The following is a 54,619-nucleotide window of genomic DNA, read 5'->3' as shown; positions in this document are numbered from 1 at the left end:
AGATCCCCTTCCCCCACCGGACCCTCTACTTTGGGGAGCCCCTGCGGGTGGTTAAGGAAGCGCCATGAGGGAAAGCCCTTACCAGGTCCTGGAGGAAACCCTCAAGCCCCACCTGGGGGCCCGGGCCCAGGTGGTTTTGGAGGAGGGGCTCAAGCGGCTGGGCAAGCGGCCGGAGGAGCTGAGCGAGAAAGACGCCGAGACCCTCCTTAAGGGCCTGGTCTTCCGGGAGCTCCAGGCCCGCCTCCCCGCCGCCCAGGCCCGGCGGGCGGTGGAGGAAGCCCTGGCCCGCCTCGCCCCGGCCCCGGAAGGGGGCCTGGAGGCCCTGGAGCGGGGCCTGGCCCGCTTCGGCCTCTACGTGGACTGGCCCGAGGTGGGAAGGCTACGGGCCCTGGTGAACCGCCTGCGCCGGGAGCCCGACCCCAGGCTCCTCCAGGAGGGGCTCGCCCTCCTGGACCACCTGGAGGAGAAGCTGGAGGAAGCCCTCCTGCGCCAGGCCCAGGACCTCGCCCACCTGGAGGAGGCCTTGGAGCGGGTCCGTCCCCTGGGCGGCCCCAAGGTGCGGCGGCTGGAAAGCCTCATCCAGATCGTCCGCGAGGCCCACCGGGAGGGGACCTTGGCCCAGGGGGAGGTGGAGCGGGCTAGGGCCCTGGCCCTGGAGCTCCGCAAGTACCTGGCCTCCAGCGCCGTCCAGCCCGCCACCCTCCCCGAGATGGTCTTTGAAACCCAGGAAGAGGACGTGCTCGTGACCGTGGAGGAGGCGCCGGCCCTCGAGGAGGAGCTGGTCATAGACCTGGAAAGCCTCGCCGAGCCCCAGGCCCAGGAGATCCGGGCCCTGGAGGTGGCGGAGGAGAAGCGGCGCCTGGAGGAGCTCGTCCTCCGCTACGCCCCCTTTTTGGACCACCCCCGGGCGGCCGCCTTGCGGGCGGAGGTGGAGGCCCTCCTGGAGGCGGACCAGCCCGTCCTGGAGAAGCTCACGGAGCTGGAAGCGGCCCTGAAGGAGGCGGAGGCGGAGGCCAAGGCCGCAAGGCGGGCACGCCTCATCCAGCTGGAGGAGGCCCTCCGCCGCCTTCCCCTCCCCCAGGAGGCCAAGGCCCCCCTGGAGGAGGCCCTCCGCCTGGCGGAGGATACCCTTAAGGAAGGGGGGCTTCCCGACCTCGCCGCTTTGGAGGCGGAGCTTTCGGCCCTGGAGGAGGAGGCAAGGCGCCTTAAGGAAGAGAAGGCGCGGCTCTTAGAGGAGCTTTCCGCCCTGGGCGAGGCGGCGAAGCCCCTCGCCGAGGAGCTTGCCCGCCTCGAGGGGGAGGCGCTCGCCCAGGCCCTGCCCAGGATCCGGGCCCGCTACGCCGAGCTCCTGAAGACCGCGGGAGAGGAGGCGCGGCGGGCGCGGCTTTTGGAAAGGGAAACGGCCCTTAGAGCCCTCAAGGCGGAGGCAGAGGCCCTGGGACTTGGCGAGGAGGTGGCCGAGGCGGAAAGGGCCCTGGCCCGGGGGGAGCTTCCCGACCAGGAGGCCTTGAGGCGCCGCCTGGAGGAGGCCCGGGCCCTCCGGCGGAGGCTCGCCCTGGAGGAGCTCGGCCAGCTCCAGGCCCTGGCGGAGCGCTTCCGCCCCTTTGGGGGCGAGGCGGTCCTCAAGGCCATAGAGGCGGAGCGCCAAAAGCCCCTCCCCGACCCCGCCCCCATCGCCCGGGCCCTCCAGGCCCTCAAGCACCGCCTCGAGGCCAAGCGCCAGGAGCTCGGCACCCGCCTCGCCGCCTTTTTCCGCCGCTACGCCCCCCTGGAGGGGCTCAAAAGCGACACCCAGCGCCGCATCCGTCCCCTGGTGGAGTTCCTCCGCCCCGCCCAGAAGGCCCTGGACCGGCTGGGCCCCCGGGGGGTCCTGGAGGTGGAGCGCGCCCTGGCCCAGGCGGAGGAGGCCCTCAAAGAGTTGGAGAAGGAGAAGGAGGCCGCGGACCGCCTCCTCAAGGAGCTGGGCCAGGAAGACCTGGAGGCCCTCCTAAGCTCCCTGGAAGCCCCGGGGGGCGAAAGGCCGGACCTCTCCCCCCTCCGCCTCCCCGGGGTGAAGGCCCTGGGGCTTCTGGACGACCCCCTCCCCCTCCCCCGCCCCCAGCTCAAGGCCCTCCACCAGGCCCTCAAGGCCCTGGGGGCCGCCACGGGAGAGGCCCTGGGCCCTGCTCTCGTCCGCCTGGGCGGGAGCTATCTGGTCCTCGCCCCCTGGAGGGGGCACGAGGCCGTGGCCCTGGTGGAGCCCGAGGCCCTGGACCCCTTCTTGAAGGCCCTCTCCGGGTAGGGGTGCTACACTAAAAGAAGTGGTCGGCGTGGATCTCGGCCTCTGGAACCGCCTGGAACCCGCCTTGGCCTACCTCCCCCCCGAGGAACGGGCCAAGGTGCGGGAGGCCTACCGCTTCGCCGAGGAGGCCCACCGGGGGCAGCTACGGCGAAGTGGGGAGCCCTACATCACCCATCCTGTGGCCGTGGCCGAGATCCTGGCCGGCCTGCAGATGGACGCCGACACGGTGGCCGCGGGCCTCCTTCACGACACCCTGGAGGACTGCGGGGTGGCGCCCGAGGAGCTGGAGCGCCGCTTCGGCCCCACGGTGCGCCGCATCGTGGAGGGGGAGACCAAGGTCAGCAAGCTCTACAAGCTGGCGAACCTCGAGGGGGAGGAGAGGCGGGCGGAGGACCTCCGCCAGATGTTCATCGCCATGGCGGAGGACGTGCGCATCATTATTGTCAAGCTGGCGGACCGCCTGCACAACCTCCGCACCCTGGAGCACATGCCCCCCGAGAAGCAGAAGCGGATCGCCCAGGAAACCCTGGAGATCTACGCCCCCCTCGCCCACCGCCTGGGGATGGGCCAGCTCAAGTGGGAGCTGGAGGACCTCTCCTTCCGCTACCTCCACCCCGAGGCCTTCGCCAGCCTGTCCGCCCGGATCCAGGCCACCCAGGAGGCCAGGGAGCGCCTCATCCAGAAGGCCATCCACCTCCTCCAGGAAACCCTGGCCCGGGACGAGCTCCTCCAGAGCCAGCTCCAGGGCTTTGAGGTGACCGGGCGCCCCAAGCACCTCTACTCCATCTGGAAGAAGATGGAGCGGGAGGGGAAGACCCTGGAGCAGATCTACGACCTCCTGGCGGTCCGGGTCATCCTTGACCCCAAGCCCGCGCCCACCCGGGAAAGCCAGGCCCTAAGGGAGAAGCAGGTCTGCTACCACGTCCTCGGCCTGGTCCACGCCCTCTGGCAGCCCATCCCCGGCCGGGTCAAGGACTACATCGCCGTGCCCAAGCCCAACGGCTACCAGAGCCTTCACACCACGGTGATCGCCCTCGAGGGCCTGCCCCTGGAGGTGCAGATCCGCACCCGGGAGATGCACCGCGTGGCCGAGTACGGCATCGCCGCCCACTGGCTCTACAAGGAGGGGCTCACCGACCCCGAGGAGGTCAAGCGGCGGGTCTCCTGGCTGAAGAGCATCCAGGAGTGGCAGAAGGAGTTCTCCAGCTCCCGGGAGTTCGTGGAGGCGGTGACCAAGGACCTCCTCGGCGGCCGGGTCTTCGTCTTCACCCCCAAGGGCCGCATCATCAACCTGCCCAAGGGGGCGACCCCCGTGGACTTCGCCTACCACATCCACACCGAGGTGGGCCACCACATGGTGGGGGCCAAGGTCAACGGCCGCATCGTCCCCCTCTCCTACGAGCTCCAAAACGGGGAGATCGTGGAGATCCTCACCAGCAAGAACGCCCACCCCTCCAAGGGCTGGCTGGAGTTCGCCAAGACCCGGAGCGCCAAGAGCAAGATCCGCCAGTACTTCCGCGCCCAGGAGCGCCAGGAGACCCTGGAAAAGGGCCAGCACCTCCTGGAGCGGTACCTCAAGCGCCGGGGCCTGCCCAAGCCCACGGACAGCCAGCTGGAGGAGGCGGCCAAACGCCTCTCCCTCCCCCCCTCCCCGGAGGAGCTCTACCTGGCCCTGGCCCTGAACCGCCTCACCCCCCGGCAGGTGGCGGAAAAGCTCTATCCCAAGGCCCTCCTCAAGCCGGAGAAGCCCAAGCCCCAGGCCCGCAACGAGTGGGGCATCCGGCTGGAGCAGGACCTGCAGGCCCCCATCCGCCTCGCCTCCTGCTGCGAGCCCATGAAGGGCGACCCCATCCTCGGGTTCGTGACCCGGGGCCGTGGGGTCACGGTCCACCGGGCCGACTGCCCCAACCTCCGTCGCCTCCTCCAGGGGCCGGAGGCGGACCGGGTGATCGGGGCCTACTGGGAAGGGGTGGGAGGGAAGGTGGTGGTCCTCGAGGTCCTGGCCCAGGACCGGGCCGGCCTCCTCCGGGACGTGATGCAGGTGGTGGCCGAAGCGGGCAAGAGCGCCCTCGGCTCCGAAACGCGGGTTTTGGGCCCCCTGGCCCGGATCCGGCTCCGCCTGGCGGTCCAGGACGGGGAGGAGGAGCGGATCCTCCAAGCGGTGCAGAAGGTGTCCGGGGTCAAAGAGGCACGCTGGGCCTGAGGCCACCCCATGCTGGCTTGCGGCCCCGGTAAAGGGTCCTCAAGGGGCTTCCTCGGGCTAGCCGAGCGGAGACACCGCCCTGGCGGAAAGGCCTCCTCACGGGCCCAACGCCCTGAGGGCGCGAGCCCCTTGCGCGCGAGGGAAAAAAGGGTTAGGGTAAAGGCGTACCCCACCCCACCTGGGGTGGGACAGGAGGTGAAAGGATGCTGAAGCTGAAGGTGGAAGGCATGACCTGCAACCACTGCGTGATGTCGGTGAAAAAGGCGCTTCTTAAGGTACCCGGGGTGGAGAAGGTCGAGGTGAGCCTGGAACGGGCCGAGGCCCTGGTGGAGGGCAAGGCGGACCCTGAGGCCTTGATCCGGGCCGTGGAAGAGGAAGGCTACCGGGCCGCCTTGGCGGGCTAAGGAGGCCCTGTGCCCCGCCACCCCCTCCACCTGGACCCCAAGGTGCGCGAGGAAGCCAAAAGGCGCCTTCTCTCCGCCAAGGGCCACCTCGAGGGCATCCTGCGCATGCTGGAGGATCCCCAAGTCTACTGCGTGGACGTGCTGAAGCAACTCAAGGCGGTGGAGGGTGCCCTGGACCGGGTGGGGGAGATGGTCCTAAGGGCCCACCTCCGGGACCACGTGGCCACCGCCCACGAGCGGGGGGACGTGGAGGAAATCGTGGAGGAACTGATGGAGGCCCTCAAGTACCGTTGATCCCACCCGGTCCAGGGCGGGGCAGAAGCCCAAGGGCACACCAGCCCGGGGAAAGCAAAGGGGTTTCCGCTAGGGGGTATGAAGCTATGGCATTGGAAGTGAAAGTAGGGGTAAAGGGAATGACCTGCGCCTCATGCGTGGCGCGGGTGGAAAGGGCCTTAAAGAGGGCCCCGGGCGTGGAGGAAGCCCGGGTTAACCTCACCACCGAGGAAGCCTTTTTGCGCCTCCAGGAAGGCATAGACCTCAAGGAGGTCCTGAAGCAGGTGGAGGAGGCAGGTTACGAACCCGTGGTGGCCCGGGCGGAGATCCCCGTGAAGGGGATGACCTGCGCCGCCTGCGTGGCCCGGGTGGAAAGGGCCTTGAAGAAGCTACCCGGGGTGCTTTCCGCCCACGTGAACCTGGCCACGGAGAAGGCCTTCGTGGAGTACCTCCCGGACACCGTGACCCTGCCCCGCCTGCGCCAGGCCATCCGGGATGCAGGGTACGAGCCCCTGGAGGTGGTCCAGGAGGAAAAACGGGCCCCCGCTTATCCCTTGGACCTCCTCATCGCCCTGCCCTTTGCCTTCCTCACCCTTCTCCTAGCCATGGGGCCCATGCTTCTTCCCCTTCCCCACCTTCCTCCTCTCTTCCAGGTCCTCACCGCCCTCCCCGTCCTCTACGCCGGCCGGCGCTTCTTCCGCCAGGCCCTGGCGGAGATCCGGCACCGCTCCCTGGGCATGAGCACCCTGGTGGCCCTGGGGGCGGGAAGCGCCTACCTTTACTCCTTTTTGGTCCTCCTCTTCCCCACCCTGTTCCCCGAGGAGGCCCGCCATCTTTATCTGGAAGCAGGAGCGGTGATCCTGGCCCTGATCCTCTTGGGCAAGCACCTGGAGGAAAAGGCCAAGGGGAAGGCCTCGGAGGCCATCCGCAAGCTCCTGGCCTTGAGGCCCAAGACCGCCCGGGTGGTGCAGGAAGGGGAGGAAAAGGAGATCCCCGCCGAAGCCCTCATCCCTGGCGACCTGGTGCGGGTCCTTCCCGGCGAGCGCATCCCCGCCGACGGGGTGGTGGTGGAGGGCTTTAGCCACGTGGACGAGGCCATGCTCACCGGGGAGCCCATTCCCAAGGTCAAAAAGCCCGGGGATGAGGTGGTGGGGGGTACGGTGAACGGGGAAGGTCCCCTCCTCATCCGGGTAAGCCGGGTGGGGGAGGCCACGGTCCTGGCCCAGATGGCCCGCCTGGTGGAGGAAGCCCAGGCCTACAAGCCCCGGGTGCAGGAGGTGGCGGACCGCATCGCCAGCGTCTTCGTGCCCATCGTGCTCATCATCGCCCTTATCACCTTTACCCTTTGGATTCTCTATGGCCCCGGCCTCTCCTACGCCTTCGTGGCCCTCCTTTCCGTTCTCCTCATCGCCTGCCCTTGCGCCATGGGCCTCGCCACCCCAGCGGCCATCGCCGTGGCCACGGGGCGGGCGGCCCAGCTCGGCCTCCTCTTCCGCAAGGGCCAGGCCATTGAAGGCCTCGCCCGGGCGGATACCGTGGTCCTGGACAAGACCGGGACCCTGACCCAAGGGAAGCCCACCCTCACGGAACGCCTGGGGTTTGCCCTAAGCCCTGAGGAGGCCTTGCGCCTCGCCGCCGCCTTGGAGCGGGGAAGCGAACACCCCATCGCCAAGGCGGTTCTGGAGGCAGCCAGGGATCTCAGCCTGCCCGAGGCCCAGGCGGTGCGGGCTCTTCCCGGGGAGGGGATCGAGGGAGTGGTGGAGGGGAAGAAGCTTTACCTGGGGGGTCCAGCCCTGATGGAGAGGCTTGGGGTGGCGCTTCCCAAGGAGGCCTGGGAGCTATCCGAAAAGGGCTACACTCCCCTTTACCTGGCGGATGGGGAGAGGCTTTTGGCCGCCTTCGGGGTCTTTGACCCCCCCAAGCCCGAGGCGCGAAGGGTGGTGGCCGCTTTAAAGGCCCTGGGCCTCAAACCCGTCCTCCTCACCGGAGACCACCCCGTTCCAGCCCGACGGGTGGCCGAGGCCTTGGGCATAGAGGAGGTGCTGGCCGGGGTGCGCCCTGAGGGTAAGGTGGAGGCCATACGGCACCTCCAGGCCCAGGGGCGGAAGGTGATCTTTGTGGGGGACGGCATCAACGACGCCGCCGCCTTGGCCCAGGCCGATGCGGGCATCGCCCTGGCCACGGGCACGGACATCGCCGTGGAGGCAGGGGATGTCATCCTGCTTTCTCCGAGCCTGGAAAGCTTGGTGGACGCCATCCTTCTGGCACGGCGTACCCTTCGGACCATCTACCTCAACTTCTTCTGGGCCTACGCCTACAACATCCTCCTCATCCCCGTGGCGGCCGGGGCTCTTTACCCCTTCACGGGGCTTCTTCTGAACCCCATGCTGGCGGCCGGTGCCATGACCCTCTCCAGCCTCTTCGTGCTCAGCAACTCCTTGAGGCTAAAAGGGTTCCAGCCAAGGAGCTTTACCGTAGCTTAATCTGCCGAGGCTAAGCTGGAACTAGGAGGTGAAAGGTATGTGGTGGTGCGACCACGGTGGGTACCTGGGCTGGTGGGGGCCCCTCTTAAGCCTCCTTTGGTTCGCCCTCCTAGGCCTCTTGGTCTACTGGATCGTCAGGACCTTAGCCCCTGAGCGGCGGGACCGGGCCTTAGAGGTGCTAAGGGAGCGCTACGCCAGGGGGGAGATCGACAAGGAAACCTTTGAGCGGATGAAGCGGGACCTGGCATGAAGGTCCTCCTGGTGGACGACGACCCGGCCCTCCTCGAGGTCCTCGGGGCCTACCTCGAGGGGGCAGGGTTTGAGGTCCTCGTGGCGGAGGACGGGGAGAAAGCCCTGGAGCTCTTCCCCACCGCCGATCTCGTCATCCTGGACCTGATGCTCCCCAAGGTGGGGGGCCTCGAGGTGGCCCGCATCCTGCGAAGGGAGCGCCCCGAGCTTCCCCTCCTCATCCTCACCGCCAAGGGGGAGGAGGAGGACCGCGTCCTAGGCCTGGAGCTCGGGGCCGACGACTACGTGGTCAAGCCCTTTAGCCCTAAGGAGGTGGTGGCCCGGGTCAAGGCCCTGTTGCGCCGAGCCGGGCTTAAGGAAGAGCTCGTTTACGGCCCCTTACGCATCCTCCCCAAGGCCCGCCAGGCCTACCTGGAGGGCAGACCCCTCTCCCTTTCCCGGCTGGAGTTTGACCTCCTTTTGACCCTCGCCCAGCACCCGGGGATGGTCTTCAGCCGGGAAAGGCTTTTGGAGAAGGTCTGGGGACCGGACTTTCCGGGCGTGGACCGGGTGGTGGACGTGCACATTGCCTCTCTCCGAAAAAAGCTCGGGGACGACCCGGAAAACCCCCGCTTCCTGGAGACGGTGCGGGGCGTGGGCTACCGCTTCAAGGACCTGGATGCGCCTCTTCCTTAAGCTCTTCCTAAGCCACCTCCTGGTGGCCCTCCTTGCCCTTGTGCTCCTCCTGCTGCTGGCGGAGGCCTTCGCCCCCGCCTTCTACCGGGGGCACGTGGAGCGCATGTACCACGCCCTGGCCATGATGGGCGGGGGCATGATGGCCGAGGCCCTAAGGCAGGACCTGGAAAAGGGCCTGCGCTCCACCCTCACCGCCGCCCTCCTCTCCGCCCTCCCCCTTTCCGCCTTGGGGGCCCTTCTCACCGCCCTTTTCGCCAGCCTCCGCCTTTACCGCACCGCAAGGATTCTCGCCGAGGGGAGCCGGCGCATGGCCCAGGGGGAGTACGGAATCCGGCTTCCCCTCTTGGAGCGGGACGAGCTCGGGGAGCTCGCCCTCCACTTCAACCGCCTGGCCGAGGCCTTGGAGAAGGTGGAGCGAACCCGGGCCGAGCTCATCGGCACCGTGGCCCACGAGCTCAGAACCCCCCTGGCCGCCCTCCAGGGGTACGCGGAGGGGCTTATGGACGGGGTCCTTTCCAAGGAGAAGGCCGCGGAGGGGATTCTGCGGGAGGTGAAGGCCATGCGCCGCCTGGTGGAGGACCTTTCCTTGGTCTCCCGGGTGGAGGCGAAGGCGGTGGAGATCCGTCCCAGGCCCCTGGACCCCAAGGGCCTCCTCGAGGAGGCCCTGGCCCGCTTCCAAAGCGCCTTCCAGGCCAAGGGGGTGGCGCTTTCCCTGGAGGCCCAAGACCCCCTTCCCCAGGTGTGGGCCGACGAGGAAAGGGTCCTCCAGGTGCTGGCCAACCTCCTCACCAACGCCCTCCGCCACACCCCGCAAGGCGGCGAGGTGCGCCTTAGGGCCTTCCGCCAGGGGGAGGCCGTGGCCTTTGAGGTGGCGGACACCGGCCCCGGCATTCCCGAGGAGCACCTGCCCCACATCTTTGAGCGCTTCTACCGGGTGGACAAGGCGCGTAGCCGCAAGGAAGGGGGAAGCGGGGTGGGGCTCACCGTCGCCAAGGGCCTGGTGGAGGCCATGGGGGGGAGGATCTTTGTGGAAAGCCAAGTGGGCCAGGGAAGTCGTTTCACCTTCACCCTTCCCCTTTACAAGGGCTTAACATCCCAAGGCTAGGGTAAAGGGCATGAGAAAGACGTTGGCGTTCCTAGGCGTGGCGTTGGCCTTGGGACTGGCCCAGGCCCCTAGCCCTGAGGCCCTCAAGGGCCTGGGGCCCGAAGAGGCCCTGGCCCTGGCCAAGCGGTGGCGGGAAGAAGGGCAAAGGGTGGTGAGCTACGTGACCCCTGAGGCCTTCTTCTTCGAGTTCCCGGACGGCCGCAAGGCCCAGGTGGCCCTCAAGGACCGCTTCCTCCTGGCGGTGGCCCCCTATGTCAGCCGCACCCACCCCTGCCAGGTCCACTACTTTTCCAGCTGCACCGGGGAGCTACAGGAGGAGGTATTTCTGGTGCGGGTGCTGGAGGGGGAAAAGGAGGTGCTCAAGACCCAGGTCAAGACAGGAAAGGACGGCTTCTTTGAGCTTTGGTTGCCCCGGAACCGCCGCTACACTCTGGAGATCCGCTTTGGAAATCTGGTGGCCACAGGGCCCGTGGCCACCTTCAGCCAAAGCCCCACCTGCCTTACCGGCTTCCGCCTCGCCTCACGGTAGAACGCCATGCGCCCTTTCACCTTTTTTACCCTCTTCCTCGGCCTCGCCCTGGCCCAAACTCCCCTGGGTCCGGTGCCCACGCGGGACGTTCACGCCCTTTTGTGGCACCCCTCGGGAGCCCTGCTCCTGGGCCACCATGACGGCATCGTTGCCTGGAACAACAGCACCCCCCAGGACCTGGTGCGGCGGCGGGACTGGGACGCCATGAACCTGGCCTGGGGAGGCGAACGCCTTATCGCGGCCGGGCACTGGATCCTTGCGGAAAGCCGTGATCTCAAGCGCTTCCGCGACCTAAGGCCCAAGGGCCTTCCCGCCCTGGACCTCCACGCCTATGCCATCGATCCCAGGAAGCCTGAGGTCCACTACACCCTCGAGGCCACCTACGGCTACTTCCGCAGCCGGGACGGCGGGCAGACCTGGGCAAAGCTTCCCGCCCGGGGCCTGCCCAAAGCGGGGATGGCCTTCTTCCTGGTGGACCAAAAGGGCCGCCTCTGGGCTTCCCTTATGGAAAGGGGGCTCTTCCTGAGCGAGGATGGGGGCGAAAGCTTCCGCCCCATTCCCTCCCCTGACCCCGCCCCGGGACCCCTGGTCCTCTCCCCTTCGGGCACCCTGTACCTGGGAGGAAAGCTCGGCCTCTGGCAGCGAACGGAAGCGGGGTGGCGCAGGATCTGGCAGGGAGCGGTGTTGGCCCTGGCTGCCCATCCCCAGGAGGAGGGCCTGCTGGCCTGGGTGGACGGAAGGGGCACCCTCTGGCGGGGGCGCTAAGGGCTATTCCTTCCAGGCCACCCCGGCCACATGGGGGGCCACCAGGGGAAGGGGCAAAGCGAAGGACGCTGCCTCCACCCGGGCAAACCCGGCCTCCCGGATAAGGGCCAGGGTTTCCCGGTTGGGATGGCAACCATCCCCCAGAAGGGCCCAAGGGGAACAGAGGAAATCCTGGGCCCGGCGAAGGCAGGAACCCCGGTCACGCGAAGCGTACCTTGAGGAGCGGCCACATGTTCCAAAAAGACGAAACGCCCCTCGGGCTTCAACACCCTGAGGATCTCCGCCAACGCCCGCCTGGGGTCCTCCACCGAGCACAGGACCAAGGTGGCCACCACGGCATCCACGCTTTCCTGCGGCAGGGGAATCTCCTCCGCCTGGCCCAGCAGCACCTCGCCCAAGACTCCCCTCTGCCGCAAGGCCGTTTCCAACCAGGGGTGCAGGTGGGGATTGGGCTCGAGGCCAATCCAGTAGACCCCATCCGGCAGGTAGGCCAGGTTGACCCCCGTTCCCGGGCCGATCTCCAAAACCTTCCCCGCCAGGCCTCCCAGGAGTTTCCTCCGCCAGGGCTCGCTTACCCTGGCGTGCCCCTGGGAAAGAGCGGGAAGAAGCGCCGCGAAAAACCGGGCCCTTAGACCCCTCTTCATGCCCTTGCCTCCCATGCTAGAGGTTCCAGTAAAGCACCGTGTCCAAAATCCCCAGGGCCACGAAGACTGCCCCTGCACCCCTTAGAAGATGGCTTCCCACGTGGCGCATTCCCTTGAGGGCTTGGCCCCGGCCCAGGCGGGCGAAGAGCAGTAGCAGCAAACCCAAGGGGAGGCCCGTCCCCAGGGCAAACACACCGGGGAGCAGGAAACCCAGGGGCGAGGCTAGGGCCAGGGGAAGCAAAAGACCGAAAAAAAGCCAGAAGAGGGTGGGGCAGAAGGCCAGGCCGTAAACCCCCCCGAGGGCTAGGGGCCCAAGAAGCCCGCCCCACGTTCCCACCCGGGCCCCCACGCCCTCCGGCACCCCCCAGGCCAGGGGCCAGCGCACCACCCCCAAGAGGCCCAAGCCCACCAGGACCATGAAGGGGCCAAGGGCCAGCCGCACCGGGCGGAAGATGGCCCCGGGGTTGTCCAGGGTCCCGCCCAAAACGAAGAGAACCACCCCGGCGAGCACCAGGTAGGTGAAGGCCTTCCCCAGGAGAAAGGCCAGAAACCTGGGCCAGACCCTTCCCTCGAGGGCGGAAGGAGCCAGATAGGCCAAGGCGCTGGCCCCAGTGGTGATCTGGCAGGGGGCAAAGGCCGCCAAGACCCCAAGCAGGAAAGCGGAAAGCCAAGGGACCCCCACCTCCCGCCTCAGGCCATCCACCCAGGGGACCAGGAGAGCGTACAGGGTGTTGGCCGTTCGGTAAAGGCTTCGGGAAACCTCCTCCAGTAGCCCACTTCCCAGGGCCAACCCCACCAGGCCCAGGACAGCAAGACCAAGCGCCAGTAGCCCTCTTCGCATGTCCATCAGCTTAAGGGCCAAACGTTAAGCGCCGGTAAAACCCCTTTATGCCAGCTTAACAATACCGGCCTAGGGTACAGATGGAGGTGGATCGTGGGCATGATGGGTTGGGGCGGCATGGGTTTCGGGTGGTTCTTCGGGCTTCTCAACATGCTCCTGGTGCTGGCCCTCTTGGGACTTCTCCTGTACCTGGGCCTTCGGGCCTGGGAACGGGGAAGCGGGGAGCCGAGAAGGGATGCGGCCCTGGAGGCCCTGCGCCTCCGGTACGCCAGGGGCGAGCTGGACGAGGAAACCTACAGAAGGTTGCGGAAGGAACTGGAAAAGGGAGGTGAAGCATGAAACGCTACGGTTTAACTCTAGGAGTTCTGGCCCTTGCGCTTTTAGGCCTTGCCCTCACCCAGGGCATGATGGGGGGTTTTGGTCCGGGGATGATGGGCTACGGCCCGCAGTACGGCCCGGGGATGATGGGCTACGGCATGATGGGCATGATGGCGGTCTACCCTCCGGAAGCCCGGCTCATCCCCCAGAAAGAAGCTAAAGCGCGGATGGAAGCCTACGCCAAGCGCATCTACCCGGGGGCACGCCTTAAGGACTTCATGGCCTTCAGCCAAAACTACTACGCCCAGGTGGTGGACGAGAAGGGGCAGGGGCTTTTTGAGCTCATCGCCGATCGCTACACCGGGGTGGTTTCCCCGGAACCTGGCCCCAACATGATGTGGAACACCCGTTACAGCATGATGGGAGGCCCGGTACAGACTCCCGTCCGCTTCCCCTTGGAGGAGGCCAAAAAGCTGGCCGAGACCTTCCTGAAAGGCTACCTCCCGGGTGCCCAGGTGATGGAAGCCGGGGCTTTCCCCGGGTACTACACCTTTGACTTCGGGCGCAAGGAGGTGGAGGGCATGCTTTCCGTGAACGCCTACACGGGGGAGGTCTGGGTCCACACCTGGCATGGCTTCTTCCTGGGAGAGTGACCCCGGTAGGGCCCTTGCCCGGGGCAGCTGCCCCGGGCGGGGCCCAGGGCCTTTCCTATACCCCCCAAAACTCCTCAATACAACTTTCACGAAAGGCCTTTTCTCTCAGGTTCCGCTACACTTTAGGTAGGGAGGGTACCATGACGGACTTAAGGAAAACCCTGAAGACCAGCCTGGCCGAGGCCCGTGCCCGCCTGGAAGCCGCCTTGAAGGAGGAAGGTTTCGGCATCCTCACGGAGATCGACGTGGCCGCCACCCTAAAGGCCCGCCTGGGCCTGGAAAGGCCCCCCTACCTGATCCTGGGGGCCTGCAACCCCAGCCTGGCCGCCAAAGCCCTCGAGGCCGAGCCCGATATCGGCCTCCTCCTCCCCTGCAATGCGGTGCTCAAGGAGGGGCCAGAGGGCGTGGAGGTCCTCTTGCAGGATCCCAGGGAGATGTTCCGGGTCCTTCCTACAGAAACCCAGGAGGCGCTCAAACCCGTAGCCGAGGAGGCGAGAAACCGGCTGGAGAAAGCCTTGGCCAAACTCTAGGGGGTTCTGGAGGGACCTTTATACTTCTTTTACAAACCCCCCCTATCCTCTAAGGGTATGAATACCGACCGCCGAACCCTTCTTAAGCTCACCGCAGGCCTCCTCCTCTCCCCCCTGGCCAGGGGGCAGGCCTCCTTTCCCGAGCCCCCGGTGCTCAAAAGCCGGGAAGGGCTCCTGGAGGTGCGGCTGAAGGCCGCCCCCACCCCCGTTACCGTAGCCGGGCGGGAGGCGCGGCTTTGGACCTATGGGGGTAGCTTTCCGGGGCCCACCCTTAGGGTACGCCCTGGGGATGCCGTGCGCCTCGAGCTGGAAAACCTCCTTCCCGAGTCCACGAACCTGCACTGGCACGGGCTTCCCATCCCCCCTAAGGTGGACGATCCCTTCCTGGAAATCCCGGCCAAGGAAACCTGGAGCTACGCCTTCACCGTTCCCCGGGACCTGGCAGGCACCTTCTGGTACCACCCCCACCTGCACGGGCGGGTGGCCCCCCAGCTCTTCGCCGGACTAGCGGGGGCCATTGTGGTGGAAAGCCCCGTGGACGGGATTCCCGAACTCCGGGAAGCCGAGGAGCACCTTTTGGTCCTCAAGGACCTGGAGCTCGCATCGGGCCGTCCCGCCGCCCACACCCCCATGGACTGGATCAACGGCAAGGAGGGCAACCTTCTTCTGGTCAACGGGGCTTCCCGCCCCACCTTGCGGGCCAGCAAGGCCACCTTGCGCCTCCGCCTCCTGAACGCCAGCAACGCCCGCTACTACCGGCTCCAGTTGGAAGGGCATCCCCTTTACCTCATCGCCAGCGACGGGGGCTTCCTGGAGGAACCCTATGAGGTCCCCGAACTCCTCCTGGCCCCCGGGGAACGGGCAGAGGTCCTGGTGCGCTTCCAGAAGGAAGGGGCTTTCCGCCTCCTCGCCCTTCCCTACGACCGAGGGGTCCACATGATGGGCGGGATGGAGCACATGGGCCACGGAGGAATGGCCATGGGAACAAGCCAAAGGCCCCAAACCCTCCTCACCCTGGTGGCCCCGCCCCGCCCCAAACCCCTCCCCCTGCCCAAGGCCCTGGCCAAACTGCCCGCCCTCAGCCCCAACCAGGCCAGGGTGACCCGGCGCATCACCTTCACGGAGGACATGATGGCCGGGCGCTTCTTCATCAACGGCAAGACCTTTGACCACCGTCGGGTGGACTTCCGCGGGCGGGTGGGCGACCTCGAGGTCTGGGAGTTGGAAAACCAAGGGGACATGGACCATCCCTTCCACCTCCACACCCATCCCTTCCAGGTCCTCTCCGTGAACGGCAAGGCCTTCCCTTACCGCGCCCTTAAGGATGTGGTGAACCTAAAGGCCCAGGAAGTGGTGCGCCTCCTGGTTCCCCTAAAGGATCTGCCCGGGAAAACCGTCTTCCACTGCCACATCGTGGAGCACGAGGACCGGGGCATGATGGGGGTGCTGGAGGTGGGCTAGTGCATCCCCACCGCCATCCTCCCCACGCCCCTCCCTCCCAGGTCCAGAACCGGCATGCGGGCCTCATCCAAGACAAGACCCCGAGGCCATGTTCCGGGTTCTCCCCGAGGCCACCCAAAGGGCCCTGGCCCCCGTGGCCGAGGAGGCCCGGACCAGGCTCTCCCGCGCCCTTTCCCGGCTCTAAAGACCCATTCTCGCTTTTTCCTCCACCCCTCCCCTCAGGGGGAGGGGTGTAAAATCTCCTTAAGAAGGAGGTGCCCAGATGAAGGACAATCGCACCCACCACGCGCACGAGCACCATCACCACCCCTCTCCTTCCGAACCCAAGCACGCCCACCCCTCCGGGGAACACGCTTCCCACACGGGCCACGACAAGCACGCCGGGCACACCCCGGAGATGTTTCGGGACCGCTTTTTCGTAAGCCTCCTCCTCACCCTCCCCATCCTCTACTTCTCCGAACAGCTCCAAGATTGGTTCGGCTACCGGGCAGCCCAGTTCCCGGGAAGCGCCTGGGTGAACCCCGTCTTGGGGACGATCCTCTACTTCTACGGCGGCCTGGTCTTCCTAAAGGGGGCGCTTCGCGAGCTTCGGGCGCGCACCCCCGGGATGATGACCCTCATCGCCCTGGGGATCACCGCGGCCTACGGCTACAGCCTGGCCGTCTCCTTGGGCCTTCCGGGAATGCCCTTTTACTGGGAGCTGGCCACGCTCATTGACGTGATGCTCCTCGGGCACTGGCTGGAGATGGCCTCGGTGCAGGCAGCAAGCCGGGCCCTGGAGGAACTCTCCAAGCTCATGCCCACCACCGCCCACCGGATCGTGGGCGACCGCATAGAAGACGTACCCGTCTCCGCCCTCAAAGAGGGGGACCTGATCCTTATCCGCCCCGGGGAGCAGGTGCCGGCGGACGGGGTGGTGGTGGAGGGCGCTTCCACGATGAACGAGGCCTTCCTCACCGGGGAGTCCCGGCCCGTGCCCAAAGAACCGGGAGACGAGGTGATAGCCGGGGCGGTGAACGGGGAGGGCGCCCTCAAGGTCCGGGTCACCCGCACCGGGGAGGCCACCACCCTAAGCCAGATCCTGCGACTGGTACAGGAAGCCCAAGCCTCCCGGAGCCGCTTCCAGGCCCTGGCAGACCGGGTTGCGGGGTGGCTCTTCTACATCGCCCTTACCCTCGGCACCCTCACCTTCCTCGTCTGGCTCGCCCTGGGACAGGACTTCAACTTCGCCCTCTCCCTGGCAGTAACCGTGGTGGTCATCGCCTGCCCCCACGCCCTAGGCCTCGCCATCCCCCTGGTCATGGTGAACGCCACGGCCCTGGCTGCCCGGCACGGCATCCTGGTCCGGAACCGGGAAGCCTTTGAACGCGCCCGGGAGATCCGCTTCGTGGCCTTCGACAAGACCGGGACCCTCACCGAGGGGCGCTTCGCCGTTCGGGCAATATACGCTGAGGAGTTTTCCGAGGAAGAGGTGCTTTCCCTAGCTGCGGCCCTCGAGGCTTTCTCGGAACACCCCTTGGCCCAGGCCATCGTGGAAGCGGCGGAAGGCAGGGGGCTTCCCCGCCCTGAGGTCCGGGACTTCCAAGCAGTCCCCGGCAAAGGCGTGGAGGGCACCCTCGAGGGTAAACGCTACCGGGTGGGCCGGCCCGAGTGGGCGGAGGAGCTTGGGCTAAGGGTGTCCGAGGCCCTAAAGCGAGGCCTCCGGGAGGCCGAAGGCCGGGGGGAAAGCGTCGTTGCCCTCATGGACGAGGAGCGGGTTTTGGCCTACTTCGCTTTGGCCGACCGCATCCGTCCCTCCGCCAAGGAAGCCGTCCAACGGCTGAAGGCCATGGGCCTCACCCCCGTGATGATCACGGGGGACGCCGAGGCCGTGGCCAAAACCGTGGCCCAGGAGCTGGGAATTCAGCGGTACCACGCCCGGGTCCTACCCCAGGACAAAGCCCGGATCGTACGCGAGCTCAAGACCCAAGGCCCCACCGCCTTCGTCGGCGACGGCATTAACGACGCCCCCGCTCTCCTCGAGGCCGACCTGGGCATCGCCATCGGGGCGGGGACCAACGTGGCCATCGAGTCGGCGGACCTCGTTCTGGTGGAAAGCGACCCCCTGGACGTGGTCCGCGCCCTCCTCCTCGCCCGGGCCACCTACGCCAAGATGGTGCAGAACCTCTTCTGGGCCACGGGCTACAACGCCATCGCCCTGCCCTTGGCCGCCGGGGTGGCCTACCCTTGGGGCATCGTCCTCTCCCCGGCGGTGGGGGCGCTTTTCATGAGCCTCTCCACGGTGATCGTGGCCCTAAACGCCATGCTCCTCAGGCGGGTGCGCCTGGACTAGACTGAGGGCATGGACCTAAGCACCCTAAGGGTGGACTTCCCCCTGATCGCCGGGCGGCCCGACCTCGTCTATCTGGACTCCGCCGCCACGAGCCAAAAGCCAAGGCGCGTCATTGAGTCCCTGAAGCGCTTCTACGAGACCCTGAACGCCAACGTCCACCGGGGGGCCTACCGGCTTTCCGCCGAGGCCACCGAGGCCTACGAGGAGGCCCGCAAAAGGCTTGCCCGCTTCCTGAACGCAAACCCCCAGGAGATCGTCTTTGTGCGCAACACTACCGAGGCCATGAACCTGGTGGCCTACGCCTGGGGCTTGAGAAACCTTAAGGAAGGGGACGAGGTCCTGGTCACCGAGATGGAGCACCATGCGGGCCTCGTCCCCTGGCACCTGGTGGCGGGCCTCAAGGGGGCGAAGGTGAAGGCCATCCCCCTCACGGAGGAGGGCAGGCTGGACCTCTCCGCCCTGGACCGCCTCCTCACCGAGAGGACCAAGGTGGTCTCCCTGGTGCACATGTCCAACGTCCTCGGGACCATCAACCCGGTGGCGGAGATCGCCCGAAAAGCCAAGGAGGCGGGGGCCTTGGTGGTGGTGGACGGGGCCCAGTCCGCCCCCCACCTGCCCGTGGACGTGAAGGCCCTGGGGGCCGACTTCTTTGCCCTCTCTGGCCACAAGATGTTGGGGCCCACAGGGGCCGGGGTGCTTTGGGGAAGGTACGAGGTTCTGGAAGGGATGATGCCCTTTTTGGGGGGCGGGGAGATGATCCGTGAGGTCCACGTGGACCGCTCCACCTACGCCCCCCCGCCCCAGCGCTTCGAGGCGGGCACCCCCCCCATCGCCGAGGCCATCGCCCTGGGAGAGGCGGCCTGCTACCTCATGGAGGTGGGGATGGAAAAGGTCTTCGCCCACGACCGGGCCCTCCTGGAGTACGCCCTAAAGCGCCTGGAGGAGGTGCCGCACCTCCGGGTCTACGGGCCTAGGGGCGATGACCGGGGCGGGGTCATCCCCTTCACCCTAGGCCGCCTCCACGCCCACGACCTCGCCACCTTCCTGGACCAGGAGGGGATCGCCGTGAGGGCGGGCCACCACTGCGCCCAGCCCCTCCACCGGAAGCTCGGCCTTGCGGCCACGGCCCGGGCGAGCTTCTACCTCTACAACACGAAGGAAGAGGTGGACCGCTTCGTGGAAGCCCTTCTAAGGATAGAGGCCAAGTACCGGGCCTGGCTATAATGGACCAATGAGCGTCCTTGACGAGCTTTACCGGGAGATCCTCCTGGACCACTACCAGAGCCCCAGGAACTTCGGGGTCCTGCCCCAGGCCACCAAGCAGGCCGGGGGGATGAACCCCTCCTGCGGGGACCAGGTGGAGGTGATGGTGCTCCTAGAAGGGGACACCATCGCCGACATCCGCTTCCAAGGCCAAGGGTGCGCCATCAGCACGGCGAGCGCCTCCCTCATGACCGAGGCGGTGAAGGGCAAAAAGGTGGCGGAGGCCCTGGAGCTTTCCCGCAGGTTCCAGGCCATGGTGGTGGAAGGCGCTCCTCCGGACCCCGCCCTGGGCGACCTCCTCGCCCTCCAAGGGGTGGCCAAGCTCCCGGCGCGGGTCAAGTGCGCCACCCTGGCCTGGCACGCCCTGGAGGAGGCCCTAAGGTGAAGCGCTACCCGGCCCACAAGGTGACGCCCCTCCTGGTGCAGCACCCCGACCTCATGGAGGCCTGGAAAGAAGCGGCCAAGGAGGGCAGGATCCGGGCCAAGACCCTGGGGCGGGAGAACGTGGTCATCGTGGAGGACCCCGCCCTCATCGCCCGCCTCGAGGCCTTGGGCCTCAAAGGCGAACCCGTGGTGGAGGAAGCATGAGGGGTGTGGTCTTTCTGCACGCCTTCCCCTACAGCCCCAGGATGTGGGAGGGCGAGGTGGCCCTCCTCAAGACCCGTCTCCCCGTCCTCGCCCCCCACTACCTGGGCCTTTCCCTGGGGAAGGCCGCCGAGAAGGTGCTAGGGGAGATGGACGAGGCGGGGCTGGAGCAGGCGGTCTTCGTGGGGCTCTCCATGGGAGGGTACCTCGTCTTTGAGCTCTTCCGGAAAGCCCCGGAGCGCTTCCTGGGCACGGTCCTCTCCAGCACCCGCGCGGGGCCCGACAGCGAGGAGACCAAGCGGAACCGCTACGCCCTAAGAGAGCGGGTCCTGAAGGATGGGGTGGGCTTTCTGCCCGAAGCCCTCCTCCCAAGCCACCTGGGCCGGACGACCCAGGCCACCAAACCCGAGGTGGTGGAGAAGGCCAGGGCGATCATTCTAGAGGCGAGCCCCGAGGCCGTGGCGGAAACCCTCGTGGCCCTCGCGGAAAGGCCCGACTCCACCCCCCTCCTTTCCCGGATGCAGGTGCCCGCCCTGGTCCTCGTGGGGGAGGAGGACACCCTCACCCCCCCGGAGGAGGCCAGGCGCATGTGGAAGGCCCTCCCCGACGCCCGCATGCTCATCCTCCCGGAGACGGGCCACCTCGCCAACCTGGAAAACCCCAAGGCCTTCCGCACCGCGCTTTTGGGCTTCCTCGCCGAGTTCTTTTAAAGCCGGAAGGCGTCCTCGAGGGAGAGGCGGAGGTCCAGGCAGGGCACGTACACCTCCTCGCCCTCCTCCTCCACAACCCCCTCCGGGGTGAGGCGGTAGGCGGTAAAGCGGCGCCTCTCCGGGTCCACCAGGAGGTAGACCTGGAGGCTATCCAGACTCAGGTACATGGCCCGTTTCTCCCTGCGGTCCAAGGCCTCGGTGGCGGGGGAGAGGACCTCCACCACGGCACAGGGGGCTTCCTCGTAGTACGGGTGGGGCGGGCCTTCCCCACAGACCACCATCACGTCCGGGTAGTAGACCGCCTCGTCCCGGATGCGGAGCTTCATGTCGCTCATGTAGACCCGGCACCCCCGGGGCCTGGCCGCCTCCAGGAAGCGGGCGGCGATGTTCAGGGCCACGCGGTTGTGGAGGGCACTGGCCCCGGCCATGGCGTAGGGAAAGCCCCGGTAGAACTCCCGCTTCACGGGGCTTTCCGCCTCCTCCTCCAGGTAGCGCTCCAGGGAAAGGGGCTTTCGGGCGAGCATTTTCTCCATGCTACCTCCGGACCCCCTCCCCTTTCGCTTCCTTCGCCCGGCTGGTCCGAGGAAGCCCCTTGAAAACCCTTTGCCGGGGCCCCCATGCCGGCGCAAGCCGGCATGGGGTGGCCTCACTCCTCCTTGGGCTCCCGGGCCATGAGGGCCTTTAGGGCCGCCAGGGGGTCCAGGCCCTCGTGGGCCACTCGGTGGACCGCCTCGGCCACGGGGAGCTCCACCCCCTGCGCTTTTCCCCAGGCCACCATGGCCTTCACCGCGTAAAGCCCCTCCACCACCCCCCGGGCCTCGAGGGCCTCCCGGTCCACCCCCCGCACCAGGCTCTCCCCCGCCATGCGGTTGCGGGAGTGGAGGCTGTAGGCCGTGGCCAGGAGGTCCCCGAGGCCCGCAAGCCCATAGAAGGTGGCCTCCTCTCCTCCAAGCGCGGTGCCGAAGCGGACCATCTCCCTAAGGCCCCGGGTGAGGAGGGCAGCTTTGGCGTTGTCCCCCAGCCTAAGGCCGTCCACCATGCCCGCCGCCAGGGCCAAGACGTTCTTCACCGCCCCCCCGAGCTCCACCCCCCGCCGGTCCCGGCTGGTGTAGACCCGGAAGGTAGGCCCGGAAAAGAGGGCCTGGACCCGCCGGGCGAGGTCCTCCGGCCCGGCAGCCACGCTCGCCGTGGGGAGGAAGCGGGCCACCTCTTCGGCGTGGTTGGGCCCGGAAAGGGCCACCACGGGCCTTTGGGTCAGGGCCTCCACCACCTCCGCGGGCGTCCGGACCCCCTCCTCCCCGTAAAAGAGGCCCTTGGTGGCGGAAACGTACCAGGGGGCCAAAGGAAGGCCAGCCAAGGTCTCCCGGAGGGCCTTGGAGGGTACCGCCACCACCGCAAGCTCCGCCCCCTCCAGGGCCTCCTCGGGGTCATGGGTGGGGTAGAGGTAGGCGGGAAGGGCCACCCCCGGGAGGTAGTCCCGGTTCTCCCGCATGGCTTTCAAGGCCTCCGCCTGCGCCTTCCGCCGGGCCCAAAGCCGGGTGGGCACCCCTTTGCTGGCGAGGAGGACGGCCAAGGCCGTCCCCCAGGCCCCCGCCCCCAGGACCGCCACCCTCATAGGAGGAAGACCACCTCCCAGGCCTCGTACCAGGCGGCGGCGAGGAGGAAGAGGGCCCCCAAGTAAAAGGCCAGGAGAAGTCCCTTAAGCCCCTCCCGGTACCCTTGCCCCCGGCCACCCGGGCGAGGAGGACGAGCCCGCCGAAGGTGACGAGGATGTAGGCCTGAAGCTCCAAAAGAAGGGTGGGCAGGTGGAAGAGGAAGGCGCTTCCCAGAAGGGCCGGGGAGAGGGCGAAGCCGAAGGCGAAGTAGCGGAGGGCATTGAGGAGGAGCACAGGAACCCCCAAGAGCAAGGCGGGAAGGAGCCCTGTGAGGAAAAGCCCCTGGCTGAAATTCCAGTGAAAGATGACCCCAGCGAGGACCAAAACGCCCTTCCCCACCGCCTCCTGGAGGCCGATGGCCTCCAAGGCGCCCCCGAAGAGGACCTGCACCGCCCGGGCGAGCCCGGGCATGGCGTAGGCGAGAAGGCTCCCCAGGGCGAAGAGGCCGTAGAGGAAGAGGTTGGTGAAGAGGTAAAGGCCCCTCTGGGACCGAACCAGGGCAAAGGCCTCAAGAAGCCAGGCCCGGAAGGGGGAGGGCCTGAGGAGGAGGAAGACCCAAAAGAGGGAGAGGAGGAAAAACCCAAAGCCCGCGAGGGGCGTGAGGAGGTAGGCGGGCACCCCGAGCCCCTCGGGGCGGAAGTAGACCCGCCTGGCCTCCCCCCCTTCCAGGACCACCACCACCTCCCCCACCTCCTCCCCGAGGGCGGCCGGGAAGGAGACCCGGTTCCCCTCCACCTCGGGGCTTTCCAGGTTGACGGTGAGCCCCTCGGGGGCGGGGGGAAGAGGGCAAAGCGCTCAAAGATCCTCGGGGCCTCCTCCGGGGGGGCCCTAAGGACCTCCTCGAGGCTCGGGGAGAGCTCTCCCTTAAGCCAACGGGCCACGGCCTCCCTTGCGGCCTCCTCCGGAGCCGCGAGGGCCAGGGAGAAAAGGCCAAGAAGAAGAGCAGCGAGGAAGCGCACCCTAGACCTCCTCCAGGGGAACTTCCTCCCGGCAAAGGGGGCAGGCCTCCGGAGCGTACTGGGGAACCTCCAAGGCAAGGAGGGCCCGGAAGGGCACGCCGAAGGAGGCCCGGCCCCCGCTCCGGTCCACGATGGCCCCCACGCCCACCAACACCCCGCCCCGGGCCTCCGCCGCCCGGATCGCCTTGCGGACACTCTCCCCCGTGGTCACCACGTCCTCCACCGCCAGAAAGCGGTCGCCCGGGTTCACGGTGAGCCCCTTGCGGATCAGCATCCCCCCCTTCCCGTCCTTCTCGGCGAAGAGGGCCCGGGCCCCGAGGGCCTTCGCCACCACGAAGGAAAGGACCACGCCCCCGATGGCCGGGGCGATGACGAAGTCCACCTTCTCGTCCTCAAAGAGCTTGCCCAAAGCCTCCCCCACGGCCTCGGCGTAAAGGGGATGCTGGAGGAGGGCCGCCGACTGCAAAAAGAGGGGGGAGTGCATCCCCGAACGCAGGAGGAAGTGGCCCTCTAGAAGCGCCCCCGTCCTCCGGTAAAGCTCCAGGACGTCCATCCCCCCTACTCTACCAGAGCCTTCAAGAGGGCCTCCGCCGCCTCCAGGGCAGCCTTTAGGTCCGGCCTTCCCCCGGGGTAGTAGAGGGCCCGGCTCGCCGCAAGAAGAAGCCCCTCCCCTTTGAGGGGCTTACCCCCTTGGGCCCCCACGCCGGGGAGGAGGAGGGGGGCGTGGGGCGCCCTTTCCCGCACCCTGGCCACGGCCTCCGGGTAGGTGGCCCCCACCACCATCCCCACCCGGCTCCAGGTACCCTCCCGGTACCCCTCCCCCTCCCGTTCAAGAGCCTCGGCCAGGTAAAGGTAGAGGGGCCTTCCCTCCACGGGGAGGTCTTGAATAAAGCCGGAGCCGGGGTTAGAGGTCTTCGCCAGGACGAAGACCCCGCCCCCTGTGCGGGAAGCGGCCTGGAAGAAGGGCTTCAGGGCGTCCAGGCCCAGGTACGGGTTCACGGTGAGGGCGCTTCCCGGGAAAGCCTCCAGGTAGGCCCGGGCGTAGGCCTCGGCGGTGGAGCCGATGTCCCCCCGCTTCCCGTCAAAGATCACCGGAAGCCCCATGACCCGGGAGGCGCTGGCAAGCTCCCAAAGAAGCGCCATCCCCTCGGGGCCCAGGGCCTCAAAAAACGCCAGCTGGAACTTCGCCGCCGCGAGGCGTGGGGCCAGGGCCTCGAGGAGCACGAAGGTGTAGCGGCGGATATGGGCCAAGGGCTCGGGGCCGTGGAGCATCGGCCTCGGATCCACGCCGAGAACGAGGGGCGGCCGGGAAAGGGCCTCGAGGAAGTCCATGGGCTTCACTATAGGGGTTGACGCCCCGAACGCCCAAGAGGACCCAGCCCTCCTGCAAAACGCCGAAAGCACCGCGGGCTGGAACAACACCTCCGGCCACCCCCACCCCGAGCCCTTCCTCAACGTGCGCGGCCTCTAAAAAAAGGCCCCGCCGAGGCCAGGCCTCGGCGGGAAAAAAAGCACCCCCCTAACGGGGGGTGCGCTGCCGGCCAGAGCGGGGCGGCTTGAAAGCGCGGGAACAGGCTTTCGTTAGCTCCTTAGAAAGGAGGTGATCCAGCCGCACCTTCCGGTACAGCTACCTTGTTACGACTTCGCCCCAGTCACGGGCCCTACCCTCGGCGCCTGCCCGTAGGCTCCCGGCGACTTCGGGTAGAGCCCGCTCCCATGGCGTGACGGGCGGTGTGTACAAGGCCCGGGAACGTATTCACCGCGGCATGGCTGATCCGCGATTACTAGCGATTCCGGCTTCATGGGGTCGGGTTGCAGACCCCAATCCGAACTGGGCCCACCTTTTTGCGATTAGCTCCCCGTTGCCGGGTGGCCTCGCTTTGTAGTGGGCATTGTAGCACGTGTGTCGCCCAGGCCGTAAGGGCCATGCTGACCAGACGTCGTCCCCTCCTTCCTCCCGCTTTCGCGGGCAGTCCCGTTAGAGTGCCCGGCCGAACCGCTGGCAACTAACGGCGGGGGTTGCGCTCGTTGCGGGACTTAACCCAACACCTCACGGCACGAGCTGACGACGGCCATGCAGCACCTGTGCTAGGGCTCCCCTCGCGGGGCACCCCAGGCTTTCACCCGGGTTCCCTAGCATGTCAAGGCCTGGTAAGGTTCTTCGCGTTGCTTCGAATTAAACCACATGCTCCACCGCTTGTGCGGGCCCCCGTCAATTCCTTTGAGTTTCAGCCTTGCGGCCGTACTCCCCAGGCGGCGCGCTTAACGCGTTAGCTTCGGCCCCCAGAAAACCCAGAGACCTAGCGCGCATCGTTTAGGGCGTGGACTACCCGGGTATCTAATCCGGTTTGCTCCCCACGCTTTCGCGCCTCAGCGTCACGGGTGGACCAGGTGGCTGCCTTCGCCATCGGCGTTCCTCCCGGTATCTGCGCATTTCACCGCTACTCCGGGAATTCCACCACCCTCTCCCACCGTCTAGCCTGAGCGTATCCCACGCTCCCCCACGGTTGAGCCGTGGTCTTTCACATGGGACGCCCCAGGCCGCCTACACGCCCTTTACGCCCAGTGAATCCGGGTAACGCTCGCGCCCTCCGTATTACCGCGGCTGCTGGCACGGAGTTGGCCGGCGCTATTACCCCGGTACCGTCAGTCCCCTCGTCGGGGGTTTCGTCCCGGGTTCAGGAGTTTACACCCCGAAGGGCTTCTTCCTCCAAGCGGCGTCGCTCCGTCAGGCTTGCGCCCATTGCGGAAGATTCCTAACTGCTGCCTCCCGTAGGAGTGGGGCCCGTGTCTCAGTGCCCCTGTGGCCGGCCACCCTCTCAGGCCGGCTACCCGTCGTCGCCTTGGTGGGCCATTACCCCACCAACTAGCTGATGGGACGCGGGCCCATCCGGAAGCGGGCAAAGCCCTTTGGACACACCCCAAGGGGCGGGTCCACATGGGGGATTAGCCCGAGTTTCCCCGGGTTGTCCCCCTCTTCCGGGTAGGTCACCCACGCGTTACTCACCCGTCCGCCGCTGACCACGGAGTAAAACCCCGCGGCCCGCACGACTTGCATGTCTTAGGCACGCCGCCAGCGTTCACCCTGAGCCAGGATCAAACTCTCCAACAAATCAACGCCCTAAACGGGCGTAGAGCTCAGATGCTTGGCCTGTTCCCGCGCTTTCAAGATCCCCCGCCGGCCCTGCCGGCGCAACTATGAATCTACCAAGCCCCCCTCCTTCTGTCAAGATGGGGGCATGGACCTCCTCGTGGTGGTGCCCCACCCGGACGACGAGAGCTTCGGCGCAGGCGGAGCCCTCCTCCTCGCCAAGGAAGCGGGGCTTAAAACCGGGGTCCTCACCCTGACCCAAGGGGAGGCCGGGAGGACCCTTGGCCTTTGTCCCCCAGAAGAGCTGCCCCGGGTGCGCATGGAGGAGTTAAAGCGGGCTGCGGACATCCTCCAGGTGGACTACCTCGAGGTGCTGGACTACCCCAACGCCCTCCCCGAGGGCGCCCAAGGGGAGCGGGGGCCGGCCACGGGCCGGGGCCTTGCCGACCACCCCGAGGCGGTGGAGGCGATCAAGACGCGGCTTTTCCGTCTTCGTCCCCGCTTCGTCCTCACCTTCCCCCCGGATGGGATCAACGGCCACCCCGACCACGTGGCGGCAAGCCGCTACGCCCGAAAGGCCGCTCAAGGCCTCGCCCAGGTGGTTTACTTCGTTAGACCCGACGGGCCCTGGCCCGTGACCCACCGCCTCCGCCTCCCCGAGAGGGTCTTGGCGCGGAAGCTCCGGGCCATCGCCCAGCACAGGACCCAGGCCCTCTCCGTGCTGAAGTTCCTGGAGCTGTTCCCCGAGCGCCTCTGGACCGAGACCTTCCACCTGCCGGGCGCTTCGGATCTTCGGGAGGGGCCGTGGTGGTGAAGCCTTTGGACCACACCGCCGACGTGGGGTTTGCCCTCGAGGCCCAAAGCCTGGAGGAGCTCTTTCAGGCGGCCCTGAAGGGCCTTCTAGACGTGATGTTCACCGCCCCTCCCCAAGGGGGCAGGAAGCGGCGGCGCCTAAGGCTTTTCGCCGAGGACCTGGAAACCCTTCTCGTCCGCTTCCTCAACGAGCTGATCTACCTGATCCAGACCAAAGGCTTTGTCCCGGGAAGGGCCCGCATCCGGGTGGAGGAGGAAGAGGGCGGGTACCGCCTCACCGCCACCCTCTTCGGCGAACCCTTCCAGGAGGGTTTCGGCTTTCAGGGGGAGGTTAAGAGCGCCACCTTCCACGGCCTCTCCGTCCGTAAGGAGGACGGCCGCTGGAAGGCCCGGGTCATCCTAGACGTGTAGGGCAGAAAGCTTTTGCCGCACCCGCTCCAGAAGGCCCGCCTCCACCAGGGCCTTGGCCCGGAGGAGGGCGTTTTTCACGGCGAGGGCGTCGGCGGAGCCATGCCCGATGAAGACCGCGCCCTCCACGCCCAAGAGGGGCATGGCCCCGTACTGGGCGGGGTCCACCCGGGCTTTCACCCGGGCGAGGGCCTCCCGGACCAAAAGGGCCCCAAGGCGCGCCCGGAAGGAGGAGGTCAAGGCCTCCTTAATCCAGGTGAGGAGGACCTTGGCCTCCCCCTCGGCGAGCTTCAAGACCACGTTGCCCGTGAACCCATCGGTGACCACCACCTCCGTGGTCCCGAGGAAGATGTCCCGCCCCTCCACGTTCCCGTAGAAGCGCTCCCCTAAGGCAGCCTTGAGCAGGGGGTAGGCCTCCTGGACGAGGGCGTTCCCCTTCCCCTCCTCCTCCCCGATGGAGAGGAGGCCCACCCTTGGGGCCAAAGCCCCGCTCGCCTCAGCGTAGGCCAAGCCCATGGCGGCGAACTGGACGAGGAAGGAAGGGCGGCAGTCGGCGTTGGCCCCGCCGTCCAGGAGGAAGGTGCGGCCCTTTAGGCTAGGGAACTCCACAAGGAGGGCGGGCCTTTCTACCCCCTTAACCCGCCCGAGGACGAAGAGGGCGGCGGCCAGGGTGGCCCCGCTATGGCCCATGGAGACCACCGCCTGGACCTCGCCCCGCTTTAAAAGCTCCATGACCACCCTCACGGAGGCCTGGGGGCGGCGGCGGACCTCCGTGGCCACCTCCTCCATGCGGATGTGGTCCGGGGCGTGCCAAACGGGAAGGTCGGCCCCCAAACGGGCAAGCTCCGCCCGCACCTGGGCCTCGTCGCCCACCAGGAGGACCTCCACCCCCTCCCGGGCCGCGGCCACCGCCCCGGCCACCACCACCTGGGGAGCCCGGTCACCCCCCATGGCGTCCAGGGCGATGCGCATCCTCAGGCGGTGGCGGGCAGGTGCTTCTCGATCTTAGTCTGGTAGTTGCGCTTGGGCTGGGCCCCCACCAGGACCTCCACCGGCTGGCCGTCCTTGAAGAGGATCACCGTGGGGATGCTCATCACCCGGTAGCGCATGGCGGTCTTGGGGTTCTCGTCCACGTCCAGCTTGGCCACCAAGAGCTTCCCCTCGTACTCTTTGGCGATCTCCTCCAGGATGGGGGCGATCATCCGGCAGGGGGCGCACCACTCCGCCCAGAAGTCCACCAGGACCAAGGGGTGTTGGCCGAGGGTCTCGTCAAAGTTCTGGTCGGTCACCTCAATGGGCTTCGCCATACCCCCCTACTCTACGGCAAACCCCCGGGGACGACAACGCCCCGGGGGCGCCTTCCTCGGCCTTTAGCGCTTCTTCCGGCCGCCCTTTTTGCCCTTGCCCCCAAACCCTCCGGTGCCCCGGAGAAAGCTCTTGAGCTTGTTCTCAAACTCGGGGGATTGTTTGGGAAGCCGCCTGGGCCTGGGCGGGGGCGCGCCCCCTTCGGGGGCCGGGGTCAGGTCCTTGATGGAGAGGTCCAGCCGCCCCTTGGCGTCCCGCCCTTTAATCAGGACCTGGACGATATCCCCCTCGTTGAGGTAGTCCCGGACGTTCGTCACGTACTCGTGGGCGATCTGGGAGATGTGGACCAGGCCCTGCTCCCCCCCGCAAGCTCCACGAACGCGCCAAAGCTCACCACCCGCACCACGCGGCCTTCCACAACGGTTCCTGCTTCTAGTTCCACGTTCCTTCTCCTCGCGCGGAATCCACCCGCGGTGCCCCCACTATACCACATAGGGCCGGACCCCAGAAGGGTCTAGGCCCGCGAGGAGCTCGGCAAAGGTCTTCCCCAAAAGGGGGTGCCGCCCCTCAGGAACGAGGTCGCAAAGGGGCACGAGGACGAAGGCCCGCTCGTGGAGCCTGGGGTGGGGCAGCACCAGGCCTTCCTCCTCCAGGACCATGTCCCCGTAAAGGAGAAGGTCCAGGTCCAGGGTCCTGGGGCCGTAGCGCTTCCTGCGCTCCCGCCCCAAGGCCCGCTCTATGGCGAGCATGGCCTCGAGGAGGCCCCTGGGGGGAAGGGCCGTCTCCACCTCGGCCACCAGGTTCAGGTAGAGGGGCTGGGGCGGGCCTAAAGGCTCGGTCTCGTAGAGGGAGGAGAGGCGGAGGAGGCGGGTTTCGGGGAGGCGGGAGAGCCGGGAAAGCCCCTCCAAGAGGTAGGCCGCGCGGTCCCCGAGGTTGGAGCCCAAGGCCACGTAGGCCGTCATTCCTGGGCCTCGAGGCGTTTCACCACCTCCCGCACTTCCCGGGCCCGGTCCTTGGGCACCACCAGGACCTCGTCCCCCACCTTGGCCACCACCAGCCCGGAAACCCCCAGGGTGGCCACCACGCCCCGGTCGGCGTAGACCACGCACCCGAAGGTGTCCAGGGCCACGTGCCGCCCCTCCCCCAGGACCACGTTCTCGTGGGGGTCCTGGGAGAAGACCCGCTCCAGCGCCCGCCAGTTCCCCACATCGTCCCAGGGGAAGCGGCCGAGGACCACCCGCACCCTCTCCGCCTTCTCCATCACCCCGTAGTCAATGGAGATCTTGGGGAGGCCGGCGTACACCTCCTCCAGGGAGGCCCCGGCGAGGAGGCGCTCCAGGGCCTGGTGGTGGCTTGGGAGGTGGCGCCGGAAGAGCTCGGCCATGGTGGCGGGGGCGAAGGCGAAGACCCCGCCGTTCCAGACGTAGCCCTTGCGGATGTACTCCAGGGCCCTCTCGTAGGAGGGCTTCTCCACGAACCCCTCCCCCCGGTACCAGGCCCCCTCCCTGGGCCCCAGGCGGATGTAGCCGTACTCCGTCTCCGGACGGGTGGGCCTCAGGCCCAGGGCCACCACAAAGCCCTCCTCCGCCGCCTCCAGCATGGTGGCCAAGGCCTCCCGGTAGGCCTCGTCGTCCCCCACGTAGTGGTCGGCGGGGAGGACGAGGAGCCGCTCGGCCCCCTCCTTCAGGGCCTCGGCCACCCCTAAGAGCACCGCCCCCGCGGTGTCCCGGCCCAAGGGCTCCAGGAGGAGCCGGATCCCGTCCGCATAGGGACGGGCCACCGCCTCCTGGTCCCGGCGCACGGCAAGGAAGGTGCGCTCTGGAGGCACGAGGGGGGCGAGGCGCTCCAGGGTGGCCTCGAGGAGGGTCTTCCCCTCAAAGAGGGGCAGAAAGGGCTTGGGGCGGTCCTCCCGGGAGAGGGGCCAAAGCCTCTCCCCGCGTCCGCCCGCCATCACCAGGGCGTAGGTCTTCACGCTCCCACCACCTTTCGGTAAAGCCCCAGGTAGTCCCGGGCCATGCGTTCCCGGGAGAAGCAGGCCTCCGCGTAGCGACGGATGGCCCAGCGGTCCAGGCGCCTCACGGCCTCCAGGTACTCCAAGGCCTCCTCCCAGTCCCTCACCAGAAACCCCGTCTCCCCGTGGCGCACCGTCTCGGGGAGGGCCCCTAGGGGCCTTGCCAGGACGGGGACGCCGCTCATCATGGCCTCCACCGGAGCAAGGCCGAAGGGCTCCTTGAAGTTTACAAAGTGGAGGAGGGCGATGGCCCCATCCAAGAGGGTCTGCCGGGTCTCGGGGTCCACGGGGCCCAGGAACTCCACCCCTTCCCCGAGCAGGGGGGCCACCTCGTTTTGGAAGTAGGCCTCGTCCTGGATGGGCCCGGCGATCTTCAAGGGAAGGCGCGACTTTCGGGCGAAGAGGATGGCCTCCCGGATGCCCTTATCCGGGTGGATGCGGGAGAGGACGAGGAGGTGCCTCCCCCCCTCCCCCACCCGGAAGCGCCGCGGGTCCACCCCGTGGTGGACGACCCCCAGGTAAGGAAGGCCCGGGTCCTTGTCCGCCTCGGAAATGGCCACGTAGTGGACGTGGGGTAGGGCGGCATAGCGGCGGTAGACCTTCTTGATCTTCTCGCTGGAGAAGCCGTGGATGGTGGTGAGGACCGGGACCTTCACAAAGGGGGTGAAGTAGAGGGGCATGAAGTCGTAGTGGTTGTGGACCAGGTCAAACTCCCCCGCCTCCTCCATGGCGCGGGCGATGTGGAGGAACTCCTCCACCTTCCAGTCGGCCTCCGGGTCCTCCCAAAGGGGCTTCGCCGCGGTGCACCGCAGAGGCGCCCGGGTCTCGGCGTCGCAGGTGGCGTAGAGGACCACCTCCACCCCGAGGTCCAGAAGGGCCTCGGTGAGGTCGTAGACCACCTGTTCCCAGGGTCCGTACCGCCTGGGGGGAACCCGCCAGGCGATGGGGGCCAGCATGGCCACCCTCACGGCCGCCCTCCCAAGGCGAAGACCCGCCCCAGGGCCACGCCCTCGTCCACCTGGGGGAAGACCCCCTGGACCAGGGCCTGCCAGGCGAGGAGGTAGGCGAGGAGGGCCTCCGCCCCGCGGTTTTGGTTGGGGCCGTGGGGGGTGAGGCCGTCCATGGGGCCGAAGGCGTCCACCAGGGGGGCACGGAGGCGGTTCCGCCCGTGGAACCAGAGGAAGGCCACCTCGGCGAGGACCCGCTCCCCGAAGCGCAGGTGGGCGAGGAGGGCGCACTTGGCCTCAATGGGCTGCTGGTCAAAGAGGGGCTTCTCCCCTCCCCGCTCCATGAAGCGGTTGCCCACGGGGTCAAAGAAGAGGCCCTCCTCCCCCGGGGTGAAGTAGTGCTCCTTGAGGAAGGCGAGGGCCCTCCGGGCCAGGGCCACCGCCTCTCGGCGGCGGAAGGCGAGGCCGTAGGCGTACAGGGCCTCCACGGGGCGGTGGTTGGCGTAGGTGAGGGGGCCGGGGTAGGGCCAGGCGGGCTCGGCCTCCCGGAAGGCGCGAAGGAGCCCCTCCCCCAGGGCCTCGGCCGCCTCGAGGAAGGGCTCCTTGGGCAAGGCGAGAAGCCCGAGGAGGGCGTAGGCCCGCCCCCTCAAGGAGGTGAAGCCCTCGAGGGCGGGAAGGGCCCGGAGAAGGGCCTCCCGGGCAGGGCCCGCGTAGGGGGGAGGAAGCCTCTGGGCGGCGGCGAGGGCGAGGACGGCCCGGCCCGTGGGGTCCTCCGCCTCCCCCTCGTCCTCAAAGCGGCCGTCCAGGGTGAGGCCGTTCCGGAAGCGGCCGTCCTCCTTCTGCATGTGGAGGAGGAAGGCGAGGTAGGTCCGCACGAGCCCCTCGTCCCGGGCCCCCTCGGGGAGGAGGCTGAGGTAGAGGAGGGCCCGGGCGTTGTCGTCCGTGGTGTACCCCTCGCCGAGCCTGGGCACCCCGTGGTGGGCGTGCTCCAGAAGCCCCCGGGCGTCGGTCAGGGCCCTAAGCCACCCGAGGCCGAACATCCGCCACCTCCTCCAAGAGCCGCCGGTAGGCCCGGGCCACCCTGGGCCAGGTGAAGTCCCGGGCGTAAGCGTAGGCCCGCTCCTCCATCTCCCTTAGGCGCTCGGGGTTTTCCGCGAGGGCCAAGACCGCCTGGGCCCAGGCCTCCTCCTCCAGGGGAAGCAGGACCCCCCGGCCCGCGGCGAGGGCGGCGCGGGCGTGCCGGAAGGGGGTGGAGAGGACGGCCTTGCCCAGGGCCAGGGCGTAGGAGAGGGTCCCGGAGGAAACCTGCTCCAGGTTGGGGTAGGGCAGGAGGAAGAGGTCCGCCGCCCCCGCCAGGCGGTAGAGCTCCTCCTCGGAGAGGTACCCCTCCCGCAGGAGAAAGGCCTCCCCCACCCCCAGGGCCTCGGCCATTTCCCGCACACGCTCCAGATACCGCCGCCCCTCGTGCCGCTCCAGGTTGGGGTGGAGCCTCCCCGCCACCAGGTAGCGGACCCTAGGGTTGTGGGGCAGGACGCGGGCGAGCACCCTCAGGGCGAACTCCAGCCCCTTGCCGGGCCCGAGGAGGCCGTAGGTGAAGAGGAGGAAGGCGCCCTCCAGCCCCAAGGCCCGCTTCAAGGCCTCCTTAGGGGGCCGCGGAAGATCGGGGACCCCGTGCGGGATGTGGGCCACGGGGATCCGCACCCCCAGGGCCCGCAGGAGGCCTTCCCCTTCCGGGTGGAGGGCGACGAAGGCCTGGGCCCTCTCGGCCATGGCCCGGAGAAGGCCCTGCATGTAGCGGAGGTCCACCTCGCCGAGCCCGGGAGGCGGGGCCTGGAGGAGGGTGTGGAGGACCACCAGCTTGGGGCCTTGGGCCTCGAGGAGGTCCAGGACGTAGTCGCCCCACTTCCCGCCGTAAAGCCCGTACTCGTGCTGGAGGATCACCGGCCCCCGGAGGAGGCACGCCAAGGCCCTGTACCCCTCCCGGTCCTCCTTGGCCACCACCCGGACCACCTCCTCAGGGAAGGGCAGGCTCACCTCCTCGGGGTGGGCCACCACCGCCACCTGGGAAGGCACCCCTTCCCGCAAGAGGGCCTCCCGCAGGTCGCGGTTGAAGGTGGCGATGCCGCAGCGGATAGGAGGATAGGTGCCCACTAGGGTCAGCATGCCCGACCTCCGGTCCGTTCAAGGGGATACCCCCTTATCAAATATAAGGATAGCACATATGCTAATGATATGCTCAATCAACGTGCGCCAAACGGACCCTGCAGCCGCCCCGCCCCTACAGGGGAAAGACCAGGGTAAAGTCCAGGAGGTTAAACACGAGGCCAAAGAAGTCTTCCAAGCCCCGCTCCGCCGAAAACCGGAAGGGGGCCTGCAGCCGGAGCTGGCTCTCCATCCCCTCTCCCAGACGGAAGCGGTAGCCCAGGTAGGGGAAGGCCACCCAGGTGTCCCCCGGCCGGTAGCCCGTCCCCAGGCCGAAGAAGGCGTCCCCCAGGTAGGCGTGGGCGCCCAAAGCGGGCCAGAGGGCCCCAAAAAGAAAGAAGGCCCAGCCGCCAAGCCAAAGGGCGTAGCCTTCCTCCTCGTAGGCCAGGGCCGCGACCACGGGCCTGCCGGTAGGGATGGGCACGTACAGGCGGAAGCGGCGCTCGGGGTCAAAGACGGGCGTGAAGGCCTCCCGCCCGGAAAGGTAGTAGCGAAGGCCCACCCCGAAGTGAGCCCCGCCGACGTCTAGGACCGGGCCCATGCCCTCCAGGAAGACCGCAAAGCCCTCGCCCAGGAAGGCCTCGAGGCCCACGAGGCCGGAAACGCGCCTCCCGTCAGACCCCACCTCCACCCCAAGCCCCAGGTAGTAGGCCCCGGGGAGGCCGAGCCCCATAAAGCCCAAACGGGGAAAGAGGGGATTGGTAAGCCCTTCCCGGCGCAGGTAAAGGTGGGCGCTCGCCTCCAGGTTGTGGTCCACCCCCACCCGCCACCACAGCCCAGCGGGGAGGGCCTGGCCGAAACCGAAGACGCTCTTGTCCACCGCGCTCAAGCTGAAGAAGGACTGGGCCTGGGCCACGGCCAGCAAGAGGAGTAACACTGCCCACCTTCGCATAAATCCATACTATCCGGGGCCGCAGTTGACACGTTAGATGCCTTCCCCCTAGGCTTAGGGGGAGATGCGCGCCCGGGGCAAAAGCTGAGCCCGCCTGGGAAGCCTGGCTTCCCGGGCGGCCCCGGGGGCTTTTCTTTATGGAGGTGCGGGCGTGGAGACGAGAACCCTGGAAGACTGGCGGGCCCTTTTGGAGGCGGAGAAGACCCTGGACAGCGGCGTCTACACCAAGCACGACCTCCTCATCGTCCGGGGCCAGGGCGCGAGGGTCTGGGACGCGGAAGGCAACGAGTACATTGACTGCGTGGGCGGGTACGGAGTGGCCAACCTGGGCCACGGCAACCCCGAGGTGGTGGAGGCGGTGAAGCGGCAGGCGGAGACCCTCATGGCCATGCCCCAGACCCTCCCCACCCCCATGCGGGGGGAGTTCTACCGGACCCTCACCGCCATCCTCCCTCCGGAGCTCAACCGGGTCTTCCCCGTGAACTCGGGCACCGAGGCCAACGAGGCCGCCCTAAAGTTCGCCCGGGCCCACACGGGCAGGAAGAAGTTCGTGGCCGCCATGCGGGGCTTCTCCGGAAGGACCATGGGAAGCCTCTCCGTCACCTGGGAGCCCAAGTACCGGGAGCCTTTCTTGCCCCTGGTGGAGCCCGTGGAGTTCATCCCCTACAACGACGTGGAGGCCCTTAAGCGGGCCGTGGACGAGGAAACGGCCGCGGTGATCCTGGAGCCCGTGCAAGGGGAGGGGGGCGTGCGCCCGGCGACCCCCGAGTTCCTAAGGGCTGCCCGGGAGATCACCCAGGAGAAGGGAGCCCTTCTCATCCTGGACGAGATCCAGACCGGAATGGGCCGCACGGGGAAGCGCTTCGCCTTTGAGCACTTCGGCATCGTCCCCGACATCCTCACCCTGGCCAAGGCCCTAGGGGGCGGGGTGCCCCTGGGGGCCGCGGTGATGCGGGAGGAGGTGGCGCGGAGCATGCCCAAGGGGGGGCACGGCACCACCTTCGGGGGAACCCCCTGGCCATGGCCGCAGGGGTGGCGGCCATCCGTTACCTAGAGCGGACACAGCTTTGGGAAAGGGCCGCGGAGCTTGGACCCTGGTTCATGGAGAAGCTTAAGGCCATCCCCTCCCCCAAGATCCGGGAGGTGCGGGGCATGGGCCTCATGGTGGGCCTGGAGCTCAAGGAAAAGGCCGCCCCCTATATCGCCAGGCTGGAGAAGGAGCACCGCGTCCTCGCCCTCCAGGCGGGGCCCACGGTGATCCGCTTCCTGCCGCCTTTGGTCATTGAAAAGGAAGACCTGGAGCGGGTGGTGGAGGCGGTACGGGCGGTGCTAGCATAGGGAGATGAGGCGGCGTTACCGCGTGGTGGTGGAGCGGGACGAGGAGGGCTACTTCGTGGCCCACGTGCCTGAGCTCCACGCCCACACCCAGGCCCAAAGCTTTGAGGAACTCCTCCGGCGCCTGCAGGAAGCCATCGCCGTATCCCTGGAAGAGGAGAGGGCGGAAGTCGTAGGCCTGGAGGGCGCGCTGGAAATTGAAGCGGCGTGAGCCCCCGCCTTATCCCCATCACCGGCCAGGAGCTCGTCCGCCTCCTGCAGGAGGAGGGGTTTCAGGTGGTGCGGGTCCGGGGAAGCCACGTGCGCCTTCGGCACCCCGACGGCCGGGTCACCACGGTACCCGTGCACCCGGGGGAGACCCTAAGGCCGGGAACCCTCCTCGCCATTCTCAAGGACGTGGGCTGGAGCAAGGAAACGTATGAGCGAAAGCGCCTTGGATCCCGTTGAGTTCCTCAAGGGGGCCCTGGAGATCCCCTCCCCTTCCGGAAAGGAGCGGCTCGTAGCCGAGTACCTGGCGGAGGGGATGCAAAAGCTGGGCCTCAAGGGCTTCGTGGACGAAGCGGACAACGCCCGGGGCCAGGTGGGGGAAGGGCCCGTCCAGGTGGTCCTCCTGGGGCACATTGACACCGTGCCCGGCCAGATCCCCGTGCGCCTGGAAGGGGGCAGGCTCTTCGGCCGGGGAGCGGTGGACGCCAAGGGGCCTTTCGTGGCCATGATCTTCGCCGCGGCGGGGCTTTCCGAGGAGGCTAGGAGGCGCCTCACCGTCCACCTCGTGGGGGCCACGGAGGAGGAGGCCCCAAGCTCCAAGGGAGCAAGGTTCGTGGCCCCCCGCCTCAAGCCCCACTACGCGGTGATCGGGGAGCCTTCGGGCTGGGAGGGGATCACCCTGGGGTACAAGGGGAGGCTTTTGGTGAAGGCCCGGCGGGAGAAGGACCACTTCCACTCGGCCCACCACGAGCCCAACGCCGCCGAGGAGCTCATCAGCTACTTCGTGGCCATCAAGGCCTGGGCCGAGGCCATGAACGTGGGCCAGCGTCCCTTTGACCAGGTGCAGTACACCCTCCGCGACTTCAGGGTCCACCCCGCGGAGCTCAGACAGGTGGCGGAGATGTTCTTTGACCTAAGGCTCCCTCCAAGGCTTCCCCCCGAGGAGGCCATCCGCCACCTCACGGCCTACGCCCCCCCACGATTGAGCTGGAGTTCTTCGGCCGCGAGGTCCCCTACCAGGGGCCCAAGGACACCCCCCTCACCCGGGCCTTCCGCCAGGCCATCCGCAAGGCCGGGGAAGGCCCGTCTTCAAGCTGAAGACGGGAACGAGCGACATGAACGTCCTGGCCCCCCACTGGCCGGTGCCCATGGTGGCCTACGGCCCCGGGGACTCCACCCTGGACCACACCCCCTACGAGCACGTGGAGGTGGCGGAGTTCCTTAAAGGGATTGAGGTGCTGAGGGGGGCCCTCGAGGCCCTGGCCCAAACGCACGCAGGGGAGAAGGAGGGGTAGGCTAAGCTAAACGCGTGGTCCTCCCCTGGCTGGCCCTTCCCCTCCTGGTCCTCCTCGCCCTCTACCCCCCCACCGCCCCTTGGAGCGAGCGCTTCCTCACCCCCCTGGTGGCGGCGGGAAGCGGCCTCTACCTCCTGAGGCGGCGGGAGAACCTCCCCTGGGGCCTGGGGCTTCTCCTCTGGGGGGTAGGGGACCTGGTGTGGGCCCTCGAGGACCTGGCCGCCTCCCCCCGGAGCCTCCTCTGGGAGTCCCCCTACCTCGCGGGCTACCTGGCCCTGACCTACGGCCTGTGGCGCCTGCCCCCTAGACCCCCAAGGCTCACCCTGGGCCTCCTCCCCCTGGGGCTTTTGGGGCTTTTGGCCCTCCTCCACCCCGAGCTGGGGATAGACCGGCTCTACGTGGCTTGGGACGCCCTCCTCCTCCTTCTCCTCCTCCCCAGGCTTGAGGGGCTTTTCCAGGAGCGCTTCCAGCCGGGCCGGGCCCTCCTCGGGGTGGGGGTTCTCCTCGTGCTGGTGGCGGACCTGGCCTACGGCTACCTGGAGGCGATGGGGGGCTACCCCGCGGGCCACCCCCTCCACCTTCTCTACCCCCTGGGCTACCTCCTCCTCGCCTTGGGGGTGGAGGGCCGGAACGTCCCCACCTTTCCCGCCCTGGCCCTCGGGGGCTTTTCCTCCTGCCCGCGGTGGTGGCCAAGGACCCGGTGCCCTTTGCCCTGCGCCTCCTCGCCCTCTACGGGGGGCTTGCGGGGGCCTTGGGCCTCCTCTACGCCCTCCACCTGGAGTGGCGCCGCACCGAGGAACGGGGCCGCCGCTGGACCCGGTTCCTGGAGGCCCTGGCCCGGCTTTCCCCCCGGGTGACCCAGACCCTAAGCCCCGAGGGGGTTCTCCTCGGGGTCCTCGAGGCCGCCCAGGAGCTCCTCCCCCAGGCGGTGGGCCTGGAGCTCAGGGCCCGGGGGAGCCTGGTGGGGGAGCGCGCCCCCCACATCCTTCCCGTCCCCCTGAACGGGGACGCCGCCTACCTCCACCTAAGGACCCCGCCGGAGGAACCCGTTCCGCCGGGGTTTCTCGCCCTCCTGGGGGAACGCCTGCGTCAGGTCCTGAGGCAGGCGGAGTGGGGCGCCCTAGCCTACACCGACCCCCTCACGGGGCTTTTCAACCGCCGGGGCCTCGAGGTGGAGCTCCCCAAGCTCCTCGCCCTCTCCCGACGCTACCGGGCCCCGGTGAGCGTGGTCATGCTGGACATTGACCGCTTCAAAGCGGTGAACGACACCTACGGCCACCCCGTGGGGGACGAGGTGCTCAGGCGCCTGGGGCGGATCCTCAAGGAAAGCGTCCGCAAGGAGGACCTGGCGGTGCGCTACGGAGGCGAGGAGTTCCTCCTGGTGCTCTTCGGCGCCGAGAGGGAGGCGGCCAAGGAGGTGGTGGAGCGGATCCGCGAACGCTTCCGGAACGAACGGGTGGCCCCCATCCCCTACCCCCTCACCCTCTCCGCCGGGATCGCCGGGGGGGAGGTGCCGGAGGGGAGAGAGACCCTAGAAGAGTGGATCCTCAAGGCCGACTACGCCCTCCTCCGGGCCAAGGAGACGGGGCGGGACCGGGTGACCCTGGCCTGAGTACCCCGCTCTGGCTTTCGCCAGAGCGGGGGCCCCGAGGAAGGGCTACTTCTTGGGCATCATCTTGGCCATCATGGCCTCGAGGGCCTTCCGCTCCTCGTTCATGTGGCCGAAGGCCTTGCCCAAGGCCTTCAGGAGAAGGAAGAGCACCCCCAGGGCCTTCTGGACCTCGGGGTCGGAAAGCTGCTTGAAGAGCCCGGCGAGGCCCACCCGGGGCGGATCCTGCATCGCCTCCGGGGTGAAGGTCTCCGCGAGGCCCTTTTGTAGGGCCCCCGCCATCATGCCCACCGCGGCGGGCTCAATGCGGGAGAGGAGGTCCAAAACGTTCGCCCCGTGGGAGACGAGGCGGAGAAGCTGGGGCTCCATGAGCATCCCCAAGCCCTCCCCGAAGTTCTCCGAGAGGTGCCCGAGGAAGGCGAGGGCCCCGGACTTGTCCAGCCTCTCCAGGGTCTCCGCCAGCTTCTCCAGGGCCTCCGCCTGGTCCAGAAAGCGGGCCAGGAGGGAGACGAGCTGCAGGTTCTTGGGGTCCATGAGGAGGCCCAGGTTCTCGGCGAGGGTCTCCCCCACCTCCATCCGGGCGAGGAGGGCGAGGCCGCTTTTTTCCAGGACCTCCTCAATGCGGCCTAGGCGTTCTTCCACCGTCAAGGTCTTCTCCATGGCCGCCTCCTACTCAATCAGCGTGGCGAACCAGAAGCCTTCAAAGAGCATCTTGGTCACCCGCACCCACTTGCCCACGGCCATCACCCCGCAGGAGGGCATGCCCGTGCCCGAAAGCACCCTTTCAAAGGAGCACTGGGGCAGGAGGGCGTTGTCCCCGAAGTCCATGATGCACATGGCCACGGGGCTGAAGGGCTCGCCGATGTAGGCCCCCTTGAGGTCGGAGGCGATCACCCCAGCCACGTACTCCCCCTGGAAGTGGGCCACCACCCCGGCAGGGGGAAGCATGAGGGCGGGGTTCACCGTGTCCCCGATGACGAAGACGTTGGGGAACCTGGGGGAGCGGAAGGTTACCCGGTCCACCTCGGGGAAGCCCTGGGGCCCCGCGAGGGGGCTTTCCCGCACCACCCGGTTGGGGGCGAAGGGGGAGTGAGGATGAGGAGGTCGTAGGAAAGCTCCCGGCCGTCCTTGGCCTTGACCTTTCCCCCCGCGAACTCCACCGGCTCAAATCCCCCGTGGAAGGCGATGCCCTTGGACTTCAGGATCTCCAAGACCTTTCCCGAGATCACCGGCCCCATGCCCGCAAGGGGCGCGGGGTTTAGGTGGAAGACCTCCACCGTGCTCTTGTCCCGCACCCCCTTGACCTTGAGGGCGAACTCCACCTGCCCCGCCACCTCGTAGGGCGCAGGGGGGCAGGGGTAGTAGGGGGAGGAGACCCCCACCACCACCTTCCCGCCCTTGAAGGTCCGCAAGGCCTCCCGGAGTTTCAAGGCCCCCTCCAGGCTCCAGGGAGCATGGCCGTCTTGGGCCGGGGAGGGCAGGGCCTCGGCCCCCAAGGAGACGATGAGGTAGTCGTAGGAAAGCTCCCCGGCCGTGGTTTTCACCCGGTTCCTCTCTGGGTCCAGGGCCTCCACCGTGGCCTGGAGATACCGGATGCCCCGCTTCTCCAGGTTGGCGAGGGGGCGCCGGATGGCCTCGGGCTCCCGCATGCCGAAGGCCACCCAGGGGTAGGCGGGCATGAACTCGTGGTGGGTGTTCCGGTCCACCAGGGTGACCTCCACCTCCTTCCCCAGAAGCCGCTTCACCTTGTTGGCCGCCACCAGGCCGCCGGAGCCACCGCCCAAAACCAGAACCCTCGTCATCCTTCACCTCCCGGATACGCGTACCGCGTACCCCTACCTCCAGGGTGAACCCGGGAGGCTTGTGAGGGTAGGTGCAAATGCCCCTACCCCCGCAGGCGGGCGGCGAAGAGGAGGCCTAAGCCCAAAAGCCCCAAGGCCTCCCCCACCCCAAACCCCCGCCCCAGGGCGGGGAGGAGGTACCAGGCGAGGTGCACCAGGCGGAAGAAGGCCACCCAAAGGGCGGCGGGGAGGAGGTAGCGGGCCTCCCGCTTGGGCAGGTTGGTGAGGAGGTAGAGGAAGGGAAGGAAGAAGCCCCCCACCACCCAGAAGGCGGCTACCTCGTCCCAATAACCTTGCAAGCGTTTCAGGTAGAACTCCACCTCGTGGGGAAAGTCCGCCCCCCAGACGATGATGAGGGTGGTGGCCTCCAGGTAGATCCAGACGATGGAGAGGGCGAGGAGGAGGTTGGTGTGGTTCTGGGCCTGGCCGCGGAGGGCGGCCGTGCCCTGCCTCGCCGCGAGGGCCACGGCCACGGCGAGGGCCAGGATGGCGGCGGAGAGGAGGACGATGCCCCCGTAGGAGGCGGAGTAGAAGTGGGCCTCGAGGCTCTTGAAAAGGTCAAAGGAGAGGAAGGTGCCCGCCACGAAGACCAAGGGCAGCCCCCAGGCCCCCACCTCCGCCCGGTACTCCCCGGGGCGGAGCCGGGAGAGGACGAAGGCGAAGAGGGCGAAAGAGAGGGCGTAGCGGAGGAACATGAAAGGCGCGTTCAGGTAGGGGGCCCGGTGGAGCAAGATGGGGTCCAGGCTGGCCTCGGGCCTCGCCCAGGGGAAAAGCTCCGGGAGGAAGAGGAAGAAGGGGAGGCCCAGAAGCCCCATCAGGGGAAGGAGGCGGGCCAGGGGATAGAGGTAGGGCTCCAAAGGCAGACCCCAGTGGCTCCTCAAGGCGTTGTGCAGGAGGAGGACGAGGAGGGCCCCCAAGGAGAGGAGGAGGAAGAAGGCGAAGGGGAAGTAGGCGGCGGGCGCGCCGAAGAGGAAGGCCGAGGCGTAGAGCAAAAGCCCCAGCACCCCCGGGGCCAGGCGGCTTGCCTCAATGGACCTCTGCATCCACCACCTCCTCGGGGCAGGCCTCCAAGAGGAGGCACCGCTTGATGTAGTGGGCGATGAGCCAGCGCTCCCGCTCGGGGATCCGGCTCTTATAAGGAAGCATGCGGCCAAAGCCGTTGGTGGCGGCGAAGTAGAAGTAGCCCTCGGGCTGGTCCCGCACGGCGGGGTCGTGGTAGGAGCGGGGCTTGGGCACCCCCAAGGGGATGGCCCGCCCGTCCCCTTCCCCCCTCACCCCGTGGCAGATGGCGCAGAAGCTCTGGTAGAGCGCCTTTCCCCGGAGGAGGTCCGCCTCGGTGAAGGCGTAGGGGTTTTCCGCAAAGCCCCCCTCGGGCTTGAGCCCAAGCCGCACCGCCTGGTCCAGGTTCTCCCCCAGGGCGACCCGGTCCTCGGGGAAGGCGAGGGGGAGGGGGCTTTCCCGGAAGGCCTTGACCTTGGGCTGGTCCCACATCCAGCCGCACCCGGAAAGGAGAAGGGCGAGCAAGAGAAGGCTACGCACGCCGCACCTCCTCCACCTCCGCCCCTAAGGCCCGGAGGAGGTCCCGGGTGGCCTCCGGGTCAAACCGGGGATCGGTGGCGTAGACGAAGAGGGCGGGCCGGTCCACGAGGGCCTCCCGGTAGCGGGGGGCGAGGACGGCGGGGTGGGCGGCCAGGGGGAGGCCGTTCAGGTAGAGGAGGTAGAGGAAGATCCCCACGGTGATGGTGAGGATGGTGATCTCAAAGGTGACGGGGATGAAGGCGGGCCAGCCCAAAAGGGGCTTCCCCCGGCGTTGTGGGGGTAGTCCAGGGTGGTGTAGACCTGGAGGAAGAGGCCGAGGCCCGCCCCCAAGACCCCCAGGAAGAAGGCCATCCAGGGGATGCGCTCGTCGTGGCCGTACACCGCCTCGAGGCCCTCCAACGGGGTCGGGGTGATGGCCTCCAGGTGGCGGTACCCCGCCTTCTTGAGGACCTTCAGGCCCTCTAGAAGCTTCTCCTGCGCGTCAAAGTAGGCCATGTACCCGTACAGCATGGCGCCTCCCTAGTGCTTCCTAAGCTTGTGGTAGAGGTGCAGCATCTCCGCCACGGCGATGGGGGGAAGAGGCGGATGAGGACCGCAAGGCCGAAGAGGAAGAAGCCCAGGGTGCCCAGGAAGAGGGTCCAGTCCACCCAGGTGGGGGAGTAGAGGTGGAAGTTTCCGGGGAGGAAGTCGTGGGAGAGGCTGATGACCACGATGACGAAGCGCTCCAGCCACATGCCCACGTTGGCCAAAATGGAGAAGACGAAAAGCCAGGCCACGTTCCTGCGGAACCTGGGGAACCAGAGGGTCTGGAGGAGGACCACGTTGATGAGCATCATGGCCCAGTAGTAGGGGGCGTAGGGCCCGGTCATGCGCCAAAGCTGCTGGGCCCACTCGGCGGGTTCCGCCGAGTACCAGGCGATGAAGATCTCCAGGAGGTAGGTGTAGGCCACCCCGAGGCCGCTGGCCAGGGTCACCTTGCCCATCCAGTCCAGGTGGCGCTCGGTGATGACCCCCTCGAGGCGGTACCACTTCCTCAAGGGGATGAGGAGGGTGAGGGCCATGGCGAAGCCCGAGTAGATGGCCCCGGCGGCGAAGAAGGGCGGGAAGAGGGTGAGGTGCCAGCCCGGCACCACCCCGTAGGCGAAGTCCATGCTCACCACGGAGTGCACGGAGATGACCACGGGGGTGGCGAGGCCCGCCAAGAGGACGTAGGCCGCCCGGTAGCGCCGCCAGTGGAGGGCGCTCCCCGTCCAGCCTAAGGAAAGCCAACCGTAAAGCTTCTTCCGCCAGCCCTGGCTCCTCTCCCTGAGGAGGGCGAGGTCGGGGATGAGGCCCAGGTAGAGGAAGAGGGTGGAGATGGTGAGGTAGGTGAAGATGGCCAGGACGTCCCAGGAGAGGGGGCTTTTGTACTGGGGCCAGAGGGCCATGTGGGTGGGGTAGGGCAGGATCCAGTAGAAGTGCTGGGCCCGGCCCATGTGGATCAAGGGGTAGGTGGCGGCGCAGAGGACGGCGAAGAGGGTCATGGCCTCGGTGATCCGGTTTAAGGAGTCCCGCCAGTTCTGGCGCATGAGGACGAGGATGGCGCTGATCAGGGTCCCGGCGTGGCCGATGCCGATCCACCAGACGAAGTGGACGATGTCAAACCCCCAGAGGACGGGCTGGTTGATCCCCCAGGTGCCGAGGCCCTTGGTGAAGGTGACGAAGATGGCGTAGAGCCAGGCCAGGGTCAGGACGAAACCCACCGCCGCCACCACCTTCCAGGGCCTGGGCGGGGGCTTCTCCACGGGCTCCAAGAGCTTCTCCACCAGGGACCTTTCCGTCCACTCCCCCTGGATGAGGTCGTGGTCCGGGTGCCGTTCAGGCATGGCCTCCCTCCTTCCTAAGCCTGGGGTTGGGGTTCTTCAGGTGGGCGAGGTAGGTGGTCCGGGGCCAGGTGTTCACCTCCTCCAAGAGAACGTAGTGGCGGCCCTCCTCCCGGTGGGCGTGGATGGGGTCCTCAGGGTCCAGGAGGTCCCCGAAGTGGATGGCCTGCCCGGGGCAGACCTCCTGGCAGGCGGTCACCACCTCCCCGGTGCGGATCCTCCGCCCCTCCCTCGCGGCCTCGGCCCGGGCGAGCTCTATGCGCTGGACGCAGTAGGTGCACTTCTCCATGACGCCCCGGCTTCTCACCGTCACCTCGGGGTTCATGAGGAGGGCGAGGGGGCTTTCCTTGGCCCGCCTCGGGTCCCCTTGGCCGATGAAGGCCTCGGCGTAGGGGAAGAAGTTGAAGCGCCGGGCCTTGTAGGGGCAGTTGGCGGAGCAGTACTTCGTGCCCACGCAGCGGTTGTAGACCATGAGGTTGAGCCCCTCGGGGGAGTGCTCCGTGGCGGCCACGGGGCAGACCGCCTCGCAGGGGGCCTTCTCGCAGTGCTGGCACATCACGGGCTGGTGGAAGACGCCCTCCTCGGCGAAGTAGCGGTCCAGGCGGATCCAGTGCATCTCCCGGCCCTTCCCTACCTCCTCCTTCCCCACCACGGGGATGTTGTTCTCCACCTGGCAGGCGAGGACGCAAAGCCCGCACCCCACGCAACGGGCGAGGTCCACGGTCATGGCCCAGGCGTGCTCCCCCTGGGGCCAGGGGGGGTAGAAGGAGACGCGCTTCTCCTCCTTGGGCTGGGCTTTGCGCGCCTCCTCCTCGGTGAGGACCTTCACCGCCTCCACCTCGCCCAAGTAACCGTGGTACTGGGTGGAGACGAGAGGGTAGTCGCGGCCCGTGGGCAGGACCTCCGCGGGGAAGACCGTCCCTTCGGGGTGGAAGAAGTGGGAGAGGGGGCTACAAGGCTTCCCTCGGGAAGGAGGGGGAGGGGCCAGAGGGGGAGGAGGGCCTCCCTTCCGGAAGCCCGCACCCGAAGGAGGGGCCTTCTGGGGTCGGCGCGCCGCTCCCGGGCGCGGATCCCCTCAAGAAGCCCCCAGGCCTCCGCCTCCCTCTCCCCGGCGAGGAGGGCCCCGTCCCAGACCAAGAGGGAGAGGGGCCGGGGAAGCTCTTGGAGGTAGGGGTTTTCCCGGTAGCGGCCGTCAAAAAGGCGCGCGTCCGGGCGGAGGGTGAGCTCCAGGGAGGCCTCCCGCCGCAAGGGGGAAAGGCGGCCCTCCAGGCCGGGGAGGGGCTCCAGGGCCAAGGGCTTTGCCTCCTCCAGGGGCCGGCCCTCGGCCAGGGCCCGCCTCTCCTCGGCGGTGAGGCCGGGAAGCCCCTCCCCCAAAAGCCCCGCCAGCACCTCCTCCAGGCTTTTCCCGCTGTAGAGGGGCTTGAGGAGGGCTTGGGCGGGCCAGAGGCGGCCCCAGGCGTCCCGGGCGGGGCTTGCCGCCTCCAGGGGGTGGGCCAAGGGGAGGCTGTAGGGCGCCGCCTTCGGGTAGAGGGAGAGGACCGCGGCGAAGGCCTTGCCCTCTAGGCCCGGCAGGGGGCCTTCCGCCGCCCAGACGAGGCGGGAAGCCGCTTCCGCCTCGAGGAAGGCCCGGGGGGTGGCGGGCTCGGCCTCCGGCGGCGGCACGTAGGCCACGGGGGCCCTAAGCCTCGCGTTCACCGCCATGGCCAGGGCCTGGGCGGCGGGGGTGAGGTGGACCCCGGGGAGGAGGAGCCCTCCCCGCTCAAGGTCCTCCACCAGGGCGGGGAGGAAGCCCCCGTAGTCCGAGGCGGGGCTTCCCGGGAGGACCCCGAGGGCCTTCGCCAGGTCCAGGAGGAAGGTCTCGAGGGCGCTGGGCTTCAGGGCCAGGCGGTGGTCGGCCATGGCGCCAAGGAGCCCCGCCCCGCTCTCCACGGCGTAGATGCGGTTCATGGGGGGAAGGCGCCTCTGGCTTAGGGCGGCCCACCAGCCGTAGCCCGCCGGGTGCTCGTGGAGGTCCACGTCCAGGAGGAGCACGGTCTCGGCCTTCTCAGGGCTGTAGACGGGCCAGGCCCTCTGCCCGAAGGCGAGTTCCGCCCCCCGGTAGACGTTCTCCAGGCTCCAGGCCTCAAACCGGGCCACCCGGAGGTTGGGGTAGCGGGCCTGGGCCCTCTGGAGGAGGGCCTCGAGCCTAGGCGAGGTGGTGCGGGGGAGGACGAAAAGGGTTTCGCCTTGGGCCAAAGCCCTCCGCCAGGCGGCGTAAAACCCCTCCCAGTCCGGGGCTTTGCCCTTGCGGGCCGGGTCGTAGAGGCTGTAAAGCCCCGCAAGGGGGTAGGGCCCCATGGCCTCCCCCTGAGGGACGAGGAAGAGGGGCCTTCCCTGGTAGGTGCGCACCCGCACGGGCTCGGCGAAGCCCGCGTGGGGCAGGGCGGTGAAGAACTCCCTCCGCCCGCCCTCCACCACCCCCTCGGGCTGGCGCACGTAGGGCACCCCCTTGCGCCGCACCACCGGGGTGCAGGCCGCCAAGGAGACAAGGCCCAGGGCCAAAAACCCCCTCCGGGTCACGGGACCGAAGGGAAACTCCTCCCGGAAAAGCGCTCGCTCCAACGCCTCCTGGGGTCCTCTGCGCATACCTCCTCCCTAGCGGTGGCAGGTGTTGCAGCTCGTGAGCTCCTCGGGGGGCCGGACGTGGTAGAGCTGGAGGAGCTCCCGTCCCAACTCGGGGTCCGGAACGTAGGCCATGTTGAAGACCTGCTCCCGGGGCCTCAGGCGCGGTGCGGGGTTCCGGTGGCAGTCCAGGCAGAACTTCATGGTGAAGGCCTTGGGCTGGTAGACCACGGGCATCTGGTCCACCCGGCCGTGGCACTCGGCGCACCCCACCCCCTTGGCCACGTGAGGGGCGTGGTGGAAGTAGACGAAGTCGGGGAGGTTGACCACCCGGTTCCAGCGGAGGAGCTCCCCTTTCTCCCAGCTCTCCCGCACGAGGGCCAGGTTGGGGCTATCCGGCTTCACGTAGAGGTGGCAGGTCATGCAGGTCTCCGTGGGGGGAAGCCCGGCGTAGGGGGCGTACTCCACGGCGGAATGGCAGTAGCGGCAGGAAAGGCCGAGCCCCCCGGCGTGGAAGGCGTGGCTGAAGGGGACGGGCTGGGGCACGGGCCGCCCTTCCCGCTGCTCCAAGGCCCCCACCGCCACCCCGGAGAAGACCAGGACCAAGGCGAGGAAGACCCCCAACACCGACCCCCAGAAGAGGGTCTTGAGCCAACGGTTTCTCCGTCTCATAGGCCACCCCGGCAAAGAGGTCCACCAGATACCCGCTCCTAGGGCTTGTTCAGGGGTACACTACACCAGGGGCCTCGGGACATTTGTCCCTATACGAAAAGGCCGCCCGGGAAGACCCGAAAGCGGCCTCTTCGCCTTCGCTTTCTGAGGAACGCCTCAGCGCCCCAGGGGCACCATCTGGAAGCGGAGGACCCGGTCCCCGCTCACCTGGAGCGTCTGGACCAGGGTGCGGTAGCCCGGGGCCACCAGGGTGAGCTCGTGCTCGCCGAAGGGGACCTCGAGGCGGAGGTAGCCCCCCCGGGTGCGGCCCACCTCCTCCCCGTCCAGGAAGACCCGGGCTTCCACGTTGACGTAGACCTCGAGGGTGGCCCTAAGGGGGACGAGCTCCACGGAAAGCCGCAGGGTCTCCTCGGGGCGGACCTCCACCCGGGCGCGGTACTCCGCGTACCCCGGGGCCAGGAGCCGCACCTCGTGGAGGCCCGCCTCCAAAGAGAGGCTCAAGGGCGCCCGCCCCACCAGGCGGCCGTCCACGTAGACCTCCGCCCCCTCGGGCCGGGCCTCGAGGACCAGGGTCCCCTCCCGGGGCAGGGGGACGAGGCGGGCGAAGACCTGGGCGCGCTCCCCTTCCCGGACCCGGACCTCCACCCGGTAGGGGGCGTACCCGGGAAGCCTAAGCTCCACCTGGTACCGTCCCTCGGGGAGGCGCAGGGCGAGGGGGGTCCTCCCCCGGAGCGCCCCGTCCACGTAGACCTCCGCGCCCTGAGGGCTGGAGGAGACGGACAAGACCCCCTCCTTCTTGGGCTCGGGGACAAGGCGGGCGAAGACCCGGACCCGCTCCCCGGGACGGGCGTTCACCGCGGCCCGGTAGGGCGCGTACCCGGGAAGCCTAAGCTCCACCTCGTGCCGCCCGGGGCGCACGGCGAGGCTCAAGGGAGTCTTGCCCTCCCGCCTGCCGTCCACGTAGACCTCGGCCCCCGGGGGCTGGAGTCCACCTCGAGGGTGGCCTCCGCGGGCGGCGGGGCCTCCCCCCGCCCCACGTAGTAGCGGGCCACGTCCGTCACCCAGTCCCTGGCGGGAACCGGCTTGATGACGATGGAGAGGGCGCGGGCCAAGCCCTCCCAGCCCTGGACCCGCACCTCGCCCCGCTCCACGTCCAGGATCTCCGCCACGGAGAGGGGGCGGCGGCTCGCCACCGCCAGGATCCTGTCCTCCCCCTCGGGGCCAGTGATGGTGTAGCGGTAGCGGGCCCCCTCCGGGGGAAAACGCCGGGTCTCCCCCGCCCGGAGGAAGTTGTCCCTCTCGTAGGGGTTGGGCAGGATGGGGTCAATGCGGCCGTCGGCGTTGATGTTGAAGAGGTAGACGTAGGCGTCCTGGTTGACGCGCACGTAGATGTAAATGGACTCGCCAATCCGGTAGACGGCGTTCCCCCGCTTGGCCGGATCCTTGTCCACCCAGACCTGGACCTCGAGGTCCGTGGGCACCGGGTTGACGATGATCCCCTGGGGGTTGATCTCCTGGGCCAACGCGGCCCCAAGCCCCAAGACCGCCAGCAACAGCTTCCGCATAGGCCTCACCTCCACCCCCAGGGTACGCCATCCGTGTGAAAACCCTGAGGGACCTGGCCCAACGTCCCTTAAGGCTCGGCGAAGGCGCCCAGGGAGCGGAAGCGCCGGTAGCGGTCCTCGTAGAGGGCCTCCGGGGAGAGGCCCTTGAGCTCCTCCAGGGCCTTTAGGAGGGCCTCCTTGATGTTCCGGATGGCCCGGTCGGGGTCCTTATGGGCCCCGCCCTCGGGTTCGGGAACGATGGCGTCCACCACCTTGAGCTGGAGGAGGTCCTTCGCCGTGAGCTTCAAGGCCTCGGCGGCCTTGGGGGCCTCCTTGGCGTCCCGCCAGAGGATGGCGGCGCAGGACTCCGGGCTGATCACGGAATACCAGGCGTTCTCCAGGATGAGGACCCGGTTGGCCACGGCGATGGCCAAGGCCCCCCCGCTTCCCCCCTCCCCCAGGATCACCGTCACGGCGGGGACCCGGAGGCGGCTCATCCGCTGAATGCTCTGGGCGATGACCCAGGCCTGGCCCCGCTCTTCGGCGGAGACCCCGGGGTAGGCCCCGGGGGTGTCCACGAAGGTGAGGAAAGGGTAGCCGAAGCGGTCCGCCAGGTCCATGAGGCGCATGGCCTTGCGGTACCCCTCGGGGTGGGGCATGCCGAAGTTGCGCTGGAGGTTCTCTTTGGTGTCCCGGCCCTTCTGGTGCCCCACCACCACCACCTTCTCCCCCTCCAGGTAGGCGAGCCCCCCCACGATGGCGGGGTCGTCGGCGAAGGCCCGGTCCCCGTGGAGCTCTATGAAGTCCTGGAAGGCCTTCTCCAGGACGTCCAGGGTGGTGGGCCTCCCGGGGGCCCGGGCCAGCTGGACCCGCTGCCAGGGGGTGAGGTTCTCGTAGGTCTCCTTCCTGAGCCGGGCCAGGCGCTCCTCCAGGAGGCGGATCTCGGCCTCCAGGTCCACCCCCGTGGCCTTGGCCGTCTCCTTGAGCTCGGCGATGCGCCGTTCCAGCTCCAGAATGGGCTTTTCAAACTCCAGGGGCATAGGCTACTCCCGGGTGCAGGTGGCGGAGGACCCGCACGAGCTCCTCCTTCAGGCGGCGCCGGTCCGTGACCCGGTCCACCATGCCGTGCTTCAGGAGGAACTCGGAGCGCTGGAAGCCCTCGGGAAGCTCCTGGCGGATGGTCTGGCGGATGACCCGGGGCCCGGCGAAGCCGATCAGGGCCCCGGGCTCGGCGAGGATCACGTCGGCCAGGGCGGCGAAGCTCGCCGTCACCCCTCCCGTGGTGGGGTCGGTGAGGACGGAGACGTAGGGCAGGCGCCGGGCCCAGACCCGGTCCAGGGTCATCACCGTCTTGGCCATCTGCATCAGGGAGAGGGCGGCCTCCTGCATCCTCGCCCCCCCTGAGGCGGCCACGATGACGAGGGCCCTCCCCTCCTCCGCCGCCCTCTCCGCCCCGCGGGCGATCTCCTCCCCCACCACGCTCCCCATGGAGCCCCCGGCGAAGGCGTAGTCCATGACGAGGAGGACCGCGGGCACCCCCCCGATCTGGCAGGTACCCCCCAGGATGGCGTCGGGCCTACCCGTCTCCGCCTGGTAGGCCTTGAGGCGCTCCACGTAGGGCTTGGTGTCCACGAAGCCCAAGGGGTCCAAGGGCCGAAGCCTCGTGGTCTCCTGGAAGGTTCCCGGGTCGGCCAGCATGGCCACCCGCTCCTGGGCGGGGAGGCGGTGGTGGTGGCCGCACTTAGGGCAGACGTGGAGGTTTTCCTGGAACTCCTTCTTGTAAATCTGGGCCCCGCAGGCCTCGCACTTGGTCCAAAGCTCGGGGACGTCCCGGTTGCCCCCGCTCGGGCGCTTTCTGCGGAAGAGCCTTTCCAGGGCCATCAGGCCTCCTTGGGGGCCTCGAGGGCCTTGTGCTCCCCGGCCACGCTCTGGCCCACGAAGACCGCCCCCGCCTCCACCTCGAGGGCCTGGGCCTTGAGCTGGCCGGTGAAGCGGGCCGTCTTGGAGAGGACCACCTTCTCGGCGGTGAGCTCCGCCTTGACCTCGCCGTGGATGAGCACGGACCTGGCCTCCACCCTCTCCCCTTCCACCCGGCCCGTGGGGCCGACCTCCAGCTCCCCCTCCACCAGGACGGAGCCCCGCACCAGGCCGTCAACGCGCACCTGGCCCTTGGCCCTCATGTCGCCCAGGACCTCGGTGTCGGGGCCGAGGTAGGTGAGGGTGCGCTCCTTTCTTCCCAGCATCCGCCCCATTCTATCGGGTGTACCAGGTGGGGTCCAGGTAGGCCCTGGGGTCCACCGGCGTCCCGTAGCGGTAGACGCCGTAGTGGAGGTGGGGCCCCGTGGACCGGCCCGTGGAGCCCACAAAGCCCAATAGCTCGCCCCGTTCCACCCGCTGGCCCGGGCGGACGGCCAGGCGGGAGAGGTGGCCGTAGAGGGTCCGGTAGCCCCGGGCGTGGTCCACCACCACGGCGAGGCCGTAGACCCCCATCCACCCCGCCTGGACCACCACCCCGCTCCCCGTGGCGTAGATGGGGGCCCCGTAGGGGGCGGAAAAGTCCAGGCCGTCGTGGAACTCCACGCCGGGGCCGAAGGGGTTTTTGCGGCGGCCGAAGTAGGAGGTGACCCCCCCGTGCCCCCGGAGGGGAAGGCCGGCGGGGAGGCTTTGCTCCACCTCCAGGGTCCGCTCCAGGGCGGGGGTGAGCTCGGCGAGCTGGTTCTTCAGGTCCAAAACCTCCACCCGCACCGCCCTCCACCCCTCCATGGCCCCGCCCCCTTGCCCGCCCTCCTGGTAGCGGACGGGAAGGGCGTTCACGGGGGAAAGCCCGGCGCGGCGGCGAAGCGCGTTGATGGCCTCCTTGAGGGCCTCAAGCTCCTTCTTGGTGCGCTCCGCCTCCTGGGAGAGGGCCCCGTTTTTGGCCTTCTCCGCTTCCAGGGCCAGGGAAAGCCGCCTCGCCTCCTGGGAGAGGGCGTGGAGCCTGGCCTCGAGGGCCCGCACCTCCCGGGCCCGGTGCCAGAGGTAGAGGTTCACCCCCGTCCAGAGGGCGAGGAAGACCAGGAAGAGGCCCACGGCCCAGCCGGGAAAGGTGAGGGCCCGGCTCCCCCCGCCGCTTCGGGCGAGGAGGAGGGTGTACCGGACAGGCCGCCTTTTCATCCCCGGAAGTATACCACCCCCAAGGCCCAGGCGCCTGCGCCTGGGATCGGCGAGGGGTGGCCCCGGTTTTGGCCCGAGGTGGGCATTTTACCCCTCGGTTGCGCAACCGGGTGGGGTACCTAGATGGCCTCCAAGACCAAGGGGGCGGGGTGCGCTTCCTCCCCTAGGGCGTAGGCCTCGCGCAGGTACCCAAGGGCCTCCTCCAGGCCCCGCCTCCGGTGGTAGACCAGGGCCAAGGCCTCCCCCCGCTCCACCCGGTCCCCGGGCTTCTGGAGCAGGTAGACCCCCACCCCGTGGTCAATGGGCTCCCCCTTCCGCTTCCGCCCCCCGCCCAGGGCGAGGACGGCGAGGCCCACCTTGTAGGCGTCCACCTCCCGCACCACGCCCTCCCGCTCGGCAAGGAGGGGGTGCTCCTCGGCGAGGGGCAAAAGGGAGAAGTCCTCCACCGCCCGGGGGTCCCCCCCCTGGGCCTCGAGGAAGGCCCGGAACTTCTCCAAGGCCGCCCCGCTCTCCAGGGCCTTCCGGGCGAGGGCGGGGTCCAGCCCCTCAAGCTTTAAGGCCTCCTCCGCCAGGGCCAGGGCCACCTCCAGAAGGTCCCCGGGGCCCTCCCCCTTGAGGGCCCCTATCGCCTCCCGCACCTCTAGGGCGTTGCCCACCGCCCGCCCCAGGGGGGCCTCCATGGAGGTGAGGAGGGCCCTCACCCGCCTGCCCGCCCCCTGGCCGATGGCCACCATGGTCTTGGCCAAAAGCCGGGCCTCCTCCAGGGTCTTCATGAAGGCCCCCCGGCCCACCTTCACGTCCAAGACGATGCTCCGCGCCCCGGCGGCGAGCTTCTTGCTCATGATGGAGCTCGCGATCAAGGGCACGCTCTCCACCGTGGCGGTCACGTCGCGGAGGGCGTAAAGCTTCCCATCCAGGGGGGCGAGGTCCGGGCTTTGGGCGGCGATGACGAGGCCCACCCTCCGCGCCCTCTCCAAAAACTCCGCCTCCGTCATCTCCCCTCGCCAGCCCGGCACCGACTCCAGCTTGTCTATGGTTCCCCCGGTGTGGGCCAGGCCCCGGCCCGACATCTTGGCGAAGGTGCACCCGCTTGAGGCGAGGATCGGCCCCACCACCAGGCTCACCTTGTCCCCAACGCCCCCCGAGGAGTGCTTGTCCACGGGGTGGGGAAGGCCGGAGAGGTCCAGGACCTTCCCCGAGCGGGCCATGGTCTCGGTGAGCCAGAGGGTCTCCTCGGGGTCCAGCCCCCGCAGAAAGGCCGCCATGAGCCAGGCGGAAACCTGGTAGTCCGGCACCTCGTCCCGCAGGTAGCCGAGGAGGAAGGCCTTTAGGTCCTCCCGGCGGTGCTTTTTCCCTTCCCGCTTTTCCCGGATGAAGGCCACGGGGTTCATGGGCCCATGCTACGCTAAGACCATGGCCACCCGGTACCGGTTCGGCCTGGAGGAGTACGAAAGGCTCTTCCGGGGGGTACGGGACGTGGAGCTTTTGGCAGGGGAGGTCTACCGGATGCGCCCCATCGGTCCCAAGCACGCCTGGAGCGTGGCCCGGCTAACCCGGCTTTTCACGGAGGCCCTGGGGGATCGGGCCGTGGTCTGGCCGCAAAACCCCATCCGCATCCCCCCCCACTCCGAACCCCAGCCCGACCTGGCCCTCCTCCGGCCCAAAAGCTATGGGGAGGGGCTTCCCACCCCCGAGGACGTGCTCCTCCTGGTGGAGGTGGCCGAAACGAGCCTGGAGCACGACCAGGGTCTTAAGCTTTCCCTCTACGCCCAGGCGGGCATCCCCGAGGTGTGGGTCCTGGACCTCAAGGAAAACCGCCTCCACGTCTACCGCACCCCCAAGGCCGGGGTCTACACGGAGCACCGCATTCTCCTCCCCGGGGAGGAGGCGGAGCCTTTGGCCTTTCCCGGGGTGCGGATCCCCTGGAGCTAAGCGGCTGCACGCGGGTTTCGCAACAGGGGATGCCCTAAGGCCCCTTTCGGGGTGCTTAAGCCCGCCCCACGGAGCCGAAAAGCTCCATGCGGCTTTTCACCACCTCCTTCACCGCCTCCCGGGCGGGGCCCAGGTACTTCCTGGGGTCAAACTCCTTGGGGTTTTTCCCCAGGGTCTCCCGGACAAGAGCGGTGAAGGCGAGGCGCAGGTCGGTGTCGGTGTTGATCTTGGCGATGCCCAAGGAGATGGCCTTCTTGATGTCCTCGGGGTGGATGCCCGAGGCCTCCCCGATCTCGCCCCCTGCGGCCCGGAAGCGCTCCACGAGCTCTTGGGGCACGGCGCTTGCCCCGTGGAGGACGAGGGGAGCAGGGACGAGCTCGGCGATGCGGGCGAGCCGGGGGTGGTCAATGAAGGGCCTCCCCTTCCCCTTGTAGGCTCCGTG

Annotated in this window: 52 protein-coding genes, 1 rRNA gene and 9 pseudogenes (2 of these 62 running past the window's edge); 29 read left to right on the top strand and 33 right to left on the bottom strand. The window is 68.4% G+C overall.

Features of this window, described 5'->3' with window-relative positions; genetic code table 11:
- From AV541_RS02175 to AV541_RS02125, 11 genes are all read left to right on the top strand, one after another.
- On the top strand, window positions 1–68 hold the end of the coding sequence (locus AV541_RS02175) for a mechanosensitive ion channel family protein (protein WP_082709622.1). The gene continues 1,000 nt to the left of window position 1, outside the view; only the last 68 of its 1,068 coding nucleotides appear in the window; the start codon falls outside the window, past its left edge; the stop codon is at window positions 66–68.
- Window positions 65–2,281: a coiled-coil domain-containing protein gene (locus AV541_RS02170; protein ID WP_060384134.1), complete on the top strand. Its 2,217-nt coding sequence runs from the start codon at window positions 65–67 to the stop codon at window positions 2,279–2,281. Before AV541_RS02175 ends, AV541_RS02170 begins: the two co-directional genes overlap by 4 nt.
- Window positions 2,282–2,300: 19 nt before the next feature.
- Window positions 2,301–4,484, top strand: coding sequence for a RelA/SpoT family protein (locus AV541_RS02165; protein WP_008633459.1), 2,184 nt, complete (start codon window positions 2,301–2,303; stop codon window positions 4,482–4,484).
- Window positions 4,485–4,687: 203 nt separating this feature from the next.
- Entirely contained in the window at window positions 4,688–4,888 is a 201-nt protein-coding gene (locus tag AV541_RS02160; protein ID WP_008633461.1) for a CopZ family metallochaperone, read from the top strand.
- Window positions 4,889–4,897: 9 nt separating this feature from the next.
- Window positions 4,898–5,182, top strand: coding sequence for a metal-sensitive transcriptional regulator (locus AV541_RS02155; protein WP_008633466.1), 285 nt, complete (start codon window positions 4,898–4,900; stop codon window positions 5,180–5,182).
- An 86-nt stretch (window positions 5,183–5,268) separates the two neighbouring features.
- Window positions 5,269–7,644: a heavy metal translocating P-type ATPase gene (locus AV541_RS02150; RefSeq protein WP_081481484.1), complete on the top strand. Its 2,376-nt coding sequence runs from the start codon at window positions 5,269–5,271 to the stop codon at window positions 7,642–7,644.
- Window positions 7,645–7,681: 37 nt separating this feature from the next.
- Entirely contained in the window at window positions 7,682–7,894 is a 213-nt protein-coding gene (locus AV541_RS02145; RefSeq protein ID WP_019551341.1) for an SHOCT domain-containing protein, read from the top strand.
- A complete protein-coding gene (locus AV541_RS02140) occupies window positions 7,891–8,568 on the top strand; it encodes a response regulator transcription factor (protein WP_008633472.1) in 678 nt (225 codons plus the stop codon). The genes AV541_RS02145 and AV541_RS02140 overlap by 4 nt, the downstream gene beginning before the upstream one ends.
- Window positions 8,552–9,673 carry a sensor histidine kinase gene (locus tag AV541_RS02135; protein ID WP_008633475.1) on the top strand — a complete coding sequence of 374 codons (1,122 nt, stop codon included), beginning with the start codon at window positions 8,552–8,554 and terminating at the stop codon, window positions 9,671–9,673. The genes AV541_RS02140 and AV541_RS02135 overlap by 17 nt, the downstream gene beginning before the upstream one ends.
- A gap of 10 nt (window positions 9,674–9,683) precedes the next feature.
- Entirely contained in the window at window positions 9,684–10,202 is a 519-nt protein-coding gene (locus AV541_RS02130; protein ID WP_008633476.1) for a CueP family metal-binding protein, read from the top strand.
- Window positions 10,203–10,208: 6 nt separating this feature from the next.
- Window positions 10,209–10,967 (top strand): WD40/YVTN/BNR-like repeat-containing protein, encoded by a 759-nt coding sequence (locus AV541_RS02125; RefSeq protein ID WP_008633478.1) that lies wholly within the window; start codon window positions 10,209–10,211, stop codon window positions 10,965–10,967.
- Here the strand turns inward: AV541_RS02125 and AV541_RS02120 are convergent.
- On the bottom strand, window positions 10,964–11,611 hold the full coding sequence (locus AV541_RS02120; RefSeq protein WP_008633480.1) for a class I SAM-dependent methyltransferase: 648 nt from the start codon (window positions 11,609–11,611) through the stop codon (window positions 10,964–10,966). The two genes, AV541_RS02125 and AV541_RS02120, sit on opposite strands and share 4 nt — an antisense overlap.
- A 16-nt stretch (window positions 11,612–11,627) precedes the next feature.
- Window positions 11,628–12,458 carry an urease accessory protein UreH domain-containing protein gene (locus tag AV541_RS02115; protein ID WP_193776794.1) on the bottom strand — a complete coding sequence of 277 codons (831 nt, stop codon included), beginning with the start codon at window positions 12,456–12,458 and terminating at the stop codon, window positions 11,628–11,630.
- Between the two features lie 93 nt (window positions 12,459–12,551).
- On the opposite strand from AV541_RS02115, the gene AV541_RS02110 reads away from it, so the two are divergent.
- From AV541_RS02110 to AV541_RS02070, 9 genes are all read left to right on the top strand, one after another.
- Window positions 12,552–12,791, top strand: a complete 240-nt coding sequence (locus AV541_RS02110; RefSeq protein WP_008633486.1) for an SHOCT domain-containing protein — start codon at window positions 12,552–12,554, stop codon at window positions 12,789–12,791.
- A complete protein-coding gene (locus AV541_RS02105; protein ID WP_038035553.1) occupies window positions 12,788–13,423 on the top strand; it encodes a hypothetical protein in 636 nt (211 codons plus the stop codon). Before AV541_RS02110 ends, AV541_RS02105 begins: the two co-directional genes overlap by 4 nt.
- A gap of 140 nt (window positions 13,424–13,563) precedes the next feature.
- Entirely contained in the window at window positions 13,564–13,953 is a 390-nt protein-coding gene (locus AV541_RS02100) for a DUF302 domain-containing protein (protein WP_008633490.1), read from the top strand.
- A gap of 57 nt (window positions 13,954–14,010) precedes the next feature.
- The gene (locus tag AV541_RS02095; RefSeq protein WP_060384133.1) at window positions 14,011–15,414 is read left to right on the top strand and encodes a multicopper oxidase family protein; all 1,404 of its coding nucleotides are present in this window, start codon (window positions 14,011–14,013) and stop codon (window positions 15,412–15,414) included.
- Window positions 15,415–15,676: 262 nt separating this feature from the next.
- On the top strand, window positions 15,677–17,746 hold the full coding sequence (locus tag AV541_RS02090) for a heavy metal translocating P-type ATPase (RefSeq protein WP_019551554.1): 2,070 nt from the start codon (window positions 15,677–15,679) through the stop codon (window positions 17,744–17,746).
- Between the two features lie 9 nt (window positions 17,747–17,755).
- Complete coding sequence (locus tag AV541_RS02085) at window positions 17,756–18,970, top strand: aminotransferase class V-fold PLP-dependent enzyme (protein WP_014629029.1); 1,215 nt, start codon at window positions 17,756–17,758, stop codon at window positions 18,968–18,970.
- Window positions 18,971–18,977: 7 nt separating this feature from the next.
- Window positions 18,978–19,394: a Fe-S cluster assembly sulfur transfer protein SufU gene (sufU, locus tag AV541_RS02080; RefSeq protein ID WP_060384132.1), complete on the top strand. Its 417-nt coding sequence runs from the start codon at window positions 18,978–18,980 to the stop codon at window positions 19,392–19,394.
- Window positions 19,391–19,597 carry a hypothetical protein gene (locus AV541_RS02075; RefSeq protein WP_008633498.1) on the top strand — a complete coding sequence of 69 codons (207 nt, stop codon included), beginning with the start codon at window positions 19,391–19,393 and terminating at the stop codon, window positions 19,595–19,597. Before sufU ends, AV541_RS02075 begins: the two co-directional genes overlap by 4 nt.
- Window positions 19,594–20,304: an alpha/beta fold hydrolase gene (locus AV541_RS02070; protein WP_060384131.1), complete on the top strand. Its 711-nt coding sequence runs from the start codon at window positions 19,594–19,596 to the stop codon at window positions 20,302–20,304. Before AV541_RS02075 ends, AV541_RS02070 begins: the two co-directional genes overlap by 4 nt.
- On the opposite strand, the gene AV541_RS02065 is transcribed toward AV541_RS02070, so the two are convergent.
- The 5 genes and pseudogenes from AV541_RS02065 to pyrF form a co-directional block, all read right to left on the bottom strand.
- Window positions 20,301–20,837: a Uma2 family endonuclease gene (locus tag AV541_RS02065; protein WP_060384130.1), complete on the bottom strand. Its 537-nt coding sequence runs from the start codon at window positions 20,835–20,837 to the stop codon at window positions 20,301–20,303. The two genes, AV541_RS02070 and AV541_RS02065, sit on opposite strands and share 4 nt — an antisense overlap.
- A 113-nt stretch (window positions 20,838–20,950) precedes the next feature.
- The gene (locus AV541_RS02060; protein WP_060384129.1) at window positions 20,951–21,919 is read right to left on the bottom strand and encodes an NAD(P)H-dependent glycerol-3-phosphate dehydrogenase; all 969 of its coding nucleotides are present in this window, start codon (window positions 21,917–21,919) and stop codon (window positions 20,951–20,953) included.
- A pseudogene (locus tag AV541_RS02055) lies at window positions 21,916–22,918 on the bottom strand (hypothetical protein). Before AV541_RS02055 ends, AV541_RS02060 begins: the two are co-directional and overlap by 4 nt.
- Before the next feature lies 1 nt (window position 22,919).
- On the bottom strand, window positions 22,920–23,471 hold the full coding sequence (pyrE, locus tag AV541_RS02050; protein ID WP_008633505.1) for an orotate phosphoribosyltransferase: 552 nt from the start codon (window positions 23,469–23,471) through the stop codon (window positions 22,920–22,922).
- Between the two features lie 5 nt (window positions 23,472–23,476).
- Window positions 23,477–24,250, bottom strand: a complete 774-nt coding sequence (pyrF, locus tag AV541_RS02045; RefSeq protein WP_060384128.1) for an orotidine-5'-phosphate decarboxylase — start codon at window positions 24,248–24,250, stop codon at window positions 23,477–23,479.
- Between pyrF and AV541_RS11360 the strand changes: the two genes are divergently transcribed.
- A complete protein-coding gene (locus AV541_RS11360; RefSeq protein WP_024118769.1) occupies window positions 24,249–24,389 on the top strand; it encodes a hypothetical protein in 141 nt (46 codons plus the stop codon). The two genes, pyrF and AV541_RS11360, sit on opposite strands and share 2 nt — an antisense overlap.
- A gap of 122 nt (window positions 24,390–24,511) precedes the next feature.
- On the opposite strand, the gene AV541_RS02040 is transcribed toward AV541_RS11360, so the two are convergent.
- Window positions 24,512–26,030: ribosomal RNA gene (locus AV541_RS02040) — 16S ribosomal RNA — on the bottom strand.
- A gap of 127 nt (window positions 26,031–26,157) precedes the next feature.
- Between AV541_RS02040 and AV541_RS02035 the strand changes: the two genes are divergently transcribed.
- Window positions 26,158–26,823, top strand: a complete 666-nt coding sequence (locus tag AV541_RS02035; protein WP_060384127.1) for a PIG-L deacetylase family protein — start codon at window positions 26,158–26,160, stop codon at window positions 26,821–26,823.
- Entirely contained in the window at window positions 26,814–27,233 is a 420-nt protein-coding gene (locus AV541_RS02030) for an archease (protein ID WP_060384126.1), read from the top strand. Before AV541_RS02035 ends, AV541_RS02030 begins: the two co-directional genes overlap by 10 nt.
- On the opposite strand, the gene plsX is transcribed toward AV541_RS02030, so the two are convergent.
- The 9 genes and pseudogenes from plsX to AV541_RS01985 all read right to left on the bottom strand — a co-directional run bounded on the left by plsX (window position 27,222) and on the right by AV541_RS01985 (window position 34,572).
- Window positions 27,222–28,202 (bottom strand): phosphate acyltransferase PlsX, encoded by a 981-nt coding sequence (gene plsX, locus AV541_RS02025; RefSeq protein ID WP_060384125.1) that lies wholly within the window; start codon window positions 28,200–28,202, stop codon window positions 27,222–27,224. The two genes, AV541_RS02030 and plsX, sit on opposite strands and share 12 nt — an antisense overlap.
- 2 nt (window positions 28,203–28,204) lie before the next feature.
- Window positions 28,205–28,537: a thioredoxin gene (trxA, locus tag AV541_RS02020; RefSeq protein WP_060384124.1), complete on the bottom strand. Its 333-nt coding sequence runs from the start codon at window positions 28,535–28,537 to the stop codon at window positions 28,205–28,207.
- 63 nt (window positions 28,538–28,600) lie between these two features.
- Window positions 28,601–28,977, bottom strand: a pseudogene (locus AV541_RS02015) (S1 RNA-binding domain-containing protein).
- Window positions 28,978–29,017: 40 nt separating this feature from the next.
- Complete coding sequence (gene folK, locus AV541_RS02010) at window positions 29,018–29,497, bottom strand: 2-amino-4-hydroxy-6-hydroxymethyldihydropteridine diphosphokinase (protein WP_060384123.1); 480 nt, start codon at window positions 29,495–29,497, stop codon at window positions 29,018–29,020.
- A complete protein-coding gene (locus AV541_RS02005) occupies window positions 29,494–30,507 on the bottom strand; it encodes a mannose-1-phosphate guanylyltransferase (protein WP_060384122.1) in 1,014 nt (337 codons plus the stop codon). Before AV541_RS02005 ends, folK begins: the two co-directional genes overlap by 4 nt.
- Window positions 30,504–31,514 carry a glycosyltransferase family 4 protein gene (locus AV541_RS02000; RefSeq protein WP_060384121.1) on the bottom strand — a complete coding sequence of 337 codons (1,011 nt, stop codon included), beginning with the start codon at window positions 31,512–31,514 and terminating at the stop codon, window positions 30,504–30,506. The genes AV541_RS02005 and AV541_RS02000 overlap by 4 nt, the downstream gene beginning before the upstream one ends.
- Window positions 31,511–32,533 (bottom strand): hypothetical protein, encoded by a 1,023-nt coding sequence (locus AV541_RS01995; protein ID WP_011228890.1) that lies wholly within the window; start codon window positions 32,531–32,533, stop codon window positions 31,511–31,513. The genes AV541_RS02000 and AV541_RS01995 overlap by 4 nt, the downstream gene beginning before the upstream one ends.
- Window positions 32,511–33,656: a glycosyltransferase family 4 protein gene (locus AV541_RS01990; protein WP_060384120.1), complete on the bottom strand. Its 1,146-nt coding sequence runs from the start codon at window positions 33,654–33,656 to the stop codon at window positions 32,511–32,513. Before AV541_RS01990 ends, AV541_RS01995 begins: the two co-directional genes overlap by 23 nt.
- Window positions 33,657–33,771: 115 nt before the next feature.
- Entirely contained in the window at window positions 33,772–34,572 is an 801-nt protein-coding gene (locus AV541_RS01985; protein ID WP_008633531.1) for a hypothetical protein, read from the bottom strand.
- 166 nt (window positions 34,573–34,738) lie between these two features.
- On the opposite strand from AV541_RS01985, the pseudogene lysJ reads away from it, so the two are divergent.
- From lysJ to AV541_RS01960, 5 genes and pseudogenes are all read left to right on the top strand, one after another.
- Window positions 34,739–35,925: pseudogene (gene lysJ / locus AV541_RS01980) on the top strand ([LysW]-aminoadipate semialdehyde transaminase LysJ).
- Between the two features lie 4 nt (window positions 35,926–35,929).
- On the top strand, window positions 35,930–36,133 hold the full coding sequence (locus AV541_RS01975; RefSeq protein WP_008633533.1) for a type II toxin-antitoxin system HicB family antitoxin: 204 nt from the start codon (window positions 35,930–35,932) through the stop codon (window positions 36,131–36,133).
- Window positions 36,130–36,369, top strand: a complete 240-nt coding sequence (locus AV541_RS01970; RefSeq protein WP_060384119.1) for a type II toxin-antitoxin system HicA family toxin — start codon at window positions 36,130–36,132, stop codon at window positions 36,367–36,369. Before AV541_RS01975 ends, AV541_RS01970 begins: the two co-directional genes overlap by 4 nt.
- Window positions 36,341–37,424, top strand: a pseudogene (locus tag AV541_RS01965) ([LysW]-lysine hydrolase). The gene AV541_RS01970 and the pseudogene AV541_RS01965 overlap by 29 nt, the downstream one beginning before the upstream one ends.
- 14 nt (window positions 37,425–37,438) lie before the next feature.
- Window positions 37,439–39,036: pseudogene (locus AV541_RS01960) on the top strand (GGDEF domain-containing protein).
- Window positions 39,037–39,081: 45 nt separating this feature from the next.
- Here the strand turns inward: AV541_RS01960 and AV541_RS11560 are convergent.
- The 15 genes and pseudogenes from AV541_RS11560 to AV541_RS01890 all read right to left on the bottom strand — a co-directional run bounded on the left by AV541_RS11560 (window position 39,082) and on the right by AV541_RS01890 (window position 53,636).
- The gene (locus AV541_RS11560; protein WP_172619212.1) at window positions 39,082–39,693 is read right to left on the bottom strand and encodes a helical membrane plugin domain-containing protein; all 612 of its coding nucleotides are present in this window, start codon (window positions 39,691–39,693) and stop codon (window positions 39,082–39,084) included.
- Window positions 39,694–39,702: 9 nt separating this feature from the next.
- On the bottom strand, window positions 39,703–40,098 hold the full coding sequence (locus AV541_RS11975) for an NAD(P)/FAD-dependent oxidoreductase (RefSeq protein WP_244880567.1): 396 nt from the start codon (window positions 40,096–40,098) through the stop codon (window positions 39,703–39,705).
- Window positions 40,044–40,835: an NAD(P)/FAD-dependent oxidoreductase gene (locus tag AV541_RS01950; RefSeq protein WP_244880566.1), complete on the bottom strand. Its 792-nt coding sequence runs from the start codon at window positions 40,833–40,835 to the stop codon at window positions 40,044–40,046. The genes AV541_RS11975 and AV541_RS01950 overlap by 55 nt, the downstream gene beginning before the upstream one ends.
- Before the next feature lie 83 nt (window positions 40,836–40,918).
- Window positions 40,919–41,917: a hypothetical protein gene (locus AV541_RS01945; protein WP_060384118.1), complete on the bottom strand. Its 999-nt coding sequence runs from the start codon at window positions 41,915–41,917 to the stop codon at window positions 40,919–40,921.
- Window positions 41,901–42,413, bottom strand: a complete 513-nt coding sequence (locus tag AV541_RS01940; RefSeq protein WP_060384117.1) for a c-type cytochrome — start codon at window positions 42,411–42,413, stop codon at window positions 41,901–41,903. The genes AV541_RS01945 and AV541_RS01940 overlap by 17 nt, the downstream gene beginning before the upstream one ends.
- Window positions 42,406–42,923, bottom strand: a pseudogene (locus AV541_RS01935) (DUF3341 domain-containing protein). Before AV541_RS01935 ends, AV541_RS01940 begins: the two are co-directional and overlap by 8 nt.
- A 9-nt stretch (window positions 42,924–42,932) precedes the next feature.
- A pseudogene (nrfD, locus tag AV541_RS01930) lies at window positions 42,933–44,278 on the bottom strand (NrfD/PsrC family molybdoenzyme membrane anchor subunit).
- Window positions 44,271–46,900 (bottom strand): annotated as a pseudogene (locus tag AV541_RS01925) (4Fe-4S dicluster domain-containing protein). Before AV541_RS01925 ends, nrfD begins: the two co-directional pseudogenes overlap by 8 nt.
- Before the next feature lie 9 nt (window positions 46,901–46,909).
- Window positions 46,910–47,548, bottom strand: a complete 639-nt coding sequence (locus tag AV541_RS01920; RefSeq protein WP_060384116.1) for a cytochrome c3 family protein — start codon at window positions 47,546–47,548, stop codon at window positions 46,910–46,912.
- Window positions 47,549–47,704: 156 nt separating this feature from the next.
- Window positions 47,705–49,113, bottom strand: a pseudogene (locus tag AV541_RS01915) (PEGA domain-containing protein).
- A gap of 68 nt (window positions 49,114–49,181) precedes the next feature.
- Window positions 49,182–50,132, bottom strand: coding sequence for an acetyl-CoA carboxylase carboxyltransferase subunit alpha (locus AV541_RS01910; RefSeq protein ID WP_008633551.1), 951 nt, complete (start codon window positions 50,130–50,132; stop codon window positions 49,182–49,184).
- Window positions 50,116–50,973: an acetyl-CoA carboxylase, carboxyltransferase subunit beta gene (accD, locus tag AV541_RS01905; protein WP_060384115.1), complete on the bottom strand. Its 858-nt coding sequence runs from the start codon at window positions 50,971–50,973 to the stop codon at window positions 50,116–50,118. Before accD ends, AV541_RS01910 begins: the two co-directional genes overlap by 17 nt.
- Window positions 50,973–51,344 (bottom strand): bactofilin family protein, encoded by a 372-nt coding sequence (locus tag AV541_RS01900; RefSeq protein WP_014510848.1) that lies wholly within the window; start codon window positions 51,342–51,344, stop codon window positions 50,973–50,975. The genes accD and AV541_RS01900 overlap by 1 nt, the downstream gene beginning before the upstream one ends.
- Before the next feature lies 1 nt (window position 51,345).
- Window positions 51,346–52,245 (bottom strand): M23 family metallopeptidase, encoded by a 900-nt coding sequence (locus tag AV541_RS01895; protein WP_060384114.1) that lies wholly within the window; start codon window positions 52,243–52,245, stop codon window positions 51,346–51,348.
- A 119-nt stretch (window positions 52,246–52,364) separates the two neighbouring features.
- A complete protein-coding gene (locus AV541_RS01890; RefSeq protein ID WP_060384113.1) occupies window positions 52,365–53,636 on the bottom strand; it encodes a thymidine phosphorylase in 1,272 nt (423 codons plus the stop codon).
- A 22-nt stretch (window positions 53,637–53,658) separates the two neighbouring features.
- Here AV541_RS01890 and AV541_RS01885 point away from each other — a divergent pair, with 22 nt between their 5' ends.
- The gene (locus AV541_RS01885; protein WP_060384816.1) at window positions 53,659–54,177 is read left to right on the top strand and encodes a Uma2 family endonuclease; all 519 of its coding nucleotides are present in this window, start codon (window positions 53,659–53,661) and stop codon (window positions 54,175–54,177) included.
- A 55-nt stretch (window positions 54,178–54,232) separates the two neighbouring features.
- Here AV541_RS01885 and fba read toward each other — a convergent pair whose 3' ends face one another.
- A protein-coding gene (gene fba, locus AV541_RS01880; RefSeq protein WP_060384112.1) for a class II fructose-1,6-bisphosphate aldolase crosses the window boundary here: on the bottom strand, window positions 54,233–54,619 show its end. The gene runs 531 nt beyond the window's last position; only the last 387 of its 918 coding nucleotides appear in the window; the start codon falls outside the window, past its right edge — the gene reads right to left on this strand; it ends in the stop codon at window positions 54,233–54,235.

Origin of the sequence: Thermus parvatiensis (genome assembly GCF_001535545.1) — a bacterium.
Lineage (GTDB): Bacteria > Deinococcota > Deinococci > Deinococcales > Thermaceae > Thermus > Thermus parvatiensis.
The sequence above is the reverse complement of the archived record's forward strand: the minus strand, read 5'-3'. Positions and strand labels throughout refer to the sequence as shown.

Bases quoted from the DNA above. Each gene is read 5' to 3' on its own strand.
- AV541_RS02085 (WP_014629029.1), top strand. From the start codon at position 17,756: ATGGACCTAAGCACCCTAAGGGTGGACTTCCCCCTGATCGCCGGGCGG.
- AV541_RS11360 (WP_024118769.1), top strand. From the start codon at position 24,249: ATGGGCTTCACTATAGGGGTTGACGCCCCGAACGCCCAAGAGGACCCA.
- AV541_RS02125 (WP_008633478.1), top strand. From the start codon at position 10,209: ATGCGCCCTTTCACCTTTTTTACCCTCTTCCTCGGCCTCGCCCTGGCC.
- plsX (WP_060384125.1), bottom strand. From the start codon at position 28,202: ATGCGCATCGCCCTGGACGCCATGGGGGGTGACCGGGCTCCCCAGGTG.
- AV541_RS02065 (WP_060384130.1), bottom strand. From the start codon at position 20,837: ATGGAGAAAATGCTCGCCCGAAAGCCCCTTTCCCTGGAGCGCTACCTG.
- AV541_RS02150 (WP_081481484.1), top strand. From the start codon at position 5,269: ATGGCATTGGAAGTGAAAGTAGGGGTAAAGGGAATGACCTGCGCCTCA.
- AV541_RS02115 (WP_193776794.1), bottom strand. From the start codon at position 12,458: ATGGACATGCGAAGAGGGCTACTGGCGCTTGGTCTTGCTGTCCTGGGC.
- pyrE (WP_008633505.1), bottom strand. From the start codon at position 23,471: ATGGACGTCCTGGAGCTTTACCGGAGGACGGGGGCGCTTCTAGAGGGC.
- AV541_RS02095 (WP_060384133.1), top strand. From the start codon at position 14,011: ATGAATACCGACCGCCGAACCCTTCTTAAGCTCACCGCAGGCCTCCTC.
- AV541_RS02105 (WP_038035553.1), top strand. From the start codon at position 12,788: ATGAAACGCTACGGTTTAACTCTAGGAGTTCTGGCCCTTGCGCTTTTA.
- AV541_RS01890 (WP_060384113.1), bottom strand. From the start codon at position 53,636: ATGAACCCCGTGGCCTTCATCCGGGAAAAGCGGGAAGGGAAAAAGCAC.
- AV541_RS02135 (WP_008633475.1), top strand. From the start codon at position 8,552: ATGCGCCTCTTCCTTAAGCTCTTCCTAAGCCACCTCCTGGTGGCCCTC.
- AV541_RS02170 (WP_060384134.1), top strand. From the start codon at position 65: ATGAGGGAAAGCCCTTACCAGGTCCTGGAGGAAACCCTCAAGCCCCAC.
- pyrF (WP_060384128.1), bottom strand. From the start codon at position 24,250: ATGGACTTCCTCGAGGCCCTTTCCCGGCCGCCCCTCGTTCTCGGCGTG.
- trxA (WP_060384124.1), bottom strand. From the start codon at position 28,537: ATGGCGAAGCCCATTGAGGTGACCGACCAGAACTTTGACGAGACCCTC.
- AV541_RS02035 (WP_060384127.1), top strand. From the start codon at position 26,158: ATGGACCTCCTCGTGGTGGTGCCCCACCCGGACGACGAGAGCTTCGGC.
- AV541_RS02130 (WP_008633476.1), top strand. From the start codon at position 9,684: ATGAGAAAGACGTTGGCGTTCCTAGGCGTGGCGTTGGCCTTGGGACTG.
- AV541_RS02160 (WP_008633461.1), top strand. From the start codon at position 4,688: ATGCTGAAGCTGAAGGTGGAAGGCATGACCTGCAACCACTGCGTGATG.
- AV541_RS01895 (WP_060384114.1), bottom strand. From the start codon at position 52,245: ATGAAAAGGCGGCCTGTCCGGTACACCCTCCTCCTCGCCCGAAGCGGC.
- sufU (WP_060384132.1), top strand. From the start codon at position 18,978: ATGAGCGTCCTTGACGAGCTTTACCGGGAGATCCTCCTGGACCACTAC.
- AV541_RS01975 (WP_008633533.1), top strand. From the start codon at position 35,930: ATGAGGCGGCGTTACCGCGTGGTGGTGGAGCGGGACGAGGAGGGCTAC.
- AV541_RS02070 (WP_060384131.1), top strand. From the start codon at position 19,594: ATGAGGGGTGTGGTCTTTCTGCACGCCTTCCCCTACAGCCCCAGGATG.
- AV541_RS01950 (WP_244880566.1), bottom strand. From the start codon at position 40,835: ATGACGAGGGTTCTGGTTTTGGGCGGTGGCTCCGGCGGCCTGGTGGCG.
- AV541_RS01945 (WP_060384118.1), bottom strand. From the start codon at position 41,917: ATGCAGAGGTCCATTGAGGCAAGCCGCCTGGCCCCGGGGGTGCTGGGG.
- AV541_RS02140 (WP_008633472.1), top strand. From the start codon at position 7,891: ATGAAGGTCCTCCTGGTGGACGACGACCCGGCCCTCCTCGAGGTCCTC.
- AV541_RS01990 (WP_060384120.1), bottom strand. From the start codon at position 33,656: ATGCTGACCCTAGTGGGCACCTATCCTCCTATCCGCTGCGGCATCGCC.
- AV541_RS02060 (WP_060384129.1), bottom strand. From the start codon at position 21,919: ATGAGGGTGGCGGTCCTGGGGGCGGGGGCCTGGGGGACGGCCTTGGCC.
- AV541_RS02100 (WP_008633490.1), top strand. From the start codon at position 13,564: ATGACGGACTTAAGGAAAACCCTGAAGACCAGCCTGGCCGAGGCCCGT.
- AV541_RS02090 (WP_019551554.1), top strand. From the start codon at position 15,677: ATGAAGGACAATCGCACCCACCACGCGCACGAGCACCATCACCACCCC.
- AV541_RS01910 (WP_008633551.1), bottom strand. From the start codon at position 50,132: ATGCCCCTGGAGTTTGAAAAGCCCATTCTGGAGCTGGAACGGCGCATC.
- accD (WP_060384115.1), bottom strand. From the start codon at position 50,973: ATGGCCCTGGAAAGGCTCTTCCGCAGAAAGCGCCCGAGCGGGGGCAAC.
- folK (WP_060384123.1), bottom strand. From the start codon at position 29,497: ATGACGGCCTACGTGGCCTTGGGCTCCAACCTCGGGGACCGCGCGGCC.
- AV541_RS01920 (WP_060384116.1), bottom strand. From the start codon at position 47,548: ATGAGACGGAGAAACCGTTGGCTCAAGACCCTCTTCTGGGGGTCGGTG.
- AV541_RS02120 (WP_008633480.1), bottom strand. From the start codon at position 11,611: ATGAAGAGGGGTCTAAGGGCCCGGTTTTTCGCGGCGCTTCTTCCCGCT.
- AV541_RS01995 (WP_011228890.1), bottom strand. From the start codon at position 32,533: ATGTTCGGCCTCGGGTGGCTTAGGGCCCTGACCGACGCCCGGGGGCTT.
- AV541_RS11560 (WP_172619212.1), bottom strand. From the start codon at position 39,693: ATGGAGAAGACCTTGACGGTGGAAGAACGCCTAGGCCGCATTGAGGAG.
- AV541_RS02145 (WP_019551341.1), top strand. From the start codon at position 7,682: ATGTGGTGGTGCGACCACGGTGGGTACCTGGGCTGGTGGGGGCCCCTC.
- AV541_RS01885 (WP_060384816.1), top strand. From the start codon at position 53,659: ATGGCCACCCGGTACCGGTTCGGCCTGGAGGAGTACGAAAGGCTCTTC.
- AV541_RS02110 (WP_008633486.1), top strand. From the start codon at position 12,552: ATGATGGGTTGGGGCGGCATGGGTTTCGGGTGGTTCTTCGGGCTTCTC.
- AV541_RS01900 (WP_014510848.1), bottom strand. From the start codon at position 51,344: ATGGGGCGGATGCTGGGAAGAAAGGAGCGCACCCTCACCTACCTCGGC.